The organism is Blautia sp. NSJ-175, assembly GCF_022867815.1.
GTDB lineage: Bacteria > Bacillota > Clostridia > Lachnospirales > Lachnospiraceae > Blautia > Blautia celeris.
Genome location: NZ_JALIFQ010000024.1, coordinates 1 through 57671, shown reverse-complemented (window position 1 = coordinate 57671; position 57671 = coordinate 1). Strand labels below are relative to the sequence as shown.

The window sequence follows — 57671 nt, the reverse complement described above, 5'->3', positions numbered from 1 at the left end:
AGAATTTATCAGAATCTCAGCAGATTGGGAAATATAGATAAAAAGAAGCTGATAACAGTAGCATCAAGAAGGAATATACAATATGATATTCGCTTTATCGTTGAAAATCGGTTTATTACAGATTCGGCAATAGAGTTTGGAAAAATACTTAGAAGGGAAGAATAAAATTTGGATTACAAAAAGTTATTTCATAAAGAGGAAGCATTTCAGAGAGAAACCTTTCAGAAGAGAATGGAAGAATTTGGGTTTAAAAATATGGCGAGAATGGAACTGTTTTTATGGGATCTTGAATTATTCTTGCATATTCAGAAAATACTAGGAGATAAAATAATATTGAAAGGTGGTGCAGCCACGCAGTTTTATCTGCCAAGGGATGCTCAAAGAACAAGTGTAGACATTGATATGTTATTTTTTGGAACAGAAGAGGAAATAAAGAAAACATTGAGGAAAATCGAAGAATATTTGGGGACAGAAGACGAATTGTTTTACTTTCATAAACATAGCCCTAAGAATCCGAAAACAAATCTTCCATTACATACATATTACACGAAAGTTCCTTCTGTACTATCCAATGCAGAACGTAATATGGAGAGAGAGAGTATTCCCTATCAGGAATTAAAAATAGAATTTATTCTCCAGCCAGAAAAATGGGAATATGAAAGAAGAACGGGAGAAAACATATTTGCGGTAAACAGTTCATGGAACTATCAGATCCTTCCATTGAATTATTTATTTGCGGATAAGCTCACCACATTAGGTTGTAATACGATTGGCGTACAAAATGAAAGGCTGGATGAACAGGTGAAGCAGTTCTATGATATTATGATGTTGTCCAGAAACTGTATATCCGAGATGCAATGCTCTGTTGTGAAAGAAAAGTATTTAAAACGGGCAGAACAAGAATGGAATACAAGGAAGATTACACTGGGGAGCACGCTGGAGGGAAGAGATTATGAACCTAAATATATCGTAAAAGATGTTGAGAAACAGCTTTTGCGTTATCAACAAGCCGATAGCGGTGAAGATGCAGAATTGAAAAAGTTTATTAATGATTTTCATTCGTTATATTTAAACAGGAAAGTGCAGTATGATCCCAAAACGGTTGCCTGCGGAGCATCCCTGGTTCGCTTGATGTATGAACTGATGATTTCAGGCATGGGTTGGGATAAGGTAAAACAGGCATTAGAGATTGAAAAAAAATTAGGTATGGAGCATTTATCGGGACCAGAAAAAGGACAAAAAATTCGTAAACTCAGAAATCAGTTTATTCAGGAATTTGGTAAAGATTCGGTAATCCCGGCATCAACTTTGAAAGGGAAAGATTTAAAAAGAGTGTTCTGGGCAGTTGTAAATATTGATAATTTAAACAAGATTGAGGGAATGATATAAAATGAGATATTATATTGCAGATTTACATTTCTTTCATGAAAATTTGAATACAAAAATGGATAAACGTGGATTTGCAAATGTAAATGCAATGAATGATTATATGCTGAAACAGTGGAATAGTAAAGTGCGTAATAGGGATGAAGTTGTTATCTTAGGGGATTTATCATGGGGGAAATCTGAAGAAACAAACCAGTTGCTTCAGAAATTGAACGGACGTCTATATCTGATACAGGGAAACCATGACCACTATGTCAAGGATCCAAACTTCGACAGTTCACGCTTTGAGTGGATTAAAATGTATGAGGAACTTAGCGATAATAAGAGAAAAGTGATACTTTGTCATTATCCTATTATGTGTTATAACGGACAGTATAAATTGAATGCAGAAGGAAACCCAAAAACCTATATGTTGTATGGACATGTACACGATACGCAGGATCAGAGATTGCTGGAAAGATTTCAAGGAATCACATCTGAAACAACATTTCTGAATACACAGGGGGAAACACAGCATATTCCATGTAATATGATTAACTGTTTTTGTATGTATTCAAATTATCAGCCGCTTACTTTGGATGAATGGATTGCGTGTGATAAGAACAGGAAACAAAAGAGCTGCCAGAATGTAAAGTGATATGAAAAAGAGCCGTCCAAAACTGGTCGGCTCAAAGTATTTATAGTTGTTTATGATTTCTTAGGAATGTCAACAGTTCCTAGTGTTTCAATTAAGGATAGGATTGCATCTGAATTTTGCTGAAATTGCGTTTGAAAATCTTCTGTAATATCATAGTTCAGATACAGAGTTATCAAAGTAGCATTCCATATTGAAATCATGGTCTTTTCTGATATGTGTTCTTCCAGAAATTGTAGATGTTTGCAGAGTGTTGCCTGTGTTCTTGTCCATGTAAAGAAATAGTCATCTTTTAGTGGAATGTTAAAACTACGAAACCATTCCCGGACGGTATGTGTTTCGATTCCGTCTCCGCACTCAGGATTATTAAAGATATATCCAACAGACAGTTCTTCTGGATTTTTCGGAAAACTATCATCCGCAGAAAGGGTAAGATACCGACCAATCGGAAACATGGCACAGACAGTCGGTTTTACATCATGAACCAAACATTTCTGATCCTTTAATAAAGGGCAGCGTTTGACACTTCCTTGTGGTCTCAGGCGGACTATCGGGAAACGGGAGTTACATCCAATATAAGTTTCACAATATTGTTCCAAGGCTTCCGCTGGTGTAATTTGAAATTTTTTTGCTATGTTAAACAGATCTTTCGGGGATAAGAGAATATCCTCCCGGTGAATGCAGCACTTTCCGCATTGGGTACAGTGAAATGTAAATGTATCATCGAGACCGATTTCTTCATATCCTAATTGTTCTTTTAGTTCTTTTATTGAATTCATAATCATTCTCCTTAAAAAAAATATTTTTATGGCGGTTCTATTATTTTGTGTCTGAACACATTGCTTTTTCGTATTCTAGGATTTGTTTCCATGTCAACCATTCTGGTTTCCCATCATCCGGAAATTCATTCCAGAGTTTTTTCATGGCGGCAATTTGTTTGCTTTCATTGTGATAGTACAGATGTCCAGTACAACGGTTTCCGTAATTCAAGTAATACTCACAGTCGCTTTGTAAACGACTAAGCATCATGTACTGAAATTCATAAGGATTTTTCGGTTTATCTGTTAAAATTCTAAATGGTTTCCGGATAGGCATATCCGGTTCTCCATCAAATTCATTTCCGACTGCAGAGTGCAGATGAGGAATTTCAAAGTCACCAAGTTCTACATCTTTCCACAACTTCCCATATTGATCCTGGTATACCGGGCGAGCCCATTCGTCTGTACCAATATAATGAAGAAGACGAGAGGGTTCTTCTGGAATAGAAATCAGTTCATCCGGGGACATAATCACTTCATCCAAAGCAAGATCATCCAGTTTTTTTGGCATATTGTAAAGAGAAGAAAAGCGTTCCTCTAGTTTCCGAATGTCTGCTTCAGACTCAGGAAAATCAAAGCAACAGTGAATATCAGGAGTCAGATTGTCGGTTTCTTTATCTTCGCCGGTATGAATTTCCAAAATAACACCATCCAATCCTGCATAATCGCTGGCATCGGTTGTCCGCACACGTTGTCCAGGTTTGAAGATGACATCTCCCCATTGTAATTCAGTTGTTGTATTGTTCATGTAATTCTTCCTTTCTTGATGGGAATTGGCATTGACAAAAGAGGGAATAGAATAAATCCATACCCCTTTTCCGTAACATCACATCTATGCCAATTCTCATAAATTCATAAATTTTCACTAATTCAGTGCTGTGTTTTTCGTGATCCTTCTAAATAAAAAGAGACCACTCGCAAGTAGTCTCTTCGTAAACATAAATTTAATTAAACTTGTATTGTTCCAATAAATAAATAGGCAGTGTTTCTGTTTTTCCGTCTATTCCTCCTTTGGTTGCCCCTTTTAAATAAAGAAGCTTATCTGCTTTTCCCTGAGCCAGAGCTTTCTGGGCAGTGGAAGCAGTCCCTTTTCCGGCTTTTACTTCTATTAAATATCGGGTGGAAGAAGATAGGCTTTGTGCCAAAAAATCAATTTCTCCGCCTCGGTAAGTAGCAAAAGCTGGGGTTTCAAAGGAAATTTCCGGTGGAAAATCCTGGCGTTTCTTCAGGTTGATATAGACATAATTTTCATTTAATGTGCCTGCAAGTACACGGGAATCGGTACCGGTACGTGTCAGATAATAATTTGCCAGCCCCATATCCATGAAGTAGCAGCGGCTTGCAGACTTAAAATCCAGAATGTCCATTTCTGTTATTTTTGCACAGAATCCAATGATTCCAGAAAAGTACAGCCAGCTAATGGCACGGTTGCAGGTAGCCTTTGAAATATTGCTGGAGTAGTCTTTGGTTACCAGTTTTTGCAATTCTTCACTGATGCTGTCTTCTGAAAATCCTTTCTTTTCACGATTTAAAATACGGCAGATGGAAAAGAAAATATGGGTAAACACTTTGGTATACAAAATATCCGTAAAATAGCGAATGGATTCATTGGTAAAGGTATCAATGATTTTTACGAGTTCGCCTTGAGCTTTTACGATGTTCCGGTTTTCCAGATAGTTTTCGACCACTTTGGGATAGCCACCAATCTGGCAGTACAGCTCATAGGTTTCCTTTAAGCGATTATAGACTTCTGCTTCAGAGGAAACAAGAGATATTTTTTTGTAATCGCCATACAGATTCTGATCATAGGCCATCAAAAACTCCTCAAAAGAAAGCGTATAGATGGTGAGTTTGGTGACATCGCCGCTGGAATAACGGAATTCTGGATCATAAATCCGTCCAAGGTAGCTTCCTGTGATGATGAAATGGGCTTTAAAGTGACGTGTAAACTCCCGGATACGGTTATAAATTTCGGAAGACTCCTGGATTTCGTCAATAATGATGACGGTATCTTCAGAATCAATAAAGTCCGGTTCATATAACTGGAAGGCATCGTGGAGAGGATGCTCCCGCCGTTTTGTTCCAGGTGTCCAGTCGGTTGCCTGTTTATAACATTCCATAAACTGTTTGCCGCTTAATTCAAACAGGTTAATATAAATTTTGTGTTTGTAGTTTTCGTCAGCGAATTTCTGTATCAGGTAGGTTTTTCCAACCTGACGGGCTCCACCGACTTCCAGGGTACTATGACCTCCTTCATTTTTCCAATCCAGAAGACGGTCATAGACAAAACGCTTCAGATACATAAGCACAAATCCTTTCTTTAAAATCTATCTTTCATTATAGCAAAATATTTGCAGTTCATACAGTGCAAAATTGGATAAATTATGTTTTAACATTCAAATTGAAGCTTTGCACGTATATCCATAAGAATTTTGCCCAGATGATTTTCGCCATGACCATTTACAGAACCCCAAAAGTAATCTCCCCAGTTGTTTCCTTCAACAAGGTGACAATTCCCAGTAGCAAGTAATGCTTTACATAGGGTAGGATTCTGCATGAATTTGCACATACAAATTTCATACATGTACATAAGCTTTACACTTTCCCAGTCTGAACGGAGCTGCACTTCTCTTCCCAGTTTTTTTGCATCTTTTGGATTCCTTAATTTGGTAAATTGAAGCTGTTCTTTAGGGGAAATGGTCTTTTGTGCCTGGAAAGCAGCCTCATTATTTGCATACCAGTAGCCCCGGTAATATATCCGGGAAGGATAGAAGTTACTAAGAAAAGCGTATGCTCCATGAAAGTGGTCAATTGTTTGCTGGTAATGATTCGAATAGGTATTAATATACATGTAATCCCTTCTTTCTTATACAAAAAAGGAACCGCTTATGGTAAGCAGTTCCTTCTTAAACATATTTTTTTGTTTGTTATTTGTTTATTTGTGCTTCTTCTTGTTCTTCGTAATAGCGGTCTGCAATATAGCCGGCAGATTCCGCCCAAAGAGTATTTTCTGTATTTTGTAGGGCCTTGTAAGTTTTTGAATGATAAAATTTGCCCATGGCATCCGGAAAGGAAAGATTACTCTTTTCCATAATAATATCGATAACATCCCGGATCTGAATATACAGATTCATTGAAATATCTTTTCCGTTAAAAAAATATTTACCTTCCATGTTTTACACATCCTTTCGAGATTCCAATACCAGATGTTCAAGAGCAAGTGGGGTGTGAAAGGAAACCTGATTATTAACCTTATTATACCGAAGCCTTGTAACCGCTTCATCCACGCTCAAGATACCGGACAAATAAAGTTGTACAGTTTCCATGGTATTATCATCCGCAACAGGCCCAATTACAACATCATAGTGATGCTGGATATCGCCGACAGTACGGTTGAGTTTGACAAACTCCAACCATTCCTTGTCCAAGGTGGCAAAATGTTTGATTTTTAGTTCCTCGGATTGCTGGAAGATATACCGATACACATATTTGCCGCCAGTATGAGTACGCAAGTACAGGCGGTTCGCCCATTCATTTGCCTGCTGTTCGAGAACTGTGCAATAAAATCCACGACCAAAATCACGACGGTTATGTGATTTGTTCAAATCGATTTTATCAAATGCAATATTGGAGCCATGGAAAAGAACAAGCGTGGGCGTATCTTCTTCTATAATATCTTCTACGTATTGAAAAGTATCATGAATATCTAATTGGTGCAACGTTTCGTGTTGTACCAGTATTTTTTCAAATACTTGATGTTTGTAGAAAATATTAAAGGCATCGTCTTCTGATATTTGGTGCTTTTTAGCATAATATTCCAGTGCTTCAATTGATAGCATCTCTATATCTGATTGAATACTCATATACGTTATCCCTCCATTTGCTTTCATTATATCAAAAAAGAAGGTGCTTTCCAACGGTAAAATAACTATAAATGTAAAGTTGCAAAAGATGTTTGAAATGGGGCGTCACCCCATTTCACTATCCCCAAACTTCGCCCATGATTTCCACAAGAAAATCATCTAATGGAAAATCGGGAGGAAGTAATTCACCAAACGTTTCTTGAATTTCTTGGATAACTTCCGTATAAGAAGAATACGCCTGTGAAAATAAGTGGGAAGAATTTTTAAGTTCAATGATATAAAATTCTTCTCCTGGATTTAAGTCCAGTTCTTCCTGATCTTTGATCCTCCATACCGTCATAGACTCAGCAGTGCCATAACGACAGCCATCAAGTTTCTCACAAAGATATTCCTGAAAGGCTAAGAGTGATTCTGGATCAGAGAACTCTTTGTATAAATCAGGAAAAACTTCCTCTGTATATCGAAGGATAAGATTAGCAGCCTCTTCTGTAATAAGAAATCCATAGATATGAAAAACGGATGTAATGATACTCATAGATTTCTCCTTACGCAATCATTTCAAGAAACTCATCTTCAGATAAAATCTTAATGCCGAGAGACTGGGCTTTTGCTAATTTACTGCCGGCTTTTTCCCCACAAATTAGATAATCTGTCTTTTTTGTGACAGAACTGCCGGCTTTTGCTCCAAGCTCTAAAATCTTCGAGTTGATCTCATCTCTTGTAAAATGAGCAAGTTTTCCTGTTGCAACGATAGTACATCCTGTAAATACATTTTCTTTCATCATAGTATTCATTTCCTTTCTTTCTTCAAATATAAGTTCTTTTTGGAGTTCGTGCCAGAGAATTAAATTGTTTTCATCAGAAAACCAGTCATGGATATTCTGATTCAGAGTATCACCAAAGTCATCTAACTGGGTGAAATCATAGTCATCAGAGGCAGCATCAAAAAATTCCTGTAGACTGCCGTGGAATACTGTATCCAAAATCCTGCTTTTGGTCCTTCCGACCATAGGAATATCCATGGAAACCAGGAACCGGACAAAGGTAGTATTCCGGCTGGAAGTAATGGAATTCCATAATCTTTCAAAGGATTTTTTACCGAAACCTTCCAACTGTAAGATTTCTTCCTGATGTTCATTTAGATGGTAAATATCCGGAAATGTCTGGAGATAACCCAAAGTCAGGAATTTTTCCAAGGTAGTTTCGGAGAGTCCCTCGATGTTCATTGCTTTTTTTCCAACGAAATGTGTAAAGCGTTTTCGGATCTGGCTATCACAGTTGGGATTGTCACAATGCACCGTTTCAATGAGACGCCCATCATTTCCTTTTCTTTGATAGATACGAGTCTGAGAACCACAGCATGGACATACAGGAGGAACTGCATCTACGTAATGACCACGTTCCAGATTTTCTTCAATATGAGGAATGATCATATTACGTTTTGATACAGAAATTCTACAACCTGGCACCAATTCTAATTCTTTGATAAAGGTCAGATTGTGAAGGGTTGCTCTGGAAACAGAGCATCCGTCAATTTCCACAGGGTCAAAAACTCCCACAGGTGCAATTTCTCCGAAACGGGTGGGTGTCCATTCTATATTGCGAAGAGTGGTTTCGTAAGTTTCGTCTTCAAACTTAAAAGCCAGTCCATCTTTATAATGATGTCCGGTACGCCCGCAGTTTTTGGAATAGTCCAGACTGTCGAAAATCATTACAATTCCGTCAATAGGCAGATGTTTTTTGCCTGCCAGATCAGTCAGCCTTTCAATATACTGATTTACAAGTTCCGAGGTTAAGGGATGGTTTGCAGCAATATAAGGACAAGGCTGAAAACCATAGTCAAACAGGCTGGAAATTTTCATAGCTCTGCTGTCTGGAAAGAGAAATGGAGAGTCCAGACCTTCCAGAACATTAAAAGGCATAAAGTGCAGACAGCGTCCTGCACAATTTGCCGGATCAAGACTTCGCACAGAGCCAGAAGCCAGATTTCGCCCATTTTTGTAAGGTTCTCCTTTTCCATCTCGGAGGGTTTCTTTTAAACGCTCAAAGTCATGGGTTGGGATGAAGGATTCTCCAACAATCACCAGCCGGCCTTTATATGGAATTGAGAGAGGGACATCAACGTATGCAGGGATGTTATGGGTGATAAGTTCCCCAATTTCTCCGTCGCCACGCGTGGAAGCCTCTACAAGTGTTCCATTTTCGTAGACTAATTTAGTCGTTAATCCGTCCAACTTCAGCATAAACAGAACTGGCTGCTTACCGGCAAAACTTATCAAGTCCTGTACCTGCTTTGTCTTATCTAAAGAGAGCAAAGGGACCGGATGCTTTACTTTGGGAAGTTCACTGATGGGAGTATAGCCTACGGTTTGTGTCGGTGAATTGGATAAGACAAAGCCTGTCTGCTTTTCTAATTCCACTAATTCATCGAAGATTCGGTCATATTCCGCATCACTGATATTCGGACTGTTCTCATTATAATAAGCGTTACGCTGTAAATTCAGATGGTCCACCAGTTGTTTGATTTTTTCCACGTTTGATAATTCATTAGAGTGGTTCATTTTATTCTTGTCTCCTTTTCTATGGTATAGTTGTAATTCTTATTTGTTCCGGTTTTTCTTCCTCCTCCTAATATATAAGTGTAGGGTTTCAGTACCCAACAGCCAGTTGGGACTTAATCCTCTCATTGTTTAAGCTGTATAATGATTAGGCATCGGTCTGACGACACCTCCTAGGACCATTGGCGTCCGTACGAAAGCCTGTCAGCCAGCCTGTCATTGCAGCCGTTCGATTTATGCAGGTTGAACTACTACTTCACGTTCGTTTGATACCCCAGGAGATTGAATAGGCAATGAGAAATGCTGGAATCCATGCAAATTCACTTTTGGAGGTACGTAGAATGTACAACGCAGTAGGTATTGATGTTTCAAAGGGTAAAAGCACCGTTGCAGTCCTGCAGCCTGGCGGCACTGTGATCCGCAAGCCCTTTGATGTCTCCCACACATCCCAAAACCTCAATGAACTGGCAGATTATTTGAGTTCATTAGACGGCACCACAAAGATCGTTATGGAGTGTACGGGTAGATATCATGAGCCTATGATAAAGGCTCTATCCGAGGCTGGATTGTTTATTTCCATTGTAAATCCTCACCTGATTAAAAACTTTGGCAACAACTCCCTGCGCAAGGTGAAATCGGATCCGGCGGATGCCCGCAAAATTGCCCGCTATACGCTTGACAACTGGACGGAACTGCGCCAATATTCAGGTATGGACAATACACGTACTCAGTTAAAAACTTTAAACTCTCAATTCAGCTTCTTTATGAAACAAAAGGTTGCCGCAAAAGCAAATCTGATTGCACTGTTGGATAATACTTATCCTGGTGTAAACAAACTCTTTGACAGCCCCACCCGTGAGGACGGGAGTGAAAAATGGGTTGACTATGCTTATTCTTTCTGGCATGCGGATTGTGTCCGCAAGATTGGGTTAAAGGCATTTACAGAACGCTACATGTCTTTCTGTAAGAAGCACCACTATATCTTTCAGCAGGACAAGCCAGAAAAACTGTTTAATGCCTCGAAGGAGTTGGTTGCCGTCTTTCCAAAGGAGAAGACTTATAAGCTGTTGATCCAGCAAAGCATCCAGCAGTTAAATCTTGCCTCCGAACATGTAGAACGACTCCGCAGGGAAATGAACGAACTGGCATCCACACTTCCAGAATACAGCACCGTAATGGGCATCTATGGCGTTGGGAAAACCTATGGTCCCCAGCTCATCGCTGAGATCGGCGATGTATCCCGGTTTACCCACAGGGAAGCACTGACCGCCTTTGCGGGCGTAGACCCCGGTGTTGATGAATCCGGCCAGCACAAGTCAAAGAGCAACAGGGCTTCAAAGGTCGGATCCGCAAGTCTGCGCAAAACATTGTTTCAGATCATGACAACCTTGTTGCAAAATGCTCCTGAAGCCGATCCGGTGTACCGTTTTCTTGACAAAAAACGGTCTCAGGGAAAGCCTTACTATGTCTACATGACAGCCGGAGCGAATAAGTTCTTACGCATTTACTATGGTAAAGTCAAAGAATGTCTGCGGAACTTAGAACAGACAGAATAACACCCTTTTCTATATCACCACTTTCAAAGCCGGCATTTCTGGCGGCTTAAAAGTTATGCACAAAATATCAAATCGGATTTTTGAAATTTTCTTCAAAAAAACACTTGACTTTTTATTAGCAGGCTTTCTTTGCGTTCAGGCATAAAAAAAGAGAATGACACGGATGTTCATTCTCTAATGCGTGCAGTTTCCTGCAAAATAAAAAAGCCAGAAGTCCCTGCTGGTAGCGTGGTATACTTCTGACACTTTTACAAACCTAAACTGCGTGCGTATATCCTTTCCGGATGACACAAATAATAATTACATAGTAAGTGTAACACTATATGTAGTATGTGTCAATATAAAAGCACTATATATTGTTTATTCTGAGAAGAAAATTACTATATATAGAGGAAGCATGGATATGGAAAATATTATCTCTTGATTTCAGAACGTATGTTCTATATAATGAGATATAAAGGAGGGGAACGTGAGTTTGGAAAAAGTGATTTTTCATATAGATGTAAATTCTGCCTTTTTGTCCTGGGAAGCGGTATATCGGCTGCATCATTTGGGATGGAAAGGCGATTTAAGAGAACAGGTGTCAGCGGTAGGTGGGGATATGGCGATGCGTCATGGAATCATTTTGGCAAAATCCATTCCAGCAAAGAAATATCGGATACAGACAGGTGAATCAATCTTGGAAGCAAAACAGAAATGTCCAAATCTTATCTTAGTGCCTCCGAATTATGGATTGTATGAGAGGTGTTCCAAAGCTTTTATGGGAATTTTGCAAGAGTATTCTCCCACAGTGGAACAATACTCGATAGATGAGGCGTTTGTAGATATGACTGGAACGGAATTGCTTTGGGGGACACCAGTGGAAGCGGCGGAGAAGATGCGGAGACAGATTAAGGAACGGCTTGGATTTACAGTGAATATCGGTATTTCAGAGAATAAACTGTTAGCTAAGATGGCAAGTGATTTTCAGAAGCCCGACAGAGTGCACACACTATGGAAGTCTGAGTTACAGAAAAAGATGTGGCCATTGCCGGTAAGCGACTTGTTTTTTGTAGGACGGGCAACAACAAAGACACTTTTCAAGTTGGGAATTCGGACCATAGGAGATTTGGCAAAGAGTGATCCGAGTTACTTAAAACAACATTTGAAGAAACATGGGGAAGTTGTCTGGGGGTTTGCAAATGGGATTGATGTGTCTGTAGTCCAGTCGGCCCCGCCTGCTAATAAGGGATACGGCAATTCTACAACGATTCCTTTTGATGTGACAGATGCATCTACAGCAAAATTGGTGCTGTTGGCTTTGGCAGAGACAGTAGGAAGCAGACTTCGTGGAGCAGGAGTCAGGGCAGAAGTGATTGCAGTAGGGATCAAGAATTATGATCTCAGTTATGCCAGTCACCAGATGACGCTTCAGAATGCAACCAATATTACGATAGAGATTCATCAGTGTGCTTGCCAGTTATTTGACCAGCTCTGGGATGGGACACCCATCCGGCATCTGGGAATCCATACCAGCCGCATCAAGGATCAGGTGAATATGAGACAACTAAATCTGTTTGATACGAATGATTATGAGAAACTGGAAAAAATGGATGAAACGATAGATCAGATCAGAAAACGGTATGGGAATGATTCGGTAATACGTGCGGCTTTTTTAGGTGGGTGTATTGATCACATGAGTGGTGGCATTTCACGGGAAAAACGTTCTGTGGACTATGAGAAATTAAAGACAGAATAGCGGGAAGGGGGAAGGAAAGGTGGCATTTGGAATCGGAATAAATACAGAGCATACAGAGCAGGAGCCTTTATCCGGAACCTATCATGAGGTGGCAGTCCAGTGCTGGTTCACAGCTACCGGAAAATCTCTGCCATTGATGCTGAAGGTAAAAGGGGAGGATGAAGAGATTATTCAAATCAATCATATCCAGGTTCTGACTGTAGAAAAGCAGTGGTATGCGGGAATTTTGAACTGGAAGTATAGATGTCAGGCGGTACTTTTGGGAAAACAAATCAATTTTGTGCTTCTCTTTTGTCCGGAGGATTGTGCATGGAAACTGGTTGTATAAGATACCAGGGATGAAGTAAAATAGGAAAAAGGAGGACAGAAAATGTGCGGAAGATATTATGTGGATGATGAAACTTCACGGGAAATTGAAAAGATTGTAAGGAAACTGGACCAGCGTTTAAAGATAGAGCATGGACAGGACATCCACCCGTCTGAATCTGCAGTCATTCTTACAAAGGAGTGTAAGGAAGTGGCTGCGAGGCAGATGCAGTGGGGCTTTCCGGGGTTCCAGGGAAAGGGACTGCTTATCAATGCAAGGGCAGAGGCGATACTGGACAAGAAGACCTTTCGGGACAGTGTGCTGCATCGAAGATGTGTGATTCCTGCCCATCACTTTTACGAATGGAGTAAAAACAAAGAAAAATATACTTTTCAAAGTCCAAAGCAGGATGCCACATTATTTATGGCAGGGTGTTATCAAATCTATAATGGTCAAAATCGTTTTGTAATTCTGACTACGCAGGCAAATGCTTCCGTAGCACCAGTGCATGAACGGATGCCATTGCTTTTGGAACGACAAGAACTGGAAGATTGGATTATGGAGGATGCAGCGGTAGAATTTATTCTTGCTAAGAAGCCCATACTGTTGAATCGGACAGCAGAATATGAACAACTGAAATTATTTTCATAAGAAGGGAAACCCATAAAAGTTTCCCTTCTTGACATAAAAATTTTTGAATTTAGAATCCATTGTTTATTTGTTCTGTTGCTGCAGGCATAGGAGGACTAGATTTTACATAGATTAATAGTTTCCCATGCAGATCCAAATTCTGTTTACTCCATTGCCCATTCTCATAAACCTTTTGGGTAATTGTATTGTAGATAATTGGCGTATCCTCTATACGTTCCATATCAACGACAAGGCAATCCTGAAGGGCAATATATGGATATAGAGCATCTTCAATATATGTCCTTAATTTTAATGCCTGCCTGTGCAGTAGTTCCACATCATACAGTTTTGATAAGGTATAGCTCATTTCTTTGAGCATCCCGGATGTTGTAATTGCCTGTTGGATAACAGAAATCTGCTCTTCCAGAGATACATCTGGATTTATCATAAGCTTTGATAATGTAATTTCTTTTACAAAAGCTGTTGCTGTATCACCAATTTGCTTTTTTAGGCTTTCATAAGGAATCCGATACTGTGTTTGTAAAATTTCAAGTGGAACGTATTCTCGGTTTTTCTTCAAAGTTGAAAGCAATTCACAAAGCCTGCTTCCCAATTCATATATGTTATTCAAGCACACATCACTTCCGATACGGTCTCTGGTGTATGAACCAAATGGTAAATGGTATTTTCTGTTTCGAAAACGATACTGTCATTTGATACTTCCAAAATCGTTAGGATAGGAGATGTCAGAATAGAGAAACCATTGACTCCAGAAATAATAGCACGTTCCCCAACCCGTAGCGAAGAATGAAACCATCCTGAGAGTGTCGTTATTTGTCTATTTTTCACATGGTGCTTTCGATTTGTCATAGTGTTCACACTCCTTTTGTAGCGTCATAGAAAATCTGTTTTTCATGGCTCGTTTTTATGTAACAGGGTAACTCAAACGAAAATATCCTTTCGATACAGGTATATATTCGTCTGGGTGTTCATATAAGGTGGCACGGATACGTTCCTGATAATGCGGATTCTTTTTCGCTTTTGGGTGTTCCTTTAATAAATCGTACAGGTCTTTTAAAGCCCCTCTTCCTCCAATACTCTCCATTGTCATCCGGATTAGATGATGCCAAGTCAGTGCAAGAATATCTGTATTTTGTACATAAAACACACCTTCTTGCCGGATGCTGAAGGGGATAATGAAAGAATCTGTTTTTTTCAGCAACAGAGCATATTCTGTCACAATGGGAATGAAAGGCTTTTTGTACGTCCGATTGTCAGAAACACAATTAAACTGGCCCTTTACCAGAAAGGATTCAAAATCACCCATCCGCATTAAATCATTCTGCATACTATAGAACTTACCATGGAGCCGCATATCGCCTACCAGTATGGCAAGCCTCCCACCTTTCCGAAGTGCCAGGAAAAATTTCCGGATACAGTGATTTAGTTTTTCAAGAAAATCCGAATAGTTTTCACAGCGGGATAGGTCGTCCGGGTGAGGGGTTCCCCAGATATTTCCGGAATACTGGATCATATTATGGTAGGGTGGATGGAAAAAGATGAGATCAGCGGAATCCTCTACTTCATCTTTTAGAGCATTCCAGTTACCTTTTCCATACGCAGGTGCCGGATTTAGATCATAGAGCAGGGAGCGTACCTGATAACGGTCAGCAGCCGCCTTTGAAGTCCCAGAGCCACTCATAGGATCTAAGAGGGTAAAGGTGCTGGTATCTTTTCCGTAATATCGCTTATCGTCCAGGCAATAGCGTAGAAGTGCTGCAACCACTTCGGGGGAGCAGTTACCACGCCACTGGCTGTTACCGCCTGCTCCACGTTCTGGGTATGCCATGAAAGAAGTCAGTTCCTTTCCTACACGTTTTCGCAATCCTTCCGTTCCAAGCATGTCAGCGACAGTACGCCATTGGGGACCAAATTCAGCTTCTAATAATTGTGCTGCCCGATGCAGCATTAAGTCATTCATTTTATGTCACCTTCCTTTCATAATTTTGTTGGATGTAGCGGGAAATCGCCGCCGCAGTCATTTTGGCACAGCCTAAATCCATTTCGCTGAAAGGCTGTTGGTTTTTTGCACATAGTAAAAGACCCAACGTTTCACCAAATTCGTCTTTTTTAGAAATAGGGAAAAAGACTGATATGGGATATTTTCCTGTCATAGTAGGGTATATGCGTTCCTTTTCAGAGAATAATTTCATCTTTCCCTGTTGCAGAAGCCTTTGAATACTTTCTGTTACAGGCATATTAAGTGCTGTATGATAATTCTTGGAAGCAATGATTTTGGAATCATTACATAACAGGATCCGGCAAGGGACATTACTATGTAAAATATCCAGAAAACTGTCTAACCGGATATCCATAGGGATATGGGAGTCGCATTTACGAAGACAGATGTTGCGTGTGTCAGCTTCCAGCATCAATACATCGCCTGTATGAAGCTGTAGGGCTTTTCTTACTTTGGCAGGAATAATGATCCGCCCTTGTTGGTCAATATTTAGTGTTGTGGCATAATCCATAGAAATCTCCTTTCCTTTATAAAAAGAAGCAGTCTTTTCGGCTGCTTCTTTGTTGAAATTCTTTAAGCGACATACATACCATTCAGATATTGTTCTTGTGGTTGTTCTTGCATATAGGAAGACATTTCATGCGGCTGTATATTTTGTGCCATTCGTGCGTCCTGTTGTTTTTTAAATTGTTGTTTGCCGTTTTGAATCAGGAAGGATGCAACGTAGTTTTCCCAATTTACGATATAGGAATCAGCACGTTTTAACAGCATATAAAAATCCATATCTGTCAATTGGATAAAAGCACTTTTTTCAGAGATAAAACTTTGAGCCTGCATATAAGTGCCGCCGTTATGATTCTTTTTCTTGATACCTTTTCCGTTATTAATTTGAATTCTCCATGGGCTGGTCAGTATTTCCTGCTGGTTGTTATATACGTGGCGGGAAATAAAAAACTGTTGTGCAGTAGAATAGCCATTGCCATCCGGCACACCAAATATTTTGCTTTGCGACCATTCAAATTCAGGAAAGCCAGCGGTAACTCTGGACAGCAGAAATTGAATTTGTTCGGGTGCCAGATGAAAACGGGTGATAATATTTTTATCACCGGTACCACTAGAGTAATCCTGTATGGAGATTCCAATAAGGGAGTGAACTTTATGACCATTTTCTTCAAATTCTCCTTTTGCATGAAGCTGTGCATAGCTGTTATAACTTGTGTAGCGGAGACGGTCATACAGTGCAATTAATTTTTTACTGGTCTGTACTTTGCATATCTGATCTGTAATTGAGTTTTGATAATTTTCACTCATGTATGTTTTCCTTCTTTCTATTTCAAATATTGTTTTACAAGCTGTGTCATATTTTTGGGCAAATCTTCTAATTTGGTAATATCTAAAAAACCATCCTGATAGATTCTGCGGATGTTTTCTTTGTCATCACCAATTGCTGCAGCAAAGATCACAATGCCACGTTTACGATATTCATTCTTGATACCACGAAGATCTGCTTCTGCTTCCGTACCACTGTACCCACAATCTGCGGGCTGTCCGTCAGAGATTATGATGAGGAGTTTTTGTGATTCCGGACGCTTTGCCAGGTGTTCCGCAACATAACGAAGTGCAGCTCCATCCCGGTTGCCATTACGGGCAGACATATCCATCAGCCGGTAACGGTCAGAGGCATCCAGAGAATCAAATTCAGCATAGGAATACAAAGCAACCCCCTTAGAATCTGTAGAATGCCCATAAATGGTAATAGGAATTCCCAGGCTCATACAGAAATCATACAGCACGATTGCAGTTTTCCGGGCATGGGTAATACGATCTCCCCAGCCCATAGAACCACTTTCATCAACCAAAAGTCCCACGGAAAGTTTTTGTTCTTCATCCGGAAGCCTGGTTCTGGTAAAGATACCGCCGTCCTTTCGGTGTAAAGCCCGCATATCCAGCCTTTTACCAAATAACAGGTTTTTTTGTTTCCCGCCTTCTGCCTCTTCTTTTAATAAAGGAAGAATGGAACTTTGCAGCCTTTTGGAGGTCCGCAAAAGAGGGGAAGCAACTGTTTGATAAGATTTGATAAAAAAGTCGGAAACTGGATTGATGCGGTGGATTGTTACATGGATGCCTGCATGGGCATTTCCGTAATGTATTTCATCCGCCGATTTTTGCAAGTCTTCTGTTAATTCCTGTTCATAATCATTTTGGGCTTTTTCCGTAGCAACATCATTTAGGATGCGTGCAAGATCATTCGCTGCATTTTCATAACCGGAACCGGCATACTGTGATGCGTATGTGATTCCTGGATTATTTCCATCTAATACTGCTGTAGTTTTAGCAAGTTCAATTCTTCCTCCTTCTTCCTGCAGTACCTTTTCTGCCTGGTTGATTGCATCTTGCCTGTAATTTGGATCAAGACCAGATAAGTCACAGGTTATAGGAGTTTTTGATTTTACTGTAGGACCTGGAATGTTTTTAGGGATTCCTCCGTTTTTACCAGTTGGAAGAGGAGATCCGCTACCTGATTCTTTCCGCAGCAGATCCTCCAGAGCATCGCCAACTTGGGTACTATCCTGCTTTTTTAAAGACTCTCTGGTTAACTCTACCATAGGCTGAATATAGTTCCAGCAAAGTACTAAAAGATAGTTGGAAGCACGTAAGCGTTCTTTCCCCTGTGTGGCAATTAAAGCATCGTCAATATAATCCATGCAGTCTGAAAGGGTGTCTGTGTATTCTCCAGAATAATTCGTGCGGTTATTTATATTACCAGTCCGGCAATAAGACAAAATTAAATTGCTCATAATGGAAAACGGCTGATAGCCACAGTCAATTTGTTCCTGTATAGAAGGAATCAATTCAGACATCCGCAGATTATTGATCTGTATTCCCTGCTTAAAAGTTCCGGGATATTCTTCACACATCCGGGCTTCAATGTAGATGTCCTCCAGTATATTATTATACTGTGCAGCACAGCGGGATAGCGTCAGACACGTTGCGTTATCTTTTTCTTCCATGGCATCTAAGATGTCCTGCAGATTTGCCTTGTATCCAGAAGGCAGATTGTCTGGTGCTTCTGGATAGAAGGAACCATTTTCCATATTGGTCAGATAAAGCTGTAGTGATGCAAAATCAGAGTAACGCAGATGTCCGATTTCATGTCCAGTTAGACCAGTCAGGCTTTGTGACCGCAGAAATCGGGAAGGAAAGCTTTGGGTTATCGAGTTTGCGGCGTTACAGTGAATTCTATAATTATCTGTATAAGCGATGTCTGCATTTTCAGAACTGTCCCATTCCATAAGCACCTGAAGTCCATAGCGAGAACGGCCAGTAGCCGCTTTCGCCAGAGATGTTTGGTATTTTTGGAAAGCCGATGAAAGAAAGAGTTCTTCATCAGTGATTTTTGACTCCGTATCCCGGATCATTCTTTTTAAAGCTTTTTGAGTGTTATTCAATTTTTTCACCTTTCTTTCTTTTTCATATTTTGGGTTAGGAGATCTTCCATTGTACAGCCGTAATACTGGGCTAACCGAAAGACGGCGTAAGCAGATGGAAGCGTATGCCCATTTTCATAGTTCATAATTGTTTTTTCCGGTAGATGCAGAAGTCTTGCTACGGCTTTCTGAGAGAGTTTCGTCTGCTTGGATTTTCTTAAATAAACGAGATTTTCTGCCAGAGTTTTGCGTAGTTCGGCTTCGGTATAAAAGGTGTTCCTCAATAGTGTGTTATGATGCAAGAACTGTATCCAAGCAAGAACCTTCAATTTCGATACGGCTTTCAGAATCGGCAGTGACGGAAGATAAAATGGTATAATGAGCAGCTTCCTGTATATCGCCACATACCATAAAAGACTGAACCCAGGCAATTAATTCCCGGACTCCACAGCAGCCATCTGTTATCAGGTTATCCTGACAATACTGTGCGATGGAACGTACAATCTGTGTCATGGTACGTACTGATTTTTTATCGGAACATCCGGTAATAGCAAGAACACGCTCTACCATGGTCTCTTCATCCGGTTCATCCATATCTATGACCATATTCATCCTTGAAATGACAGACTGGTTCATGGGACGACAGCCGGCATAGTCATGATTAGTTGTGACTATAATGGTAGTATCCGGATGCCGATGGATGACTTCCCCGTTTGGCAGAAATACGCTGTTACAACGGTCCAATAGGGAATTAAGTCCTACCAGTACACCAGGATTGGCAATCACCGTAGGCTCCTGTATTTCTACCAGATAGCCGTTTCGGATGGCTTCAACCAGTGGTGTATCCACATAGCGGAACTGTTGGCTGCTGGAGGTAGCAGCTTGTTTCTGCTTCATTTCCTCAGATATATGATGGATCAATTCTTCATAAACTGTATTTTCTGATACCTTTTCATCATAAGTACCCGTTAATTTTTCATAGGCAGTAGCCGGATCGAGGGTAATGTCTTGAAAAGAGGGCAGTTCCCCTACCAAAGAAAGCTGTTTTTCATCTACATCAGGTAAAATCTGTCCAAGAAGGTCAAAAATTTCTGTATTTGCCGAGCAGGTGATGCATCGGTAAGGAAGGTGAAGTCCTGCAGCAATGGCTTTGGCACCTTCGGTCTTTCCCGTTCCAGCAGGCCCACGGAGCATAAAATTCCTCATAGGCTGCTTGCTGTCAGTTGTTAATTTGGCATGTTCGCATATTCTTTGGATTTCTTTTGGGATTACATACCAATCTTCGAGAATAGGAACGGTTGATTCTTCTTGGGGAGTTAATGTCCGAGAATTGGACAGGATGTATTTATCGACAAAATCTTCTTTGGGAATTGAAACGGCGGAAGCAGTATAGTGATGTCCACCTTTTAATACCTGAAAGGTACCCTGGATAATTTCCGTTGGTGCATAAACACCTTTTTGGATATTCAGTGGTGTAAGTCTTTGGAGCACGCCATTTGCAGGAGTGTCAACTTTGATGTTCCCGATAGGAAGGGAATCACCATAACGGATCCTGCGGTACACGTTATCACAAAGAACCGCAGCCGTTTCTGCAGCTTTGGGCAGGTCAGGAAAACCGTCATCACGGTGTTGCTTTAATTCCTGATATTTTTCATTGAATTCGTCATCTGAAAGGAAAGTAGGCATTAAAGCAAAATAAAGAGCACTTCCGGAATCTTCATCTTTTTTAAACTGATATGGCTCTGGTTTACTGTCCAGATCCAAAGGTTTTTCATACTTTCCGGCTATAAATTTCCCAGTCATACGGTTGTAGACCACTACATGCAGCAACCCGGTACGGCTTGGATATTCTGCGATTGTAAAATTGTTTGCCTGGCTTCCAATGGCTCCGAGTTCTTCCTCTGCTTTTCCAGCAGGTGGATTTTCCAAATTCATATAAGAAAAAACTGCCTGCAAAGTAGCAGAATGGAGAGTAGCCCGTTTTTTAGGCTGATTACAGTATTTGGAAGCGATGTCTTTCATCACTGCACTTTTCCCGGAATAGCTGTCAAATGGAGATGGTAGCGTTCTTTCAAAAGTCCAGTTAGGGACAAAGTTTGTATTTGGCATAGTATTTCCTCCTTTATTCTTTTATCCAGGATAATTCTAGTGCCTGGTCCTTTTCTTTTGCGGTCAATTCATCTTTTTGGAAGATGGAAATGAGAATATCCCAATAGTTTCGTGGCGGGAAATAATCAAAACAATCCTTGATTTCCGCTGTATCACCATTTTGGATGTAAATTTGCCCGTTTTCATTAATATAGAGTTTATGGTGTCCTTTCGCATGGAGCTGTCCGATAAGGTTCTCCAGTTTTTTCTTGCCAATTAAGGAATACCAGGATTCCGGATCAGCAAAAGGAACATCGTCCTCATCGGTAACTGTGACAGTCTTTTTGAGGCTGGCAATGGTCAGCATTTGAAGTTCCAGATATCCGTATTGGTTCATACGTGCTTCCGCAAAGTTGTAGTCCTCCGTATGAAAGGTTCTCAGACGTATGGGATTTCCGCAAAGAAGCTGCTTCATGGATGGCGGCTTCTGGAATTCCCATGTTGCATTTGGAAATGCAGCCTGTAGTTTGTCGGTAATCTGATAGCTGATTTGTCTCCAAAGCAATTCTTCTGTTTCGGAAACTGGCTCAGATGATTTCAAAGAAGACCAAGGGCTTGTTTTGCCCTGGTTCTTGAGTAGGTTTAGAGTCAGTTTATAGATTTTAGGAAGAAGTGTGGAAAGAAATAGCAGCAGGATGCCAAGGATTCCGATACTTGCGACTGCATTACGATTTCCATTTCCTGGTATGAATATAGTTGCAATTAACAAAATTATTGTGAGCATACTTAGAACTTTAAGAAATTTCTTTTGTGTATTCACTTCATTTCCTCCATGTTTGTTTCAATAGAAAAAGGAATTGCAGCAGACCAGTAGATACTGGAAAGTCGCAATTCCTTCATTTTAGGGATCTTTGATAATTTACGGGAATGGAAGCTGCTGTGGTGGTGTATTTTCCGGAATATTGGTAAATCCATCACCAGATACATTGCCAGCCGTAAATCCCTGTGGTGCATAAGCCGATCCCCCTGCCGGAGCATAAGACATCTGTTGTGCGGCCTGTGGCATCATATTGTTATTGACTGGCATTGCGCCAGTAGGCACGGTACCGGAAGGATTCATTCCCGGGTTTCCATTATAAGTAGCACCGTTTGCTGGTACTGGTGGAACATTTGGATTTCCGACCATTGGATTCCCCGGTACAGGTGTTGCTGCATTGGTATCATTACGATTCGCAGGTAAGAACTGCCAGTCCTTTACCATAATTTGCGGCGTGATAGCTGCTTGACCTGCATTATTGCCTTTCTGGTGAATATACGGATGGAGTTCTAAATCTCCGTAGACCATGAGACACGTTGATTTTTTGACACCGGCTTTTATCAGTCGATCTGCAAGAAACTTGTTGCAGTAACACTGATAGAAGATGGGTTCTTCCTTTCCGCTTTGACCTCTCTGGTTGGTAGCAAGCCCCAGACTGATGTATTCAGTTCCGGAATTCTTTGCTTGTTGCATAACCGGATCGGCAGTTACCCTTCCTGTTACAATGATAATAGATGACATAAAAATTCTCCTTTCTGCCCTTTGGGCGATAAAATAGTGATAAATAAAAAAAGTGCCATTATAGCACCGTATAAAACGGCATTATAATGACACGATTTTCCAACTTAAACTGCATGTGTACTGGAGATAGTATCCAGACACCCTATAAAGGGATAACACAAAACTTAAATACAATATCATAGTAACACAAGATATAGCGAAGGTCAATGATAAAATACCATATATAGTATTTTGCGATTCGAAATAATAATTTTTGTGTCAAAATGCTTGGAAGTGTAGTATTTTATGAGGATAATCCCAAATAGATATAAAATTTTCATAAAACACTACTACCTTTTCAGAGTAGATAAAATGTGGTAGAATGAGGAAAAATTATTAGGAGGATGCATTATGGCAAGACGAAAAAAACTGGAAAACACATCTTTGGAAGAGCAACTGGAGTATGTGGAACAGGAGATTCGTACAAAAGAGTCCGATTTAAAGGAACTGCGTCATAAAGCAAAAGAGATTCAAAAAGAGATAGAAGAGAAGCAGAAAGATGAGCTGTTTAAGGCTTTGGTAGCATCTGGGAAAACCATTGATGAGGTTATGAGATTTATAAAGGCAACAGGAGAAGATAAAATCGAATAAAAAAAATGAAAGATGCCGTTGTGGGGGAGTGAATCTGCAACGGTGTTTTTTATGGTCAGCTGAAATACAAATGATTTTCATAGACCACAATCACCGTTACCTTGGAAAGGAATATGTAGTGGTTCGAAGTTGTGTCTTTGCATTTGTAATTCGTAGATTTAATATATACTGCGTGGAAGTTAAGCCATTGTAGTGTCTAAAACTACGGATAACTCAGATGGTGCTTGGACGTATGTGATAGTTAATGAAGTGTTTGTGCCTGAAAAAATTGTTGAGGGTATACCTAGTTGTTTGAAAGTATGAAAAAAGTGAATAGGGTAAAAAATACCGTTACAGATTAATCTTTGTAATGGTATTTTTTGCGTGAATTTATTCTAACGGTGTAATTTATAACCTATTCCCCATACAGTATCGATATAAGGGGCTTGGTTTCCTATATGCTCTAGTTTTTTTCTTAGTTTGCTTATATGGACATTGAGAGTATTATCATCTGAAATATAATCTTTTCCCCAAATAAGTTGATATAAAGATTCCTTTGTAAAAGTCTGTTTTGGATGTTTGATTAGTAGCTGTAAGAGGTTATATTCGGTAGTAGTCAGAGTAAGCTCTGTGTTATTTACAAGTACTTTGTGATCATCCACATTTATGCGAATATCTTTAAAGGAATATTCCGTTTGGGGACTTTCGCTGCAACGGCGCAAAACACTTTCTATTCGTGCGAGAACTTCTTCATGATAAAAAGGTTTAGTTATATAATCATCTGCACCGGATCGGAGAAGGTTTATACGAATCTCAGGCTGATTTTTGGCAGATATAACAATAACTGGAATAGAATTGTTGTGTTTTTTTAGGTGAAATAGTATTTTTTCACCAGGCAAATCGGGAAGCATCAAATCTAATAACATTAAATCATATTTTTTAGAGGAAAGAGCTTCAATTGCTTCTATCCCATTGTGATATGCTGAAACATTGTAAGGGTTTCTTTTTAATAATTCTGTAAGAATAAAGCAAATTTCTTTATCATCTTCTACTAATAATATATCAATCATAATAAACTCCTTTGGTAATAGGTATGGTAAAAATACTAACATGATTTGTAATTTCATACAAGTTACTGTTTTAAATAATTTGAAGGTTTCATAGGCGAGTGGGAAAATATAAAGATAAATTTATAATTTTATGGAAATTTAAGAACTGATTTAAGAGAAATGTTAGAATTAGACATTATCATTATCATTATAGGATTTAAGAAACGAGGGAAGTGATTAGAATGAAAGAACCCGAAAAAATATTGGAAGCAAAAGATATTTGTAAAGCATACGGAAAAAATATGGTACTTAATCAGGTAAATCTTACGATAAAAGCGGGCGAGATATATGGACTGGTTGGAGAAAATGGTGCAGGAAAAAGTAGCCTGATGAAAGTTATTACAGGACTAACAAAGCCGACTTCAGGTGAGATAAGTTTATTTGGTAAAAAAAATCTTGAAGATGAAAGAAATAAGATAGGATGTTTAATTGAAAATCCAGCTTTGTATATGGACATGACAGCACGCCAAAATTTGGAAATCCAGCGTACTCAACGAGGAATTCCAGGAAAAAGTAGTATTGATGAAGTTCTGGAAATAATGGATTTAAAGGACGCTGGAAATAAAAGAGTGAAGGCTTTTTCTTTAGGGATGAAACAGCGATTAGGAATTGCAATTGCATTGCTTGGTCGCCCACAGTTGCTAATTTTAGATGAACCAATAAATGGCTTAGATCCAACCAAAATTAAATATGTGCGAGAAGTCTTAAAGAATATGAATGAAGAAGATGGTACAACGATACTTATATCCAGTCATATTTTGCCAGAGTTACATCAACTTGCAACTGTATATGGATTTATACATCATGGAAAAATGTTACAACAGATTACAGATAAAGAATTAGATGAGAAATGTCGTCGTCATGTTCATATCGAAGTAGACAATGTGGAAAAGGCTAGTTGCATTTTAGATGAGAGGTATCCAGAAAGTCAAATAAAAGTTTATTTAAGAAATGTGATTAAGGTATTTGGTTATAATAAAAATATTTCTGATATAACAAAAGAATTAGTATATGGAGGAGTTGGTGTAGAAAAAATAGGATATGAAGGAGAAGACTTAGAAGAGTATTACACAAATCTATTATCGGAGGTGAAATCGAATGAGACAGCTTAAAGCAGAGTACTATAAAATGAAATATTCGCGAGCCTCGAAGTGGGTTTTAGTATTTATGGCATTTATTTTTTTTATACCGTTCGTTGTGGGAAATGATACATTGTTTATGACTTTTGGTGATTATAGAAATATAGATAGCATTGGTTGGATTTGCTACATAGACGACATGAATAATGTAAAAGCTGCAGAAATCGCAAGATTTGCATTATCAATTAATTTTTTTTCTTGGATTGGATTAATTGTCTATATTACGACAATGGTATCTGCAGAATTTCATCAAGGAACAATAAGAGCTTCTGTCGTATATGGGATAAATCGAACCAAATTATTTTTAAGTAAATTACTGGTGATAAATGTTCACTTTTTTATTCTCTATTATATTGTGGAAACTGCATTAGGCTTAGGATTAGCATGGAAGTATGGTTTTCATTATAAAGGTGAGGAATTTTTGATTTTTATCGGAATGGTTACCTTAAATATGATAGCTATGATTGGAATGGAAGCTGTGGCGGTTTTGATTACGGTTTTAGTAAAGAATACAGGAATTGTGGCAGCTTTATCATGTGTATATTTCTTTGCAGGTGCGATTACTTATCCTATGGTATATGAGAATTTTCAAAATCAATCAGTGCTTCTTAAAGCATTTTGTGTTATGAACCCGACCACTTATATGTATAATATTTGTGGATATCGGATGACAAATGGGATTGTTGTTGGAACTATTATGTATGGTATGGGTGCGTGCCTGGTGGGGATAGTTTTAATGCATTTTGCATTGAAACGTCAAGAACTTTAATTTGTGTTTCAAGTAGCTCTTACTACTTTGAAATAAATAAATATTTTACAGGAGGATATTGCAATGAAGTGGATTAACAAAGCATCAGAGGACAAAAGTACAAGAATCTGCTGGGTTTACAATGATAAAGGTTGTGGATCTAAAAAGGCTACATGTGTAATTCGTTACTAAAGATATTTGTAGTCAGTAAAGGAAAATGTGCTCAGCAATATGCTGGGCACATTTTCATTATTGCAAAGAACACTGTGAAAACAAGAGATTAAGAAAAGAGGATATAATAATGAAATTATCAAGATACAATATAGAGAAAAAAGAAGATAAAAGTTGTTTGATTTACAATACGGTCACATCTGCAATACTGGAATTAGATACTGATTATGAAAAATCATATTATGAAATGAAAGAAGGGAAAAAATGTTCAAAGCCTGATTTAGAGTCAGCATTATTAGAGGGTGGTATGCTAGTTGAAGATGATAAAGATGAATTTGCAGAATTGCTTATAAGAAATAAAATAGAAAGGTTTGCGGATTCAAATCTTACATTAACTATTGCCCCAACTATGGCATGTAATTTTTGTTGTCCCTATTGCTATGAAAAAGGGAGAGAATATATTACTATGTCTGAGACTGTTCAGGATCAATTAACATCGCAGCTCAAAGAAAAATATCAGCATATACATGAATTAACGGTATCTTGGTATGGAGGGGAGCCATTATTGGCAATTGAAACTATTGAAAAATTAACCAAAAAGATAAAGTCTGTTTTGCCACTTGGTTGCAAATATAATGCGGATATGGTCACAAATGGTTATAAATTGACTAGAAGAGTAGCTGAAAAATTAAAAGACATGGACATCCACTATATTCAAGTTACTTTAGATGGTTCAAAACAAGCCCATGATAGTAGAAGGATTCTCCATAATCATCAGCCTACCTTCGAACATATATTGGACAATATAAGAGAATGTGCGGATATTTTGAATATTTCGATAAGAATTAATGTTGACAAGACAAATATAAACGAAGCAACAGAAATATTTGATTGGCTAGAAAGATATGGTTTAAAAGGTAGAGTTGGTTATTATTTAGCACCAGTAGATGATATTAATGGAGTATGTAATAATCATATATGTATGGAACGACCACAGTACGCAAAAGAAGAGATTGCGTTTTATAAAGAAGGGATTAAGAGAGGCTTTATGTACCAAGGTGTTAAGCCGAGCAATTATGGTGTATGTGGAGCAATTAGCTTAAATTCATTTGTGATAGGTCCAGATGGAGCGTTGTATAAATGTTGGAATGATATTGGATATAGTGAACGAAGTATCGGTAATTTGGAAAAAGGAATCAAACTTACAAATAAATTTGTAGAATGGCTTTCCTATGATGTCGTAAAGGATCAAGAATGTAAAGATTGTTCATTTTTTCCAGTATGTTATGGTGGGTGTGCTGCTTATAAAAATAAGATTTGTTCTTCAGTAAAATGGAATGCAGAAGAGATGTTGGAGCTGATGAAAGAAATGGCTCAATGAAATAGCAGGGAGAATTGGAATGATAAAATTTTGCAGTAAATATGTTTTTCAATATAAAATAGAATATGGGATATATTTTTTGTTGGGTATTATACTGTGCGGGTTAAATACATTTATACCGGCTGCTATGGGACAATTTATTAATATGTTTAATGTGGAAACAACATATTCAGCAATGTTAAAATTCATATTTTTATTACTGTTATTGTATGTTGGTAAGGAAATTGTCTGCTATGTCAATAAAATACTTTATATAAGGATACAGACTAATGCAGCATTTTCATTAAATTTCGAAATTGTAAATCATTTAAAAAAAGTTTCGCCACTCGTAATTGGCAGAACTGATTTATCGTACTTATCTCAAAGGATAAACAATGATGCGAATGATGTACTTATTTTTTTCATCAGCTCCTTGACTGAATTGATATTTTCAGTTTTTTCAGCGGGTATAATCTTATTTATGATTTGGAAAATGGATTCGATTGCTTTTATAGTTACAATGTTTTTATTAGCACTTTATTTTTTTATATATATTGGCTTCAAAAAGCGTATTTATAATTGCAGTTATGGAATGAAAGAGGAGAAATCCAATTTCTTCTCCAGACTGCAGGAACAATTAGAAAAAATAGAGTTTATAAAAATACATAGTATGGGTTCATTTTTTTCAAATAGGTTAGTAGCATCATATCAAAAATTATATCGATCTATATTTAAACAACAAGCGACTATCCAGGCATTTGCAAATCTTGAAGGGATTGTAGGGGCAATATCTGTATGCATTTTACTTTGGATTGGAGGAAAAAAGATACTTACTGGAGATATGCAAATAGGATATTTCTATATGATTTCAGTATATTTTAATATGATTTTGGAATATGGAAAAGAAATAGTGGCATACGGTCAAGAATACCAAGAGGCTTATGTATCCTTTGAACGTATAAAATCTATTTTAGAAATTAAGGAGCAGTCTAAGGGGTGTATAAGACTTAATGAAATCAAACAAATTAGAATTCAGGATTTGAATTTTGCATATGACCAGAAAGAAACCATAAAAAGTTTTTCTACAAACTTAAAAAAGGGGAAAGTTTATGGATTGAAAGGAGAAAACGGATGTGGGAAAAGTACACTTATTAAAATTTTAATGGGTATGTATGTAGATGAATATCAAGGGAATATAATATGGAACGATACAGAAATGAGAAATTTAGATATGGATTATATAAGAGAACATGTAATCAGTGTAACAGAACAGGAGCCGACTTTAATAGCAGATACAATATATAATAATATTGCTTTATATCGAAAGCTTGATGTAAAATGTATACAGAGAGCCGTTGATTGCTTTGGTGATAGTATTTTGAAAAGAGATAATTGGGATTTGCAAATTAATGAAAAGTCAAGTAATATTTCCGGTGGAGAAAAGCAAAAAATTGCAATTATTCGCCAAGTAGTGCAAGACGGTCAGGTAATGATTTTTGATGAGCCTACCTCAGCTATGGATGAGAGTGGAAAAAAACAATTTTTACAGTTGATCGATCAAATTAAAAATCATAAAATAATTATTATTGTTTCACATGATAATGCAATCTTGAATACATGTGATGAGATTCTAATATTATAAGGAGATATGAAGTTTGCTAGTTGTCTTTTTAATAACAGGAGTGTTTATATTATTAGGCATATTATACATTTTTCATCTGAAGAGGGAAATTAGAAGAATTATAGAATGGATAGAACATAATGAGCATATCTACTCGGTCAATGTATTTGATAAAGATATTGAGAACCTTGCACTTAGTATCAACAAGCGAATTAAAGAAGATGAACGAAAAGAACATCAGCTAAAAAAACAGGATAAAAATTTTAAAAAGATGGTAGCAAATTTATCACACGATTTACGTACTCCATTAACTGTTATTATTGGTTACTTGCAGTTAATTAGATTAGAAAAAAATGTGAATGAACCTGTTAATAGCTATATAGAACATATTGAAAAAAAGGCGGATTATTTAAAAAAATTAGTAGACGATTTATATTTATTGTTTTGGAGTGAAGCAATAGAGAGCGAAGTTGATATGAAATCAGTCAATATTACAGAGGTAGTCACTTCTTTGTTAAAGGAATATATTCAAAATTCAAAACGTGCCTCAGAACAATTAGATATTAGACTGCCACATGGAAACATTTGGATACTTGCTCAAGAGAAAATATTAATTAGAATTTTATGTAATTTAATAGATAATGCTTTAAAGTATAGTACTGGTGATATAATGTTTTACATGTGGGGAGAATCCGAGTATTGTCATATACAAATAAGCAATCCTTCTGATTATATTAGTGATGAAGAATTAAAATCTATATTTGATTTGTTTTACACAAAAGATGAAGCAAGGACAAAAAGCAGTGGTATCGGATTGTATGCTACTAGAAAGCTAGTAATACAAATAAGTGGTGATATTCAAGTGAATTATGAAGCGGGAATTTTCACTGTCAGTATAAAGTTGCCCTTAATATGAAAAAATTGGTCACAGTAGAAAAATAAAAGATATGGTTACTGCATTTTGAAACCCTGAAAGTGAAAGCACTGTCCATTTTTTGAAGAGTCTTCTGGAATACAATAGATTATTATTCCCTGCGATTGCTGTTATGCTGTCATCCTTGAGACAGAATACGTGGTAGTTCGGAGTGGTTTTTGTCATTTCACTGGGACGGCAGAAGGAAAACTTATAAAGCATAATAGAAGTGGGTATGTGAAAGTGGCATATCCACTTCTATTGTATTTAGAGAAGAAATCTAAGAGTTCTTCGGGGAAACATCTTCATTTAGGGATAATTCCTCATACGCAAGTAAATCCGGAGTAACCTTTTCTTCACCCGAAAGGTTTGCTACATTCCGGAAATATAGGCGATAATAATGTCCAGATAAAAGGCGGATATTTTTATCGAATGTAAAGTGATATTCTTTCTGGTCAGTGGAACGGAAAATAATTTTCTGTTTCTTGGTAAGTGGGCTGACTTCACGTTTTGTACAGGTTCCAGTTAATTCGGTATAGTCATGCATCTTGATGGTATGTAGCAGACTCACAATTCGTATGGCAGTTCCAACACCGATGCAAAGACTCATAAGGAGAAATATCTGGTCGTCTGTTATAAATCCGTAAATACATCCAAATAGGACACAGAAAAAGCCGATTGCCCCATGGACAATCAGCTTATTAAGAAATGGTTTTGGCATAATTTGCTCCTTCCTATAATTTTTCAAATGCAATCTGTTTATTGAGGTACAAATTACTGATGGCTTCCAGTACAGGATAACCGGCATGGGTGAATTGGATATCCTGTGCCAGGGTACGGAATGTTGCATCCGAGGTTTCATAGAGCTGCGTCAAAAGTTGCTCTGTATTTTGTGGATGGATGCCCTGTTCTACACAGGTTACAAGCTCTGCCGTAGAAATCTGTACTTTTTTTGCTATTTGGAGTACCGTGTCCTCTATAGCAGTCCGTGCCGGCTTTTTTAGATAATGGATCAGTTCCTTTGTGTGCAGTTTTTTCTTCATGCAGAGATAGATGCAGGTAAAAAGCCGTACTGAAAAACTGTCCTGCAATGGGCTGATATAAAGTTCTCCTAAGAGGCGGTACAGGGCATCCACACCAGTTAAACCATCCCCTTTTACAACCAGTCCTCGAAGCAGCAGCCGATTCAGGTAAGGTTCAATGGGGATATTTTCCGAACGGTGATGTTTTTTCAAGCGTTCGGAAAAAGCAGACTGCAATTCATGGATCTGTCGGATTTGAAATGCGAGGCTGCTCCACAGAAAGAATTCTTCTTCTGTCAGTCCGTATTCCTGCCGGTTATTGATAACAGTCGGTGTTTTATGTTCCTTTATGGAATCCTGGAATCGTAGGATTCCGACTGCAGTATAAAGTGTCAGCATAATCGTTCTCCCTTCAAGATAAAAGAGTATATAATTTGGTATCCTGCTGTAAGTATTTCCGGGCTTTGCTTTGCCATGCCCGGACATGATTCATTGGGACACCATAATGTTTGGAAATTTCTTGGTTGGTATATCCTTTTTGCTGCAGGAGCAGGGCATGTATTCCTTTTCTTAGTGTATTGCAGCTTCTCGCTTCTAAGGACTGCAGGTGCTTATAAATGGGTTCCTGGTTCATACATTGTTCCTGCCATAGTTCGGTTTTTTGGTCTACAAGCAGGGGTTCCATGTCAAATTCGGAAGATGCATACATGGAACAGGTGTATTTTCGTTCTTTTTGCAGTTTTCTCCAATAACTGTAAATGGCATTTCGTATGGCAACTCTGGCGTAAACTGCAAAGGGACGGGTGTTGTCATAGTTCATGGCGGCTTTGCATAAAGCTAAGTTTCCGGCTTGCAGAAGGTCTTGCTGCTCATCGTATGAGACATAAGCACAACGAGTAGTCAATTTTTTTACCATTTCAGGTACCAAATATAAGTACTCCTCTGTCAATCGGCGTTCATCATCTGTCATCGGGATGATCATACATATCCCCCCTTTCAACCAATGGCCCTGAGAGGGATATGGTTATTCTCCAGAATCTTCATGGATTCCAGAATTAGTTGATCACACATATAAGTGCTAAATTCTCCGATGTGTGCTTCCTTGGCAGTCAGACAGAATTTATCAGCAATCCAGCGGTAAGCCTCCGATTTCGTAAAGATGTGGTTTAGCCATATCTGGTCAAACACCCGGTGTGCTTGGATCCTTTTTTGCCGAAGCTCTTTGTTTGCCAGTTTTCCTTTGGCATTGGTAGTGCCAGGATGAACTCCTACATAAGAATTACACTGTGGGAAGTGACTGCACACATAGAGTTTTCCATCTTTCGCTTTATTTCCATATACATAGGACGCATCCCTTAAAATTGCGATGCTGCCGCAGTATGGGCAGCGGATTTGTTTCTGTTTCATAAAGATTCACCTCGCTTACGTGTTTTATACGTATATTGTAAGAAAGCAGGTGATGAATTCCCATAGGATGGGCATAGAAACTACTCCCAGATTCGGACTAAATGGCACAAAATGGCAGAAAATCTAAGAATAGAACAGTGCCTTGATAAGCGGAAAGAAACCGCTGTCTGCAAAACGTGAGTAATTTACTGGTGTAAAGATGAACCCTGCACAGAAAATCCGGATGACATAAACAGAAATCAGAGCTATACATAGCCGATACAGATTTCTGGTGCGTCTGCTCCAGGGCTTTCTCGGACGAAACTTCAGGTACAGGATTAAAAGTGCAGGAATAAAAATTAAGTTCGTAAATATTGTATCGATTCCTTGAATCATAGCAGTGAAATTCAACATAAAATCGCCTCCTTTCTTATCCTGTACGCAGAAAGTACCAAAAGTGCAACCTTTTACCAGTAATAATGGGATGCTTCCTGATGCCGCAGTAAAGCAAAACAAGGACATGGCTTATCGGTCAATGCTTCTTTTGCAAAGTAGAGTCCATATAAGGACTGAAACTGTTCCAGTGTTATGGCGGACAGGCATTCCGTTGGTTCCGGTATGCGGGAGAAGAGCATACGGGCATCTGCCATGGGCAGGATACAAGGACTGCCGTTTTCATCTGGATGATATAAGAAGTGTGGGCCATTACAATAACCTGGGGTTTTACAGGAAACGCAGCGAACATAAATACAGGAATGCCAATTTCCATCACAAATATCTAAAAAATGCCGGATGTGCTTGGCATCGGCATTACAACGAGATTGTTCCATATTCATCACCTTTATAGCAGGCAGCCGTAAGAAGCTGCCTGTGAGCATATTTATTGATAGTTACTTATCTTTTTTTCGCTTACGGATATATAAAATACCAAATCCGGCAGCAAAGAGGAGTGCGGCACCTGCCAGTAAAAGATAAGGAAGAATGGTTGTTTCATCTCCAGTCTTGACTGGTTTGGAAGGTTCCGGTGTGTCTTTTGGAACTTCCGTAAGTTTTATCGTCTGTCCTTTATCGTCCAGATCCTCATGGGAAGCAATTTCAAGTGCTGTTTCTCCTTCAAGGGAAAAAAGTTTTTCAAAAACGACTACATCATGACCAGCCAATGTGCTTCCATCAAAAGTGAAGATGACTTCGACAGAACCATTGGAATCCTTTGGTGTAAATTCTGTTTCTGACGTGACAGGTTTTCCATCAATCAGAACTTCCTTTTGGGTTGTTTTGTCCATCAGTGTGCCGACCAGTTTGTATGGAGTATCCGGAATCAGATTTTGGTAGGATACGGTGTCAATGATGGTTACTTCTTTCGTAGCAACGGCTTCCTGATCCCCATCCGCTTTGTCCTTCGCAGTAGTTCCAATTCCTGGGAAGTAGATAGACTGTTCATGGTCTTCTATATCGGCGTGAACAGCAATCTCTTTTTCCTGATACGTTAAAGACTCAAAGACAACAATTGTTTTGCCGGACAGGATGCTGCCATCAAATGTAAAGGTAAGTTCAATACTGCCAGAGGCATCTTCAGGAGTAAAGGTCGTAGTGGCAGTAATCGGTTTACCATCTGCCTGAAGAGGCTCTTTTGTCTCTTTGTCCATCAAGGTACCGGTAAGTGCATACTCTTTTCCTGGAATTAGGTTACTATATTTAACCGTGTCAACGATGGTAATCTCTTTATCGGTTTTGGTAAAATGATCTCCGTCTGCTTTATCTTTTGCAGTAGTAGCGATTTCTGGGAAGTAGATGGTCTGCCCATTATCTTCAAGATCTGCGTGTGTTGCAAATTCTTTGCCGTCATAAGTAGCAGATTCAAAAACAACTACGGTTTTTCCGGCAAGGGAGGTCCCATCAAAAGAAAAAATCACATCTACCGTTCCAGAGGATTCTTTAGGAGTAAATGTGGTTTCGGCAGTAACCTCTTTCTTATCTATTTCGACAGGTTTTCCGGTTTCTTTATCCATAAGGGTTCCAGTCATAACATATTCTTCGCCGGGCAGAAGATTTTTGTAAGCTACCGTATCTACAAGGGTAACTTCTTTATCTGCTTGGGAAAGATTCATATCTGTTTCCTTATCTTTTGCAGTGGTCCCGATTTCTGGGAAATAGATAGTCTGATCCTGATCTGTAATGTCCGCATGAACAGCCAGTTTTAAATCCTCCTGGTACAGTTCCTCAAATACTACGATTGTTTTGCCCTTCAGAGAAGAGGCATTGAACGTAAAGGTCACTTTTGCAGAACCAGAAGATTTTTTTGGTTTGAAGGTGGTTTCTGCTGTGACAGGTTTTCCATCTATTTCAATTGGCTTTCCGGATTCCTGATCCATCAGTGTACCGATGAGCTTATAAGACTGTCCCTTCTTTAAGCCTTCGTATTCTACGGTATCAACCAGAGTGATTTTTTCTTCTGGTTTGGCAAAGTGGGAGTTGCTGTCTTTGTCAAGGGCAGTAGTTCCAATGGTAATCTGATCATCCGTTAAAGTTCCCATATCCACGACTACGTGATTTTTGTATACAGAGACCTCAATTTTTAAGAGGTTCATACCTTCATTGGAATCGCAGCGTTGTTCTTCCAAAATATAGGTATCATAAATCAGGGCTCCTTTGGCATCATCAGGTTTAGAAGCGCCAAACCAGATTCCGTCTTCAGAAGTTTCCCCACGATTGGTATTTGTAGTGTGCTTATTCCATTCTGAGGAAGTACTGGCATAGCCATTTTTGTCTGTTACAATGGTATGACTTTCTCCTGTAGTTTTGGAGGTAATGGAAAATGGGACATTTGCCAGCCGGTTTAAATCTCCGTCAGAGACCTTTACGAATTCTAAATCGCCACGGATTACCTGATTGGAAATCGCTGTTTCTTTTGCAGTTAAATCCAAAATTTTCCCATTTTCTGTGATATGAAACTCCTGAGAGAGTTTGCCCTCGTTCAAATAACCTTCCGGTGCTTTTGTCTCATCAACCCGGTAATGACCATAAGGGAGCGTATCTTTTTTGGTGGAAGCAAGCCCCTTTTCATCTGTCTTCAAAGTGAGAACTACTTGATCTTTTTCGTAAAGGGTTCCATCCACAAGAACAGGATTTGGACCAAGATTGGTGATTGTAAATTCTGCATCCTTTAAAGAAGCATTTCCCTGTGGTTTGGCTTCTCCTGTTTCCAGATCCCGTTTTTGGATTTTGACACCGCCACGGATAATCTGGTTAGAAACAGAAGTCTCTTCTGTTGTTAAATCTACGATTTCTCCATTTTGGGTGATGTCAAATTCAAGAGCCTTTGCACCATCGGTTAGGTATCCGGAAGGCGCTTTGGTTTCTTCTATCCGGTAATGTCCAAGGGGCAGGGCATCAGCGGCACTTGCAGCAATACCATGTGTATCCGATTTGATTGTAAGCACTGCCTGACCATTTTCATAGAGCTTTCCACCTACCCATACTGGCTGTTTGTTCAGAGTGGTAATGGTAAATTCGGCATCTGCAAGAGATGCGGTTCCTTGTGCTTGTGTTCCCTGAGTTTCCAGATCCCGCTTCTGAATTTTGACGCCGCCTCGGAAGACCTGTTCTTCGACAGAAGAAGCGTTATAAATAGAGATAGTTTCTTCCGTACCGGTACTGGTGATTTGCTGCACGAAAACAGATTCGTTTGGAAGATAGCCGGCAGGGGCTTTGGTTTCCTGTACGGTTACTGTACCCAGTGGGAAGCAGACGGTCTTTCCATCACTGGCATAGAAAAATTCATCCCCGGATACCAAATAATCTTTTGTAAAATGGATTTCTCCAGAGGCATCTGTTTTCAATATCCAGGTGCGAACCGGTTTCTTACCATTTGCTCCGGGATCGGTAGCTGACTGCTCTGTATAGAATTTTATTGTAAATTCGGCATTGGCGAGAGAGCCGGTTCCCTGTGCAGAATTTTGCTGTGTGTCAGCATCCAGCTTTTTAAGGAGCAGTTTTACGGGATTATTTTGAGGAATATCCTTTACTTTTACGGTAGATGTTCCTTCTGCTTTTACCGTAACATTATGGGCGGAAGTATCTATAGCAAATCCTTCTGGGGCACTGATTTCTTTGACGGTGTAACTTCCTTCAGCCAGTTCTTTGGATTTTGCATATCCTTTTTTATCGGTAACAAGAGTTTCTACCAGTTCTTCCCCTTTGTAGATTCCGTATTTGGCTCCTTCTAAAGAGTAATTGCCATTTTTATCGGAAATATCGGTATTGGCAGAGGATTTCTGCAGTTCGATAAAGCCGTTTGGAACCTGATACCAGCTTCCTGCAAAAGTTTGGGAAGCATTGCCAGGAACGATAAAAGCACGGAAGGATTCTGGTGGGGCAGGAAGCCCTTCAATGGCGTTGGCAACTTCCAATGCTTTGTCAATATAATTTTGAGGTGCGCCATGGAAGGCACCGGTGTCCCCGTTATTTCCAGCGTGGATATAGGAAACGACCAGATGACCAATGACATAAGAGTTGTCATCGGACCATCCTTGGAAATATTGATCTTTTATGAGCTTTTCGTAGCCGTATCCACCATTGACATAGTAGAGTGCTTTTCTAAGCGGGGAATCCTTTCCTAAAAGATTATAAGGATATTGTCCGGAAGCAGGTGTTTTCTTTAATGGTTCAACGCAATAAGCTGTATTATTACCATCAAAACTCATGCGGGAAGTATAATAGTCCCCGTATGGAATTTTGGCTCCTGCCTTATAATCAATGGTTCCATCTGCAGCATAAGCGGTATGGGCATTGAAAAAGAGTGTGCTAAGAAACATCGTGACACAAAGAAAAAGGGCGGTTAGCCGGATATGAGGTTGTTTTGCTGGTTTTAACATAAATCTCCTCCTTTGTTAAAAAGAAAAGCAGCCATATTCGGGCTGCAGGTAACATTAACCGACTTTTTTATCCTGGCGTTTCAAGATTTCCAGGAGTTCCTGTCGGTCTGTGGTAATTAATTCTTTTTCCAGGTTGGAAGCTTTAAATTCCACAGTGATATTATTGTTGTTTGTTGAAATCAGTCCGTTTCCACGTTGGAAATGGGTGATATTCATAACTTCGGTTTCGGAAAGACGAAGAATGGTTTTTACACGTTGTGCCTCTTCATCTTCCATGTTAAGAATAATTTTGGTTTTACAGTTATTGATAATGCCTTTTCCATATTTTCCGTCATCAAGAGCAAAAAAGTCGTTGAGGTCCTGGGTTGCAAAAATACCGGCACCAGAGTATGCCCGGATGATCTTGGCGATCTCCAAAACGAATTCAGCGGCCAGACGGTTACTGGAGGCACCGATGAGCTGCCATACTTCATCTACGAAAATGGCTTTTTCTTCGGTACGATTTTCTTTGGCTTTATCCCATACATAGTCCAGAGCAACAAACATCCCTACCGTTAAGAGATCACTGGAACCAGTCAGCTCTGAAATGTCCAAAACGGTATATTTATTGGTCAGATCTACATTGGTCTGCTGGTTAAAAGAGGAAGCAGAGCCATGGACAAGACGGTTCAGGATGTGAGCCAGTCGTTTGGTATCTTCAGTTTCCATCAAAACATCATATACATCTCCAAGAATTGGCATCGCTTTATAATGATCCGGGTGTTTGGGATCAATGAGGGATTCATTCTTATGGGTGATTCCCTTTCTTGCATAGGTTTTAATCAGTGCTTCGTCCAAAAGCTGTTTTTCCTCATGGCTCATATCTGGAATGAGCAGAGAAAAGAAAACGTGCAGACGTTGAATCTTACTGGCTAAGGCAGATGCGTCTAAAGTTGGACCGTCCAGCAGCTCATTGACAGAGTTATCTACTTTTCGGATTTCCATGACATTGATGCAGTTTTGGCTGGCAGGAGAAATCTGGATAAAGGTTCCTCCTACATTTCTGGCAGCCCGATAAAACTCATGACCTTTTAACGGTGCGATGATAAATACCTGGATTCCTTTACGCCGCATACGAAGTGCCATAGTCTGCATGGTAAAGGTTTTTCCGGATCCAGAAGTGCCAAGAATCGCAATATTGGAGTTTTTATATTGTTTGGAGTCAAAAATATCAGCAATCACTAAAGAGTTGTTATGCTTATTTACTCCAAATAGGATGCCGTTGTCATCGCAAATGCTGTAGCTGACGAAAGGATAGCAACTGGCAGCTCCGGTGGTTAAGACATTTCGTTTTGAGAGTTCATAGAGCTTCTTATCCAGGTTTACAAGAGGAAGGGAAGATAAAAATCCCTGTTCTTGCAGGAAGTAACAAGACCGCAGATCCATATCCTGTGAGATGAGAAGTTTTTTCATCTCCTGAATCCGCCATTGCAGTTCTTCCAGATCACCTGCCGTAATCGTAATCAAAAGATTCATGTAATAGAAATCTTCATTATTAGCAAGTCCCTGTTTGAGGAAATAGCCGGAACGGATGGCAGAATCCAGATCATCAAAATCCGCATTGGTATCAGAGGCATCTTTGATCTTTGAACGGTTGATCCGGATTTGCTGTCCAAGACGTTGCTGGATCTTATCTTTGGGCTGTTTATGCAGAAAAAAGTCAATGTCAATTCCTTCGCCAGCATTGATAAGCAGGGACAGCCAGCCTGGCATTACTTTTGCTTTGTAACCATCGCACGGCACCAGCAGGTAAGAATGGTAGATGCCATTTACCAGCACATAGTTACTGTGCTTAAAGTCCAAAGACTCTGGTGCAATGAATTCATTGATATGGATGTTATCCACTTCCTGCTCACGACCAGATTCCATATAGCGGGTCAGTACCTGGTTAATCCGTTTTGGCAAAGGGGTTTCGGTACATTTGGTACGGTTCAGTAAAGTGTAGAGTACATCGGTTGTAAACTCATCTTCATTGTCATGAACCAGCACATCGTTGCCGCATTGATATAGAAAGGTTTTTGCGGTCTGTGCAGCAGTTTCCAAAGCTGCCAGGATTTCCTTTTCCTCCACCTTCCGATTCACATTGAAAGGTTCGTATTCAAAGATTAGGAAAAAACGTCTGGAAACCGCTTCTCTGGAACTTAACTGCCGGACAAATTGGATATAGTCTTTTTGTAACTGCCGGCAGTTAGGATCTGATTCCCGTTCCATTTCCAAACGGGACTGTTCCAGATGTTTGTTGATATCCGCTTTTTTGGAGATCATCTTAATCTGCAGTTTCACAGGGCTGATTTTTAGGTAGGAGATGAAGCTGAAAATGATCCCCTGTTGTTCCCTAGCACTGCGTAAGAGGAAATTGATCGGTTCAATCTCCAGGATTTTTACATAACGATGGTCTGTCGTGTAGATAACACCATTGGCAATCTTATCAATAGGAAGATAATCTTCCAAGGTGATTTCTTTTCGTTTTTTCTTTTTGCTTTTCCCGGAAGCAGCAGATGACTGGTTGGAAGCTTTATTCGCAGTTCTTTCTTTTTTTCGTTCCTCCAAAAGTTGCTGCTTTATCTGTTGTTTTTCAAGTTTTGCCTGCCTTTTCGCACTTTTACGTGCAACGTTTTGTTCTTTTTTTAATTGTCGGGACTCAAATTTAAGAATCCGGATGTCTTCACGAGCCTGTTTGCGTATTCCACGTTTTGTAGAAGTATCAAACTGCCGACGTTCTTTTTTTTTAATAGCAGAGGATTCTTTTGTCTCCTCTTCGGAAGACATCTGTGAGCAGTTCTCTTCAGAAGAAGATTCTGCAGGTTGTTTTGGATGCCGTTTGCGTTTCTTGGTTTTTGGTTCTTTGTTGCGGGGCTTTTTTATCCGGTACTTTTTTTTCGGCTCCGGATGTACATCCATACGGTAAATAACCCGGCGGTTTTTCAGAAAACGCAGAGCGTTCATTAAAAACGCAGTAATGCTTTCCCCACCGATTCCAATTAGAGAAATCATAGCTGCAGGCAGAGCAGTCATACAGAGAATAATAATCCTGACAGTGAGTGTCAGAGGCAGATTGATAACAGGAATGGTGATCAGGATTGCCAGGATACCGCCTTCGATGGCATTACGGATTTTAAACATTCCGCCCATAAAGGTCCCTTTTTCTATAAAATTGCGAGGGATGAAGACAGGATGTTGTTCTTCAGTATTGTTCATGGCTGCACCTCCTTTGGTTCTTCCATGGAAGGAGTTTCCGGAACTTCTGTGACAGGGGCAGCTTTTTCCGAATTCACTGAGGTATCATCATAACCGCCTTCTTGCAACTGTTCAATTTCCTCTGTTGTGATGGAAGGAAGTTTGTCATCTGTCGGACGTTCATAGATGATTTCTTTTCCAGAATCAGGGGTACGTTCCTCACCGAAAAAGAATCTTCCAGTAGAGGAAGTGTAGTACACAGGAAGAACGGACTTATCCGGAAGCTGGAACGAAAAATTAATATCAGAAGCATTGGGATAGGTAGTATCATCAGCAAGGAAACGGATGGAAGTTAGAGACATCTGTTTTACGTTTTTAAGATAGGAGGTCAGTTCTTCCTGAAAAAGTTTCACCTGTTCCTTGGAGAAAAAGTCTTCCAAAGCTTCAAAATCCTGAAAGCTTATGGATTCGTTATTTTCTGCTTGTTCTGTCTCGGTATTTTCATTATTATCGTGTTGAGTATTTTCTGTCTCGGATTTTTTGTTTCCTTTTTGGGATTTCCAGATGGAGGGAAAGACAAATCCGATGATAATTAAAAAGGCCATCATAAAGATAGCCAGAATTGCTTTTTTTCTGTTCATAAGTGTCTCCTTTATTTTTTAGCGAAGATCCAATAGGCATTTGCGGTTGCATGCACTTCCGTCATCATATCGAATTCACGGTTGATGTAGTTTTTGGAGGAACTGTCATTGGGATCATTGACTAATACTTTACCTCCAGCCGTTACACCACGAAGGACAATAAAATGTCCGCCACTGGTAAAAAGCCCAGCTCTTTGGGAACTGATGACCGGATGACCTTCAGATAAAGCCTGAAGTACCTGGTTGGGATCACTGGTCTGTGTGACAGCCCCACACCCAAAATGATCGGACGCTGCCTGGAAATAAGACCAGTAAGTGCCGACTCCTGGTTTGTAATAGGAATTTCCGCACCAGGATATTGCATCAATAGGTGTAATGGTAGTGCCTGTAAGATAACTGGCAATCATAGCAAAGCTTGTCGGACCGCATCCGCTGCTGGCGATGGAACCCCCGCCGTATGGAATGTTTCCATAGTCTGTCTGGAGATAGTGTGGAATCTGCATACCGTTTGCGGGATAGCTGCCACCACTGGCAGTAATTTGGTAATACCGAAGGACATGATCCACATATTCTTTATCACCATACAGGTCATAAGGCCAGCTTGGTCTTGCACACATCATATCAGAGTAGGCAATCGCATTTTCCTTGGTATAACCACCGTCACGCTCCATTGCCCAGTCAATGTATGCAGAACCGTAGTTGTAACCCTGAAGAGCCAGTTTAATCCGGTCTAAGTCCGTAGGTCCGGTACAGCCGGCTTTGTCGAGGGCATATTTTAATTCCTGTACTCCACATTCAATGGAGTATTCAGGATCTGTAATCCCATTTGGCACATGGGGATAGCGGGTATTAAATCCACCTTCCGCTGCTTGCATAACATCCAGCCCTCGTCCGCCAGATTCCTGCATCATGACTGCCAGAATTAAATCCACATAATCACTCATACCATATTTCGCAGCAGCTCTTTCTACAGCAGGGCGGTAGGACAATACCTCATCGCTAAGATTGATAGCAGCTACTATGCCGGAAGAAGCAGTACCAAAGAAAGCAGTCAGGTTTTCGGCATAGTTTTTGGCAAGTTCTTTCTGCTTGTCTGTAAGATGGAATACATGGTCTGCAAAATAGGAATCTCCAGCATAAACAACGGTATAGGTGTGTTTCGTAAAAGTAACCGTCTGTGTTTGTGCCTGCCCCTGTTCTGTGCCGGCTTCTCCTTCTGCATCGCCATCAACGGTAACTTCCATGGTAACTGTCTCGGTTGCTACATCATAAGAAAAAAGTCCTTCTTTGTTTTCACGGATGAGTTTCTTTAATTGGTTTAGGTTGATGTTTTTATAGTCATCCTGGCTGGCACAAAATTGTGAAATCAGCAGATTGGCATTGACGGAGATGCTGTATGTATAGGGGTCATTGATGGATGCAGTATCACCTTGTGGAAGACGGGAAATTGCTGCATGGATCTCTGCCAGAATGTCTTCATGGCTTTCTTCTAACACTTCAACGATGGCTTCACGGGAAGCACGGATGTTTTCACTGATCATAGAGTTGCTGTTCAGTACATCGCTTTGTTCGGTCAGACTTCCAAAGATCAGACCAGGGAGCATCACAATAAATAAAACCGGAAGCAGCAGTATGGCGAGAATAACAAGGAGAATTTTAGCGAACTGATTCCGGTTGGCTATGACTGCTCCAATCGCTGCTGAAAAAGGCCCGCCAAGGGCTGCACCATATCCTGCTTTGGAGAAAGTGGCTGCTGTTTTTAAGGACTTTAGGTGAGAAATGGTACTGGAGCCTACATCCATTGCTTCGTCAAGTCCAGAGCGTTCTGTATCCATCACTAAATCCGATCCTTTCTTGGAGGAGTAGGAGGAAGCTTTTGGACAATGGATTCGTTGTAGGCTATCTTTCCATCGCCAGCATCATAAGGAATTTTGGATACCGTATTTTCAGCATACTGTTTGTACCAGGTAGCTCCGTCTACAGATTGAACAGTTTCATAGGTTCCATGGGTAGGAGCCGTATATTGATCGGCATGGTACATAGCAAATTCCCGGCTGTCTCCATTGGAACCGGACTCAACTCCTGTTATCCTGCCGCCGCCAATTTCAACATTGGTATAGGAATGATCTGTTTTATCTTCATTTTGAATTCCCATGTAGGATTGAAATGCAGAAACAGCCCCATCACCTTTGATCGAGCCAACTTGACCATAGTTTCCCTGAGCAATATTGCTGATAACGTTATTGGCAAAATCTCCGCCCTTTTCAAGGGAAGACTGATAGAGTGCATTTCCGATACTTGGTCCTTCGGTATATCCGGTGGCTGCATTTACCGCAGAACGCTCTGTCTGCCTTCCAACGGCTCCGGCTAATCCTCCGGAAAGGAAAGAACTTTGTACTGCAGCACTTCCGGGAGAGGAAGAATGGGAACTACTATGGCTTCCACCTCCATGCCCTCGAAAGGAACTTGCAAGACCTCTTCCGGCGATTAAAAGTTCAGCCATCATATTTCCACCAGTATTTCCAACATTGACTCCCAGACTTGCCATAAAGCTGTCAATCTTTTGAGAAACCTTCAAAAAAGCAATGGCACACAGAAACCAGATAAAGACATTACCGGTGACCGTTTCTTTTCCCTGTGCATCTACAGCTTGCTGCACCTCTGCTTCTGTAAGTTCAGCGGCAAAGACCGGCATGGAAGTTACAAGAATCAGACAAGAAATCAATAGCAGGCTGCAGAGCAGTGTTTTCTTATGTTTCATAATCTCCTCCTTCCTAGAGTGATAAAGGGTTTGCAAGGAATGTTCCGACCATGGAAGTAAACAGCCGCAAACACCAGGCGTTCATTAAAAGCAAAAAGAACTGTCCGCCGAGCATACGGCACCAGCTCTTAAAAACATTTCCGGTAGCCTGGGAAGCACCCGTGGAAAACGCAACAGGTGCGGTGTAGACCAGAACTCCAAGTAGTATGTAACGTTCCGCAGCTTCAAAAAGCAGCTTGATGTAATTCCAGGCAAGGATCAGTACCAGTATGAGGGCAACAATGGCAACAGCACCATTGGCACATACCCCCAGGATTACTGTGATCACAGAATTGAATTTGGCAAATTCCAGTGGTGGAAGATCTTCAGTCAGAATCCAGCTATACGGGGTTCCTGCAATATTCAATAGAAGATCCACGATGTCCTTGGCATAGAATGTCAGGAAAAGGAACATAAATGTCCGCAGTGATAATTTGATTGGATCTTCAGCATCAATCCCTGTCCCCATAAAATAATTCTTAAAAAGCTGCCAAACCCAGTTTAAAAGGATGAGTCCGATAGCCAGTGCCAGAAAAATCTGGTACATTGTTTCCGCTGCTGGAAAATAACGGAGAAAAGTATCCATGGAACATCCCAGTGCACCCAGAACAGAAGTAGTAATCAAATCCAGAATGTTCATGACCTGTTCGGCAATCCATTCTACAATTCCGTCAAGTATTCCCATGACAGAGCCACCTCCTTATCTGCATTATCCATTCCACTGCCCGCCGGCAAAGAACGGTGTAATGTAAGCCATGATAAATCCCAGACCATTGAGAATCGCCCATGTAATGATGATTCGTTTGAGCCATGCCCTGGATTCATCCACGGTTTTTCCAGATTTGGAAAAATTCATCAAGAGCAAAGCAACCGATGCAGTTACAACAGCCGCAATGGTGGAAATCAGAATAATCTGGTTATATACGTCTTTCATGATTTCTGAAGCTTTGTCCCAGATGGTAGCAGCCATAACGGGTTGTACATTACAGGCAATCAGAGTGAAAGCGAGGAAGGCAGTATAGAGATATTTTCCATAGTTCCGATGATGTTTCATGCCCGGTGGGGCTTCTTTGTGTACATGGTTTTTCAAGTAAATGAACCTCCTTCATAAAAAGAGGGCAAAGTGAGATCTTTCACTTTGCCCTGGCTTATAGTTTTCCTGCCTCATAAAAGCTTCAATCCGGTCAATACGGAGGAACGCTTATTCTATATTTAGTTGTGATACTCCTTTCCATGCACTAAAAAACGCAGCTTGTACCAGAGAAGAGGCATTCCCTGGAAAGCTACGTTTTCGCTACATATAATTTTGACAGTATCATTCTAACATGGGTAGATTTCCCTGTAAATCGCAGAAGTGTGCCAAGTTGGGACATAAAAAGGAATAGTATGCGCCAACGAGGAAAGAAAAAAGACAATGTAGACAAAAAATATTACTAAAAAAAAGAATAAGGGTATATTGAAAATGTCTTAGATAGTTGAACATAAAAAATAAGCATATAGATTGATACTGGGATATAGCTTCGGGGATTAGGATTTATGTTTATGTGAATATGAATTTTAAAAAAGAGAATGAACGTATGGAATAAGATCTAAAATGAAAGGGGGAATGAGTATAATGAGGATTGGTGTGATTGATTCAGATGCCATATTTCAACACCCGTTTTTTTATGGCAAAAAGATAGAAATAAAAAGAATGAATCCAGGATATTGCATTAAAAATAAAAATTTCCCATTTTCTCATGCGGAATATGTATGTGCATGTATTTTGTTGGAAAATCCTACGTCTGAGATATTACTTTATAATATAATAGGTGGCAATGCTGGGAATGAGGGAGAACTACTTTACAGAAGTTTGGAAGCATTAATTGAAAAAAATGTAGATATTATTAATATTAGTTTAGGAGTAGAGATTCCATTCTCAAAAGAGCTGTATGATTTATGTAAAAAAAGTCCAGTGCCAATAGTGGCAGCACATGCAAATAATAACCAAACTGCATATCCTGCATCGTATGATAATGTTATTGGTATTAGGCGTGAGTTTGACGGAAATGTTATTCTCAAAAGGAGTGGAAATCAGAATTTATTATTGAATAATAAGACTTATGTTTCGTTTAAACAGTTAGATCAAGAACATTTGATGCAAGGCAATAGTTGGTATACAGCGAAACTTACGGGAATAATAAGTTGTTTTAGAGAAAACAAAAATCTGGGGATTGAAGATATAGTTGATTTAATAATGTCTTCTAGTCTGAACCAGATAAGTAGCGTTAAACAGAATAATTCTGAAAATGCAATTTTGGTAACTAATAGGAGTGATAACCAGAGGCAAAAAGAATTTATCAAACAATGTTTTTCTAAAGTTCATATTATAGACATAAATAATTTAGAAGCACAAAAAATAGTTGGTTATTACGATAAGTTGTTTATAGATATTGATAAATATAGCGATTTTATGTCAGCTAAAAAGGATTTGCTAAATTTTGTATATGATATCCGTGATGCTTATAAGCACTGTTATATTCGATATCCTTTTTTGGGGTATTATGATAGATACAGGTTTTTGACTGAGAAAGGAATTTTAATAGAACAGCTATATTTTTAGTAGATGATAGGAGAGTAAATGTATTCATTAACATTAGAAATTACTAAAAGATGTAATTTGAATTGTTCATATTGCTACGTGGAAAATAAAGAAAAAGTGAATATGAAATGGAAAACAGCACAATTGGCAATAGATATAGCTATGCGTGAGGCCATCAAGCAGAAAGATAAAACTTTAAGTGTGTATTTTATTGGTGGAGAACCTTTGCTTGCTTTCGGGCTTTTGAAAGAGATTATTTTTTATATAGAAAAGAAAAACGAACAAATTGGATTAAATATTTTTTATAGTACCACTACAAATGGAACTGTATTTACAACAGAGATTATAGAATTTATGATTGAAAAAAGAGTACGATTCAAAATTAGCATAGATGGTTTAGAGGATGTTCATAATGAAAACAGGAAATTTGTGAATGGTGTTGGAAGTTATAGTGAAGTTAAAGAAAAACTTGTATACAAAGAAGAATTTGAGAAAATGACAGGAATTGCTGTACATGCAGCACAACTTATTAATACTAATACGTATACTAAATTTTCAGCTTCATTTAGGCATTTACATGAATTGGGATTTCGATATATAGAAACGGAGATAAATGCCTATCAGAAATGGAATAAGGAAGATAAAATTTGTTTGTTTCAGCAAATTGATGAGGCATTTGAGTATTACATTTCTTCTAGAAATAGAGGACAACTATGGGTATGGAAATTTTATAATGATATGTTAGAAGGCTTTGTAGCAGATTATTTGCCTTTTTTCCCTTGTAAAGCAGGATTGGTTTCGTTATTTGTAACAGTGAAAGGAGAGTTATATCCTTGTATAGAAACTGGGAAAAAATATATGATAGGAAGTGTAGACAAGGGGTTAGATGCAGAGTATATAAGAAAAATTATTAAAATAGAGAAAACGCAAAATACGAGATGTTTACAGTGTAAAGAGTATAAAGAAAATAAATGTAGAATTTGCAGTTGTTTATTTGGAAATTACGAAAATACAGGAAATTGTTATATACCTTCTGAAATTAACTGTGAACTTACTCGACATGTAAACAATATATTTCGAGAAAAATATAGTGAAGAACAAGTAGCAATGCTTCGAAAGCATTATAGGAGAGAGTTGTAGTATGGGATATAAATATAGGGTGGTGGAAATTGGAGAATATGTTCTAATTATCCAAAGAGAAAAAAATATTTGTTTTAAAATGAAGAAAAAAGAATTTGAAGAAGAGGGTGACATAAAGATTCGGGAAATTATAGATGGAATTTCAAAAATGCGAAAGAAATATGATGTGACATTTCCTGAGAATAAAAAACAGATGAATACAATTTATCTATTTGTTACGGATTATTGCAATCTGAACTGTGAATTTTGTGCTATGCGTTCTAATAATAAGGATATCAAAAAAGAGAAATTGTCTCAACTTGAAGTAAAAGAACATGTAATTGATAAAATTAGGAAGGCTAACCCTAGAAAGTTAATAGTCAGTGGTGGGGAACCGTTTGTCCTAGAGGACATACTAGATATTCTTAAAGAGTTGAAGGAAAATATTAATACAAAAATAATTGTTCAGACAAATGCGACTCTATTAACAGAAAAGACTATTAAAAGCCTTAATGGAATTATTAATTCCATAGAAATTAGTACAGCCCATTATAAAAATACTGAGCAATTAAAAGAAAAGATTGCTTTATTGAATAAATACAAAATAGATGTAGTGTTAACATTTACATATCAGAATGAAAAGGAAAAGATGTTGCTTCGAGAAATCATAGATATGGCTGCATATTACGATGCTGATTTTTTGTTGCATTTTGTAGATTATGCAGGGAGTGCAGCAGATAGAGGTTATCCATTATTAAATTATCAAGAAAGGTTAAAGGTATACTGCTATTTTGCTAAATATATCATAGAAAAGGGCTATACGAATAAACGTTTTGCCGGAAATCTTTTTCATGCGGTAGAATTGAGCCATCCATGTTCAGCATTTGGAAAAATGGCTGCTTTTTTCCCTGATGGAAATATATATTTGTGTCATTCTCTGGTTAAAGAAAAATATCGAATAGGCAGTATAGAACAAGAGACGGATATAGAGCAATCGATCGAAAAAATATTGTCTAATGACAATGTGGAAAAGTTATTTTATATGCCTAATGAAAAATGTAAGACTTGCAAATTTAATTGTGTTTGTGGAGGAATGTGTCCAGCACTTATAGAAGAAGGAGTAGATTCTGACTGCACATTAAGAAAAATTATGTTTATATATAGCATGTTTATATTTGATAAAAATGAAAATATAGCAATAAATTTGGAAAGATTTATAAAATTTTGTGAAGAGGAAGAGTATCAGCAATTTTTGTGATATGTATATAATTAGTGAAAACTATTTATATAAATTTTTAATGAAAGGAGGAGTCAAAATGCTGGAACATAAAGAGAATAAGGAATTAACAGAGGCAGAAGTTAATGCGTATGATCTCGTCATTATTTGCTACGGTAAACTGAGAAAAGATTGCTTAACTGATTGCTTAGACGGTACTTATTGGTTATCACCAGAGCAGTAAGATGTGCTAGGAAAAACCCATTTTCAAAATCAGAATTTGGTTTTGAAAATGGGATTTTTCGTAAATTTATATAGAATTGAGGTAGGAAAAATGAAAGGCAATAATGAAAAAAAGGTAATAGGGCATTTAGCAAGACAGGATTTGAATAGTGTGAGGTTAAAGAAGTTTTGTGGCATTTTAACGATAATATTGTCAACAGCATTAATTATAGTGGTAACACTTTATTTTGTACAAACACAACGTTTTTCAATTCAAGATGCTGAAGGTCGGTATCAAGCGACATTTATGGATGTTAATTCTAAGGTTGTCAATAAAATGAAAGCCATGAAGAATGTTGAAATGGGAGAAACTAGAACACTGGGGACATTAAACCAGGGGACTTATAAAATTACTATAAGAACAATGACAGAGTCGTTACTAAAGTTAGGAAGATATCCCGAATTAAAGGGGAAATTACCTGAAATGGAAAAAGAAGTTGTAGTAACTGATTCATATTTAGAAGAGGTTCAATCAAAGGCCAAAATAGGTGATTCTATAGAGATAGATTTAGGAGATGGAAAAGAAAGCTATGTTATTGCAGGAATTTTACCTATGCAGAGTACTGCAGATACACATTCGATATATGTATCTGATAAATTGATTGAAAGAAAAATGCCAGGGGCTTTATATAGCATATATTTTAAAATTAACGATACTCAAGGCTGGAACGAAGCCGGAATAAAGAGTGAAATTGATAAAATAGCACAACAATTAGATGTACCAAAGGATAGCATTGTTTATTCATCTTATTATTTTTCTCTTATTAGTCAGAAAAGTATTCAATATATAAGTGTTATTTTGGGCGTGAGTTTAGTCATTGCAATTATATCAAGTATAGTTATTTATAGTATATTTTTTGTTTCTGTTTTGGAGAGAATTGGAAAATATGGACAGATGAGAACATTGGGTATGACTAAAAAGCAAATCAGAAAAATAATAAAAATAGAAGGGAATGTTTTAACTCTAAAAGGTTGTTTTTGGGGATGTGTTTTTGGGGGTATTATAGCTTACTTTATTCAACCAAAAGGATGGTATTTAGTGAATACTATTTTAATATCAGGTATGGCGAGTGCGTTTGTTTATTTTGTTGTAATGTTATCTCTTTATAAACCAGCAAAAATAGCATCTGCAGCCTCTCCAATAGAAGCATTACGATATTTTGCAGATACAGAGGTAAATATAAATAGGAAACATTCATATAAAAAAATTACATTGTGGAGATTAGCATTGTTAAGTGTGCAGCGTAATAAGAAAAAAACGTTTTTAACAATACTTTCTTTAGGAATTTGTGGAATAGTTCTTATGGCTAGCTCTTCCTACTTAAATTCTATTGATCCATATAATATGGCAAAAAAATCAATGCCAAATGGTGAAATAAAAATTGAACTTGGAACATACGGACCACAGTCTTATACGAGTAAACAATATTTTGATTTACAAAAAAATAATATTTTAAATCAAGAGTTGCTAAAAAAATTAGAGGATATGCAAGCTGTCGAATCAATTAAACAGTATAAAGGAACAGTTTGTGACATAACATTACCGAATGGCGATACAGATATTTTTGTTGTGGACGGAATACAATCGGGGGATATTACTAATTTAAAGAAATTTTTAGTAGATGGTGAAATAGATTTTAAGAAAATGCAACAGAAAAATGGAATTGTAGTTTCGGAAGCAAGTGAGTGGGAAACTTTATGGGATTGGGAAGTTAAAATTGGTGATACAATTAATATTTTAGATAGCGAGGGTGTACCAGTAAAATATGAGGTTGTAGGAATTGTAGAAAATGGTGCTGATTATGGCGGCTACAATATGGTGTATATGCCTTTATCTAATATGGAAGAATTAAGAAAAGATGTATTAAATTTAACTTATCAATTGAGTATAAAAACAACAAGTGATACAAATGTTTCAAAAACAGAAGATATGATTAGAAAGATGTTTCAAAATGAAATGCCTATCCAATTTACTACCATAGATGATGTTGCTGCTTCATATAAACAAAGGATAGATGCATATAGAAAGCCAGTTTATGGTTTAGTTATATTTGTAGGAATTTTTGGTATTGTTAATTTGCTAAATATGCTGTTTTCAAATATGGCAACACGTAAACGAGAATATGGAATGCTACAATGTGTAGGTCTAACTGATAAACAATTATCATCTATAGTAGTAAAAGAGGGAATCTTATATTCCGTTGGTTCGATTTCAATTTCTTTGATTTTTGGAACTATTTTTGGGATTATACTGTGTAATGTATTTAGTTCCTTTAGTGTTTTTGGAAAAGTGATATATCACTTCCCATTTAAAGAAATGACGGTATATTTTTCAATACTTATTATTGTTCAAATGATATTTGCCTATATAATTATTAATTTTTACAAGAGAGAGAGTCTGATAGATAGAATAAAATAGAGTATATCTACTAATAAAAGAATTTTATAAATTAATATATGGGCATTGTATTTGTTCTTTTGCTTCATAAACTGCAATATATTTTTGGTTTGAAAATTGAGTATGAGGGTGAGAAAAGATAACAGAAAAGGTAGGAAAGCGTTCAGTTGATTTCCTACCTTTCACATTATGGACTGTTAAATACTCTGTTTAATAATACGAGTGATAATCCCCACTGCAACATTCCGTTCTTCATCAATATGTGTCACAACAAAGGACACCTTATCTTTCTTCCCAACGGTGCGGCTGTCGTAGCAACTGTGAGCAATGGCGTTGACGCCCAATTCTAACCGGACAAAAACAGTTCCTTTGTGGATGTCTTCCACCGTTCCGGCATATTTTCCCTGTACCCGACAACTTTTCAGATTTTCTTTGCTGGTGTTGCCTTCCACGATTTTTACATCTGCATGGATGGAGAGCGTTTCTGGGGAATCTCCCGGGATAGTTAAGATTCGGACCAGAATATGTTCCCCTACCTGGAATCGTTGTCAGATTATTCTAGTATGGGTGAATTTTTTTTAATTGTAGAGGTTTGTCAAGTTGAGATGAAGAAATAAAAATTTGATATATAAAGAGTTAGCCAAAATGGTTCGATATATGAATTACAAGAATATTGTAAGATACAAACGGTTAATATAGTGATAAAATAATTACCAATATAATTGTTGCAATCAATTTGAAGAGATATACATATTACTGGAGGCTTGAGATGAGAAAAGATATTATAATTATTGATGATGATAGGGATTTATGTACACTCTTGCAAGAGAGTCTTTTGCAAGAAAATATTTGTGCAGATATTTCATGCAACGGTTTTGATGGGATAAAATCAGTAAAAGATAAGGAATATCAATTAGTTGTATTGGATGTGATGATGCCAGGAATCAGTGGTTTTGAAGTTTTAGAAAGAATACGAGACATGAGTAATGTACCAATACTAATGCTTACAGCGAAAGATGACAGCACCTCAAAAGTAAAAGGGTTGCGGGCGGGAGCTGATGATTATTTGACAAAACCTTTTGAAATGGAAGAGTTTTTTGCAAGAGTATTATCTCTAATAAGACGTTACACACGTTTAAATAATATGGCTAGTAAAGCAATTTTGAAATATGGCGATTTAAGAATTGACTTAGAAAGTGGCATAGTAGAATTGTCTGGTGAAGAGCTTAAATTATCTGCAAAAGAATATGATGTACTTATATATCTTGCAAAAAATCAAGGAAAAATTCTCACGAAGAAACAAATATACGAAAATGTTTGGAACGAAGAGTATGTATATGATGATGATAACATAATGGCAGTTATTAGCAGATTGAGAAAGAAAATAGAGCGAACAGCAGAAAATTCGTATATTCAGACTGTAAGAGGTCTTGGATATAGATTCAATAAGGAGTTATGAGATAAATGAAATTATTTTATGTGGTGCTAGTCATACTTTTATTTTATAATTTGGGATTGACACTTTATGTGTTTAAAATTAATAGAAGACTAAAAGAGTTCAATCAAATACTTTTAGAAATAGAGAAAGGTCAAAGCAAACAAAAGTTTCTATTGAAAAAAAATAATAGGATAGATCAAGTTGGATTTAGAGTAAATTCTATATTGTATAAATATGAAAAAAGGATCGAAGAGAGTAACATAGAGTTGGAAGCAAATAAGCAACTCATGACAAGTTTATCACATGATGTCAGAACACCCATGACAACCTTAATAGGGTATTTGGACGCTCTAGATTTAAAACTGGTAAGTTCAGATAAAGAGGAACAATATCTAAGACTAGCGAAAGAAAAGGCGTATGACTTAAAAAAATATATCGAAGTGTTATTCGAGTGGTTTAGGATTAATTCAGATGAGGAACAGTTGGAAATAAAAGCAGTTGACATTACTGAAGAAACCAGAAGGATTTTTTTGGATTGGATCCCTATAATAGAAGAACATCGAATAGGATATAATATAGAAATTCCTGAGAAAGCTATAATTGTTGAGATTGATGAGGATTGTTATATGAGGGCTATAAATAATATTGTGCAGAATATTTTTACTCATAGCAAAGCAGCAAACATATCAATAACAGCATCAGAGGGGAATGGTAAATTTAGACTCGAGATAGGTGATGATGGGATAGGGATAGCAAAGGAAGATTTGAATTATATTTTTGAAAGATTATACCGGTGTAATAAAGGAAGATCCGGAAAAGGGAATGGACTGGGATTAAATATTTCAAAATTATTGCTAGAGAAAATGGGTGGGACAATTAGTGCATTTAGTGAACCGGGTAAAGGAACAGTATTTTGTATTGAATTTTCAGTTATACAAAGGTAACAAAAAAGATGATACGTTCGAGTATCATCTTTTTCGTATTAAATAAATTACAAGGTTCTTGTCAGGTTTCTGTCAGGTTCCTGTCAGAAAAATATATTATACTGTAAAACATAGAAGATTCTGAAAGGAGAAAAACCAAATGTCACAATACATTATACAAACACGTGATTTAACTAAAACATATGGAGAACAGAAAAGTGTTTCCAATCTAAATATGCATGTAAGAAAGGGAAAGATATATGGACTTTTAGGGAGAAATGGAGCTGGAAAAACCACAACTATGAAAATGCTGCTAAACCTCATAGAACCGACATCAGGTTCCATACGTATTTTTAATAGAGATATAAGGCTTGAAGAGAAAAAAATATTACCTCGAATAGGATCACTGATTGAAAGTCCTGGATTTTACCCTAATTTGACAGGTACGGAAAATCTTAGAATTTTTGCGAAATTGAGAGGAATCCCAAGAACTGATGCTATCGAACAGGCATTAAAACTTGTTAATTTACCATATAAAGATAAAAAGTTATATTCGCAGTATTCATTAGGAATGAAACAGCGATTAGCTATAGCATTAGCGGTAATGCATGATCCAGAAATATTAATTTTGGATGAACCAATTAATGGCTTAGATCCGATAGGAATCGCAGAAATAAGAACATTTATAGAAGATTTATCTAAAAATAGAGGGAAAACTATATTGATCTCTAGCCATATACTTTCAGAAATTGCTGTTTTAGCAGACGATATTGGTATCATTGATAAAGGCGTACTCATTGAAGAGGGAAGTATGAAGGAATTAGAAGAAAAAAATGGAAAATATATACACTTCAAGGTTTCTGATAATGCCCAAGCAGCAAGAATACTGTCAGTGTATTATAAAGAATCAAATTTTAAGGTATCAGGAAACCAAGATATAAATGTGTATAATCTCAGTATATCAATACCAGATATAGTTCGTTCCTTTGTTCAAGAAGGAGTAGACGTGATGGACGCTCATTTGTGTGAAGATACTTTAGAGGACTATTTTAAAAAAGTGACAGGAGGGGAAGGAATTGCTTGATTTAGTCAGATGTGAGTTTACAAAATTGAAAAGAAGGAAAATCACGCTCATGCTGATTGTATTATCATGTTTTTTCCCCTTAATTGTGGTTATGACAACTAAGAACGGGATGTCTGGTGATCTGAGCACACATTATTTGAAAATGAGGTTTGATTTATCCTTTACTATGACACAGGGCTATGGTCTTGTATTCCTTGCACCTTGTTTAATAGGAATGCTTGCGACAATCTTGTTCTTTATGGAACGAGATAATGATACATTTAAAAATATTAGAACAGTGCCCGTGACAATTACCAAAATGATCCTTGCAAAGATCTGTGTACTTTTTATATATGGTACTCTTTTTAGCCTGGCGAGTGTATCATTTACAATATTCTTTTCATGGATATTGAAGGTTGGTATTATATATGATTTAGCATACAAGCTAGGATTTAGTATTATATTTGGGCTTGTGATAACGATAGCGTCACTTCCTATTGTGGTTATAATAGTATATTTTAATAAATCCTATTTAGTGTCTACATTGTTGGCATTTTTTTATTCGATTCTAAATTGGGGAATTATCGGTTTATTTGAAACAATGGCAGTGAAAGGTACCGCAAAATTTCTAAATCTATTTCCAGTTATATGTGCGATGGACTGGACAAGCGGTAAACTGGTAGATCATGTAATAAAAGATAATTTGTCAAAAGAAGCATATATTATGTTTCCGTCAGATATTTATGCATTTTTGGTATTAGGAGTAACATTGTTCTTATCTTTAATGCTTATGATTAGATTTTATAAAAAATGGACGAGGTAATTTAAATGGGAAATATTATATCAACAGAGTTATTAAAAATTAAAAGATATTCAGTTGTAAAAGCTGGATTAGTTATGATGTCGCTATCTGTGTTAATGAGTTGCTTTTATTCAATTGCAAGCACAAATAAAGTATGGGATTTTCAGTATTTTATACAGCAGGTAATTATTAGTAATTGTACATTATTTTTCCCGATTATTATTACATTAGTCGCTGTGTACATTATTTCCAGGGAAACAACAGATGATACATTAAAATCTATTTTAACAGTACCTATTTCATATAAAAAGTTACTTATTGCTAAATTTTGGCTGCTTTTATTTTTAACTATAGTTTTTAGTATTTTTAACGCTCTTTTGTCAATATGTTTTAATGCTTTTTTAGGATTTTCTGGAATGAATATTCATATGATGCTGATGTCAGCCGCTCAGATTATTGTATCTGACATATTGGTGTATATATCAGTACTTCCCATTATTATTGTTTGTGCTTTTGCAGAAGGAAAATCATTGCTGGGAGTTGCCGTTGCATTCATCTACGGATATTTTGCAACAATGGAAGGAAGTATGCTTAATTGGTTTCCAATCAAGGCTGCAATGATACTTGTTGATCCTAAATGCGGAAGCGAATATGGAATAACATATAAAATTCCTCCTGCGGCGATGTCTATAATTGGGGTTTTGGTGGTTTCCATACTATTGTTTCAAATGCTAAACAGAACCAAAAAGAATGTTTATATGAAATCAAAAAGAAAAGTAAAGGTAAAACAAACAAGACGGAAAGGGTGGTAAAAAATGGTGGATTGAATGTAAAGAAATGTTGTCCGTAATCATAAACAATTTTAATATATGTTTGTAAGGAAGGAGAAGAGAAAATACATACTGCTAGTCAAGTGAACTTAACAGAACCTTTTAAGGAAATGAGAAATGAAAAAATAAATATCTTAGGATGAACCTGAAGGGTTCTGTATTCCTGCAGTATTTTGTGAAAAATTAAATCGTATAGATATAGACATTTTGAATTTACATATGGTATCTATGCAAGAAGCAGTTAGGAGCGTGCCTTATGAAGAAAAATTATAGAAATCCAATGACAAGACCAGAAAATTTCATGAATCCGGCAGGAAATGTAATGAAGGAAATTAAAGAGGCGGATTTAAACAATTTTTCCGCAGGTGCTGGTGAACCAAGAGTTTCCGATGGGTCTCAGTTCTGTACATCAACAAAAGAATGTAACTGGGGAACAATTATGTTTGTTTGCTGTTAGTTTATGAGAGTGGTATGAAACCACAGGTATGATGACTACTGAATGAATAGGTTTGGCTTCTATGCATAGATATCATATGCAAATTCAAAATTTTTTACATAATGGAGGAGATTATTATGGATAAAAATAATTGTGACAATAATTCCTATTTTTATGAAAGAAATTATTATAAGGATGTTCCAATCAAAGATACTCAAATATTAGAATATTGGAATAACATTTTAGGTAAAGATGTTATTGAATCAATAGATGAATAATCCGGGGTGAAATCCATCACCTGTCCGGCGTATGGAAATCAATATTCCGTTTTTTACGGAATCACGATTCCGGAAAAAAGGGAATCGCATTTTTCCTAAAACCTTATAATGA

55 protein-coding genes (1 of these 55 running past the window's edge) are annotated in these 57671 nt (G+C 37.9%); 25 read left to right on the top strand and 30 right to left on the bottom strand.

All coding sequences use genetic code 11. From position 1 onward, the window contains the following. The 3 genes in view from MUB35_RS25455 to MUB35_RS25445 are tightly spaced (at most 3 nt apart) and all read left to right on the top strand, a layout consistent with a single transcriptional unit that may run on beyond the window. On the top strand, positions 1-165 hold the end of the coding sequence (locus MUB35_RS25455; protein WP_117457421.1) for a DUF6577 family protein. The gene continues 606 nt to the left of window position 1, outside the view; only the last 165 of its 771 coding nucleotides appear in the window; its start codon lies beyond the left edge, outside the window; the stop codon is at positions 163-165. A gap of 3 nt (positions 166-168) precedes the next feature. Further along, positions 169-1389: a nucleotidyl transferase AbiEii/AbiGii toxin family protein gene (locus MUB35_RS25450; protein ID WP_117457422.1), complete on the top strand. Its 1221-nt coding sequence runs from the start codon at positions 169-171 to the stop codon at positions 1387-1389. A 1-nt stretch (position 1390) separates the two neighbouring features. Next, positions 1391-2023 carry a metallophosphoesterase gene (locus tag MUB35_RS25445; protein ID WP_015526826.1) on the top strand — a complete coding sequence of 211 codons (633 nt, stop codon included), beginning with the start codon at positions 1391-1393 and terminating at the stop codon, positions 2021-2023. Between the two features lie 50 nt (positions 2024-2073). Here MUB35_RS25445 and MUB35_RS25440 read toward each other — a convergent pair whose 3' ends face one another. From MUB35_RS25440 to ligA, 8 genes are all read right to left on the bottom strand, one after another. Beyond that, a complete protein-coding gene (locus MUB35_RS25440; RefSeq protein ID WP_015526827.1) occupies positions 2074-2799 on the bottom strand; it encodes a YkgJ family cysteine cluster protein in 726 nt (241 codons plus the stop codon). Positions 2800-2839: 40 nt separating this feature from the next. After that, complete coding sequence (locus tag MUB35_RS25435; protein ID WP_015526828.1) at positions 2840-3586, bottom strand: LPD11 domain-containing protein; 747 nt, start codon at positions 3584-3586, stop codon at positions 2840-2842. Between the two features lie 196 nt (positions 3587-3782). Continuing rightward, complete coding sequence (locus tag MUB35_RS25430; RefSeq protein WP_015526829.1) at positions 3783-5141, bottom strand: ATP-binding protein; 1359 nt, start codon at positions 5139-5141, stop codon at positions 3783-3785. Positions 5142-5227: 86 nt separating this feature from the next. After that, entirely contained in the window at positions 5228-5689 is a 462-nt protein-coding gene (locus MUB35_RS25425; RefSeq protein WP_004223769.1) for an NADAR family protein, read from the bottom strand. A 76-nt stretch (positions 5690-5765) separates the two neighbouring features. Then, entirely contained in the window at positions 5766-6011 is a 246-nt protein-coding gene (locus MUB35_RS25420) for a hypothetical protein (protein ID WP_004223767.1), read from the bottom strand. A 3-nt stretch (positions 6012-6014) separates the two neighbouring features. Continuing rightward, positions 6015-6701, bottom strand: coding sequence for a DUF3990 domain-containing protein (locus tag MUB35_RS25415; protein WP_015526830.1), 687 nt, complete (start codon positions 6699-6701; stop codon positions 6015-6017). Between the two features lie 118 nt (positions 6702-6819). Continuing rightward, on the bottom strand, positions 6820-7236 hold the full coding sequence (locus MUB35_RS25410) for a hypothetical protein (RefSeq protein ID WP_004223763.1): 417 nt from the start codon (positions 7234-7236) through the stop codon (positions 6820-6822). A 10-nt stretch (positions 7237-7246) separates the two neighbouring features. Continuing rightward, positions 7247-9262, bottom strand: a complete 2016-nt coding sequence (gene ligA, locus MUB35_RS25405) for an NAD-dependent DNA ligase LigA (RefSeq protein WP_117843962.1) — start codon at positions 9260-9262, stop codon at positions 7247-7249. Positions 9263-9600: 338 nt separating this feature from the next. Here ligA and MUB35_RS25400 point away from each other — a divergent pair, with 338 nt between their 5' ends. From MUB35_RS25400 to MUB35_RS25385, 4 genes are all read left to right on the top strand, one after another. Next, on the top strand, positions 9601-10815 hold the full coding sequence (locus MUB35_RS25400; RefSeq protein WP_244807030.1) for an IS110 family transposase: 1215 nt from the start codon (positions 9601-9603) through the stop codon (positions 10813-10815). Between the two features lie 469 nt (positions 10816-11284). Next, positions 11285-12553, top strand: a complete 1269-nt coding sequence (locus MUB35_RS25395; protein WP_054337542.1) for a Y-family DNA polymerase — start codon at positions 11285-11287, stop codon at positions 12551-12553. A gap of 19 nt (positions 12554-12572) precedes the next feature. Further along, a complete protein-coding gene (locus tag MUB35_RS25390) occupies positions 12573-12881 on the top strand; it encodes a hypothetical protein (RefSeq protein ID WP_054337543.1) in 309 nt (102 codons plus the stop codon). Between the two features lie 42 nt (positions 12882-12923). Then, positions 12924-13511, top strand: coding sequence for an SOS response-associated peptidase (locus MUB35_RS25385; RefSeq protein ID WP_054337544.1), 588 nt, complete (start codon positions 12924-12926; stop codon positions 13509-13511). Positions 13512-13560: 49 nt separating this feature from the next. Here MUB35_RS25385 and MUB35_RS25380 read toward each other — a convergent pair whose 3' ends face one another. The 9 genes from MUB35_RS25380 to MUB35_RS25340 form a co-directional block, all read right to left on the bottom strand. Next, the gene (locus MUB35_RS25380) at positions 13561-14127 is read right to left on the bottom strand and encodes a hypothetical protein (RefSeq protein WP_227295519.1); all 567 of its coding nucleotides are present in this window, start codon (positions 14125-14127) and stop codon (positions 13561-13563) included. Positions 14128-14415: 288 nt separating this feature from the next. After that, the gene (locus MUB35_RS25375) at positions 14416-15471 is read right to left on the bottom strand and encodes an SAM-dependent methyltransferase (RefSeq protein ID WP_117843965.1); all 1056 of its coding nucleotides are present in this window, start codon (positions 15469-15471) and stop codon (positions 14416-14418) included. 1 nt (position 15472) lies between these two features. Then, a complete protein-coding gene (locus tag MUB35_RS25370) occupies positions 15473-16021 on the bottom strand; it encodes an AbrB/MazE/SpoVT family DNA-binding domain-containing protein (protein ID WP_055151554.1) in 549 nt (182 codons plus the stop codon). 62 nt (positions 16022-16083) lie between these two features. Continuing rightward, entirely contained in the window at positions 16084-16821 is a 738-nt protein-coding gene (locus MUB35_RS25365) for a hypothetical protein (RefSeq protein WP_054337547.1), read from the bottom strand. Positions 16822-16838: 17 nt separating this feature from the next. Continuing rightward, complete coding sequence (locus tag MUB35_RS25360; RefSeq protein ID WP_117843966.1) at positions 16839-18968, bottom strand: vWA domain-containing protein; 2130 nt, start codon at positions 18966-18968, stop codon at positions 16839-16841. Then, entirely contained in the window at positions 18965-19342 is a 378-nt protein-coding gene (locus MUB35_RS25355) for a helix-turn-helix domain-containing protein (protein WP_225084396.1), read from the bottom strand. The genes MUB35_RS25360 and MUB35_RS25355 overlap by 4 nt, the downstream gene beginning before the upstream one ends. After that, complete coding sequence (locus MUB35_RS25350) at positions 19230-21047, bottom strand: AAA family ATPase (protein ID WP_015526834.1); 1818 nt, start codon at positions 21045-21047, stop codon at positions 19230-19232. Before MUB35_RS25350 ends, MUB35_RS25355 begins: the two co-directional genes overlap by 113 nt. 13 nt (positions 21048-21060) lie before the next feature. Then, the gene (locus MUB35_RS25345; RefSeq protein WP_055151549.1) at positions 21061-21846 is read right to left on the bottom strand and encodes a hypothetical protein; all 786 of its coding nucleotides are present in this window, start codon (positions 21844-21846) and stop codon (positions 21061-21063) included. 99 nt (positions 21847-21945) lie between these two features. Then, a complete protein-coding gene (locus tag MUB35_RS25340) occupies positions 21946-22584 on the bottom strand; it encodes a single-stranded DNA-binding protein (protein ID WP_015526835.1) in 639 nt (212 codons plus the stop codon). A 390-nt stretch (positions 22585-22974) separates the two neighbouring features. Between MUB35_RS25340 and MUB35_RS25335 the strand changes: the two genes are divergently transcribed. Continuing rightward, positions 22975-23214, top strand: a complete 240-nt coding sequence (locus MUB35_RS25335) for a hypothetical protein (RefSeq protein ID WP_025580526.1) — start codon at positions 22975-22977, stop codon at positions 23212-23214. Positions 23215-23588: 374 nt separating this feature from the next. On the opposite strand, the gene MUB35_RS25330 is transcribed toward MUB35_RS25335, so the two are convergent. Continuing rightward, positions 23589-24263, bottom strand: a complete 675-nt coding sequence (locus MUB35_RS25330) for a response regulator transcription factor (protein WP_226824569.1) — start codon at positions 24261-24263, stop codon at positions 23589-23591. A gap of 221 nt (positions 24264-24484) precedes the next feature. Between MUB35_RS25330 and MUB35_RS25325 the strand changes: the two genes are divergently transcribed. From MUB35_RS25325 to MUB35_RS25305, 5 genes are all read left to right on the top strand, one after another. Beyond that, positions 24485-25414 carry an ABC transporter ATP-binding protein gene (locus MUB35_RS25325; protein WP_015526838.1) on the top strand — a complete coding sequence of 310 codons (930 nt, stop codon included), beginning with the start codon at positions 24485-24487 and terminating at the stop codon, positions 25412-25414. Beyond that, positions 25401-26210: an ABC transporter permease subunit gene (locus MUB35_RS25320; protein ID WP_054337552.1), complete on the top strand. Its 810-nt coding sequence runs from the start codon at positions 25401-25403 to the stop codon at positions 26208-26210. The genes MUB35_RS25325 and MUB35_RS25320 overlap by 14 nt, the downstream gene beginning before the upstream one ends. A gap of 280 nt (positions 26211-26490) precedes the next feature. Then, the gene (locus tag MUB35_RS25315; RefSeq protein WP_025580532.1) at positions 26491-27741 is read left to right on the top strand and encodes a radical SAM/SPASM domain-containing protein; all 1251 of its coding nucleotides are present in this window, start codon (positions 26491-26493) and stop codon (positions 27739-27741) included. A 19-nt stretch (positions 27742-27760) separates the two neighbouring features. Continuing rightward, positions 27761-29362 (top strand): ATP-binding cassette domain-containing protein, encoded by a 1602-nt coding sequence (locus MUB35_RS25310; RefSeq protein ID WP_117843968.1) that lies wholly within the window; start codon positions 27761-27763, stop codon positions 29360-29362. A gap of 13 nt (positions 29363-29375) precedes the next feature. After that, a complete protein-coding gene (locus MUB35_RS25305; RefSeq protein WP_179976650.1) occupies positions 29376-30257 on the top strand; it encodes a sensor histidine kinase in 882 nt (293 codons plus the stop codon). Between the two features lie 277 nt (positions 30258-30534). On the opposite strand, the gene MUB35_RS25300 is transcribed toward MUB35_RS25305, so the two are convergent. The 11 genes from MUB35_RS25300 to MUB35_RS25250 all read right to left on the bottom strand — a co-directional run bounded on the left by MUB35_RS25300 (position 30535) and on the right by MUB35_RS25250 (position 45283). After that, the gene (locus MUB35_RS25300; RefSeq protein ID WP_025580278.1) at positions 30535-30975 is read right to left on the bottom strand and encodes a hypothetical protein; all 441 of its coding nucleotides are present in this window, start codon (positions 30973-30975) and stop codon (positions 30535-30537) included. A gap of 13 nt (positions 30976-30988) precedes the next feature. After that, positions 30989-31675 (bottom strand): hypothetical protein, encoded by a 687-nt coding sequence (locus tag MUB35_RS25295; protein WP_004223695.1) that lies wholly within the window; start codon positions 31673-31675, stop codon positions 30989-30991. Between the two features lie 13 nt (positions 31676-31688). Continuing rightward, positions 31689-32258: a sigma-70 family RNA polymerase sigma factor gene (locus MUB35_RS25290; protein WP_054337558.1), complete on the bottom strand. Its 570-nt coding sequence runs from the start codon at positions 32256-32258 to the stop codon at positions 31689-31691. A gap of 14 nt (positions 32259-32272) precedes the next feature. Then, entirely contained in the window at positions 32273-32683 is a 411-nt protein-coding gene (locus MUB35_RS25285; protein WP_004223692.1) for a zinc-finger-containing protein, read from the bottom strand. 869 nt (positions 32684-33552) lie between these two features. Continuing rightward, a complete protein-coding gene (locus MUB35_RS25280) occupies positions 33553-37536 on the bottom strand; it encodes a VaFE repeat-containing surface-anchored protein (protein WP_117843970.1) in 3984 nt (1327 codons plus the stop codon). Positions 37537-37590: 54 nt separating this feature from the next. Then, positions 37591-40773 carry a TraG/VirB4 family ATPase gene (locus tag MUB35_RS25275; protein ID WP_117843971.1) on the bottom strand — a complete coding sequence of 1061 codons (3183 nt, stop codon included), beginning with the start codon at positions 40771-40773 and terminating at the stop codon, positions 37591-37593. Next, entirely contained in the window at positions 40770-41393 is a 624-nt protein-coding gene (locus MUB35_RS25270; RefSeq protein WP_025580269.1) for a DUF5038 domain-containing protein, read from the bottom strand. The genes MUB35_RS25275 and MUB35_RS25270 overlap by 4 nt, the downstream gene beginning before the upstream one ends. An 11-nt stretch (positions 41394-41404) precedes the next feature. After that, entirely contained in the window at positions 41405-43228 is a 1824-nt protein-coding gene (locus MUB35_RS25265) for a lysozyme family protein (protein ID WP_025580267.1), read from the bottom strand. A gap of 2 nt (positions 43229-43230) precedes the next feature. After that, on the bottom strand, positions 43231-44154 hold the full coding sequence (locus tag MUB35_RS25260) for a hypothetical protein (protein ID WP_025580265.1): 924 nt from the start codon (positions 44152-44154) through the stop codon (positions 43231-43233). Positions 44155-44167: 13 nt separating this feature from the next. Then, positions 44168-44878, bottom strand: coding sequence for a conjugal transfer protein TrbL family protein (locus MUB35_RS25255; RefSeq protein WP_004223652.1), 711 nt, complete (start codon positions 44876-44878; stop codon positions 44168-44170). A 24-nt stretch (positions 44879-44902) separates the two neighbouring features. Continuing rightward, entirely contained in the window at positions 44903-45283 is a 381-nt protein-coding gene (locus MUB35_RS25250) for a hypothetical protein (RefSeq protein WP_025580263.1), read from the bottom strand. Between the two features lie 525 nt (positions 45284-45808). Here MUB35_RS25250 and MUB35_RS25245 point away from each other — a divergent pair. The 5 genes from MUB35_RS25245 (at position 45809) to MUB35_RS25225 (ending at position 51810) form a co-directional block, all read left to right on the top strand. Next, a complete protein-coding gene (locus tag MUB35_RS25245; protein ID WP_025580261.1) occupies positions 45809-46795 on the top strand; it encodes a S8 family serine peptidase in 987 nt (328 codons plus the stop codon). Positions 46796-46813: 18 nt separating this feature from the next. Continuing rightward, a complete protein-coding gene (locus MUB35_RS25240) occupies positions 46814-47914 on the top strand; it encodes a radical SAM protein (protein WP_117843972.1) in 1101 nt (366 codons plus the stop codon). 1 nt (position 47915) lies between these two features. After that, complete coding sequence (locus tag MUB35_RS25235; RefSeq protein WP_025580259.1) at positions 47916-49151, top strand: radical SAM/SPASM domain-containing protein; 1236 nt, start codon at positions 47916-47918, stop codon at positions 49149-49151. Between the two features lie 58 nt (positions 49152-49209). After that, positions 49210-49353, top strand: coding sequence for a hypothetical protein (locus MUB35_RS25230; RefSeq protein ID WP_173684410.1), 144 nt, complete (start codon positions 49210-49212; stop codon positions 49351-49353). 90 nt (positions 49354-49443) lie between these two features. Beyond that, positions 49444-51810, top strand: a complete 2367-nt coding sequence (locus MUB35_RS25225; protein ID WP_161276371.1) for an ABC transporter permease — start codon at positions 49444-49446, stop codon at positions 51808-51810. Between the two features lie 176 nt (positions 51811-51986). Here MUB35_RS25225 and MUB35_RS25220 read toward each other — a convergent pair whose 3' ends face one another. Beyond that, positions 51987-52241, bottom strand: a complete 255-nt coding sequence (locus tag MUB35_RS25220) for a hypothetical protein (protein ID WP_226824571.1) — start codon at positions 52239-52241, stop codon at positions 51987-51989. A gap of 317 nt (positions 52242-52558) precedes the next feature. Between MUB35_RS25220 and MUB35_RS25215 the strand changes: the two genes are divergently transcribed. The 7 genes from MUB35_RS25215 (at position 52559) to MUB35_RS25185 (ending at position 57559) form a co-directional block, all read left to right on the top strand. After that, a complete protein-coding gene (locus tag MUB35_RS25215; RefSeq protein ID WP_025580962.1) occupies positions 52559-53248 on the top strand; it encodes a response regulator transcription factor in 690 nt (229 codons plus the stop codon). 5 nt (positions 53249-53253) lie between these two features. Further along, entirely contained in the window at positions 53254-54171 is a 918-nt protein-coding gene (locus tag MUB35_RS25210; protein ID WP_117843973.1) for a sensor histidine kinase, read from the top strand. Positions 54172-54310: 139 nt separating this feature from the next. Further along, the gene (locus MUB35_RS25205) at positions 54311-55234 is read left to right on the top strand and encodes an ABC transporter ATP-binding protein (protein WP_055151469.1); all 924 of its coding nucleotides are present in this window, start codon (positions 54311-54313) and stop codon (positions 55232-55234) included. Next, positions 55227-56036, top strand: coding sequence for an ABC transporter permease (locus MUB35_RS25200; protein WP_117843974.1), 810 nt, complete (start codon positions 55227-55229; stop codon positions 56034-56036). Before MUB35_RS25205 ends, MUB35_RS25200 begins: the two co-directional genes overlap by 8 nt. 5 nt (positions 56037-56041) lie before the next feature. Then, positions 56042-56827, top strand: coding sequence for an ABC transporter permease (locus MUB35_RS25195; protein ID WP_117843975.1), 786 nt, complete (start codon positions 56042-56044; stop codon positions 56825-56827). Between the two features lie 274 nt (positions 56828-57101). Beyond that, positions 57102-57302, top strand: coding sequence for a plantaricin C family lantibiotic (locus MUB35_RS25190; protein WP_025580957.1), 201 nt, complete (start codon positions 57102-57104; stop codon positions 57300-57302). A gap of 116 nt (positions 57303-57418) precedes the next feature. Next, a complete protein-coding gene (locus tag MUB35_RS25185; protein ID WP_244807029.1) occupies positions 57419-57559 on the top strand; it encodes a hypothetical protein in 141 nt (46 codons plus the stop codon). Positions 57560-57671 lie beyond the last annotated feature (112 nt).

Bases quoted from the DNA above. Each gene is read 5' to 3' on its own strand.
- MUB35_RS25445 (WP_015526826.1), top strand. From the start codon at position 1,391: ATGAGATATTATATTGCAGATTTACATTTCTTTCATGAAAATTTGAAT.
- MUB35_RS25440 (WP_015526827.1), bottom strand. From the start codon at position 2,799: ATGAATTCAATAAAAGAACTAAAAGAACAATTAGGATATGAAGAAATC.
- MUB35_RS25435 (WP_015526828.1), bottom strand. From the start codon at position 3,586: ATGAACAATACAACAACTGAATTACAATGGGGAGATGTCATCTTCAAA.
- MUB35_RS25430 (WP_015526829.1), bottom strand. From the start codon at position 5,141: ATGTATCTGAAGCGTTTTGTCTATGACCGTCTTCTGGATTGGAAAAAT.
- MUB35_RS25425 (WP_004223769.1), bottom strand. From the start codon at position 5,689: ATGTATATTAATACCTATTCGAATCATTACCAGCAAACAATTGACCAC.
- MUB35_RS25420 (WP_004223767.1), bottom strand. From the start codon at position 6,011: ATGGAAGGTAAATATTTTTTTAACGGAAAAGATATTTCAATGAATCTG.
- MUB35_RS25415 (WP_015526830.1), bottom strand. From the start codon at position 6,701: ATGAGTATTCAATCAGATATAGAGATGCTATCAATTGAAGCACTGGAA.
- MUB35_RS25410 (WP_004223763.1), bottom strand. From the start codon at position 7,236: ATGAGTATCATTACATCCGTTTTTCATATCTATGGATTTCTTATTACA.
- ligA (WP_117843962.1), bottom strand. From the start codon at position 9,262: ATGAACCACTCTAATGAATTATCAAACGTGGAAAAAATCAAACAACTG.
- MUB35_RS25400 (WP_244807030.1), top strand. From the start codon at position 9,601: ATGTACAACGCAGTAGGTATTGATGTTTCAAAGGGTAAAAGCACCGTT.
- MUB35_RS25385 (WP_054337544.1), top strand. From the start codon at position 12,924: ATGTGCGGAAGATATTATGTGGATGATGAAACTTCACGGGAAATTGAA.
- MUB35_RS25375 (WP_117843965.1), bottom strand. From the start codon at position 15,471: ATGAATGACTTAATGCTGCATCGGGCAGCACAATTATTAGAAGCTGAA.
- MUB35_RS25370 (WP_055151554.1), bottom strand. From the start codon at position 16,021: ATGGATTATGCCACAACACTAAATATTGACCAACAAGGGCGGATCATT.
- MUB35_RS25365 (WP_054337547.1), bottom strand. From the start codon at position 16,821: ATGAGTGAAAATTATCAAAACTCAATTACAGATCAGATATGCAAAGTA.
- MUB35_RS25350 (WP_015526834.1), bottom strand. From the start codon at position 21,047: ATGCCAAATACAAACTTTGTCCCTAACTGGACTTTTGAAAGAACGCTA.
- MUB35_RS25340 (WP_015526835.1), bottom strand. From the start codon at position 22,584: ATGTCATCTATTATCATTGTAACAGGAAGGGTAACTGCCGATCCGGTT.
- MUB35_RS25335 (WP_025580526.1), top strand. From the start codon at position 22,975: ATGGCAAGACGAAAAAAACTGGAAAACACATCTTTGGAAGAGCAACTG.
- MUB35_RS25330 (WP_226824569.1), bottom strand. From the start codon at position 24,263: ATGATTGATATATTATTAGTAGAAGATGATAAAGAAATTTGCTTTATT.
- MUB35_RS25325 (WP_015526838.1), top strand. From the start codon at position 24,485: ATGAAAGAACCCGAAAAAATATTGGAAGCAAAAGATATTTGTAAAGCA.
- MUB35_RS25320 (WP_054337552.1), top strand. From the start codon at position 25,401: ATGAGACAGCTTAAAGCAGAGTACTATAAAATGAAATATTCGCGAGCC.
- MUB35_RS25315 (WP_025580532.1), top strand. From the start codon at position 26,491: ATGAAATTATCAAGATACAATATAGAGAAAAAAGAAGATAAAAGTTGT.
- MUB35_RS25310 (WP_117843968.1), top strand. From the start codon at position 27,761: ATGATAAAATTTTGCAGTAAATATGTTTTTCAATATAAAATAGAATAT.
- MUB35_RS25300 (WP_025580278.1), bottom strand. From the start codon at position 30,975: ATGCCAAAACCATTTCTTAATAAGCTGATTGTCCATGGGGCAATCGGC.
- MUB35_RS25295 (WP_004223695.1), bottom strand. From the start codon at position 31,675: ATGCTGACACTTTATACTGCAGTCGGAATCCTACGATTCCAGGATTCC.
- MUB35_RS25290 (WP_054337558.1), bottom strand. From the start codon at position 32,258: ATGATCATCCCGATGACAGATGATGAACGCCGATTGACAGAGGAGTAC.
- MUB35_RS25285 (WP_004223692.1), bottom strand. From the start codon at position 32,683: ATGAAACAGAAACAAATCCGCTGCCCATACTGCGGCAGCATCGCAATT.
- MUB35_RS25280 (WP_117843970.1), bottom strand. From the start codon at position 37,536: ATGTTAAAACCAGCAAAACAACCTCATATCCGGCTAACCGCCCTTTTT.
- MUB35_RS25275 (WP_117843971.1), bottom strand. From the start codon at position 40,773: ATGAACAATACTGAAGAACAACATCCTGTCTTCATCCCTCGCAATTTT.
- MUB35_RS25270 (WP_025580269.1), bottom strand. From the start codon at position 41,393: ATGAACAGAAAAAAAGCAATTCTGGCTATCTTTATGATGGCCTTTTTA.
- MUB35_RS25265 (WP_025580267.1), bottom strand. From the start codon at position 43,228: ATGGATACAGAACGCTCTGGACTTGACGAAGCAATGGATGTAGGCTCC.
- MUB35_RS25260 (WP_025580265.1), bottom strand. From the start codon at position 44,154: ATGAAACATAAGAAAACACTGCTCTGCAGCCTGCTATTGATTTCTTGT.
- MUB35_RS25255 (WP_004223652.1), bottom strand. From the start codon at position 44,878: ATGGGAATACTTGACGGAATTGTAGAATGGATTGCCGAACAGGTCATG.
- MUB35_RS25245 (WP_025580261.1), top strand. From the start codon at position 45,809: ATGAGGATTGGTGTGATTGATTCAGATGCCATATTTCAACACCCGTTT.
- MUB35_RS25240 (WP_117843972.1), top strand. From the start codon at position 46,814: ATGTATTCATTAACATTAGAAATTACTAAAAGATGTAATTTGAATTGT.
- MUB35_RS25235 (WP_025580259.1), top strand. From the start codon at position 47,916: ATGGGATATAAATATAGGGTGGTGGAAATTGGAGAATATGTTCTAATT.
- MUB35_RS25230 (WP_173684410.1), top strand. From the start codon at position 49,210: ATGCTGGAACATAAAGAGAATAAGGAATTAACAGAGGCAGAAGTTAAT.
- MUB35_RS25225 (WP_161276371.1), top strand. From the start codon at position 49,444: ATGAAAGGCAATAATGAAAAAAAGGTAATAGGGCATTTAGCAAGACAG.
- MUB35_RS25215 (WP_025580962.1), top strand. From the start codon at position 52,559: ATGAGAAAAGATATTATAATTATTGATGATGATAGGGATTTATGTACA.
- MUB35_RS25210 (WP_117843973.1), top strand. From the start codon at position 53,254: ATGAAATTATTTTATGTGGTGCTAGTCATACTTTTATTTTATAATTTG.
- MUB35_RS25205 (WP_055151469.1), top strand. From the start codon at position 54,311: ATGTCACAATACATTATACAAACACGTGATTTAACTAAAACATATGGA.
- MUB35_RS25195 (WP_117843975.1), top strand. From the start codon at position 56,042: ATGGGAAATATTATATCAACAGAGTTATTAAAAATTAAAAGATATTCA.
- MUB35_RS25190 (WP_025580957.1), top strand. From the start codon at position 57,102: ATGAAGAAAAATTATAGAAATCCAATGACAAGACCAGAAAATTTCATG.
- MUB35_RS25185 (WP_244807029.1), top strand. From the start codon at position 57,419: ATGGATAAAAATAATTGTGACAATAATTCCTATTTTTATGAAAGAAAT.